The sequence below is a fragment of the Vibrio sp. Vb1018 genome, assembly GCF_033338775.1.
GTDB lineage: Bacteria > Pseudomonadota > Gammaproteobacteria > Enterobacterales > Vibrionaceae > Vibrio > Vibrio alginolyticus.
Map to the genome: position 1 here is coordinate 7,454 of NZ_JAWOTI010000027.1, position 51,060 is coordinate 58,513.

Consider the following 51,060-nt stretch of genomic DNA (forward strand, 5'->3'; position numbering starts at 1 on the left):
ACTCTCACACCTTGCGGCGCCAGAACCTAAATCTGGTGCGTCTACCAATTCCGCCACTTCCGCAACTTATTCTGTAGTTATCAAGGTAATTGGTAAAAACCTAAATAACGTTGTTCATGGTGGCTACGACGGGATTCGAACCTGTGACCCCATCATTATGAGTGATGTGCTCTAACCAGCTGAGCTACGTAGCCATCTTTTGGAGCGAGACAATATAAACCTTCACGCTCTCAGTGACAACCCCTTTTATAAAGGAATCTCACTTGAATAATGGCAGGTCTACCTGGATTCGAACCAGGGAATGGCGGCATCAAAAGCCGCTGCCTTACCGCTTGGCGATAGACCTGCAGGCAATAGTCACAATGACTATTTAAAATATGGTGCGGAAGGAGAGACTTGAACTCTCACACCTTGCGGCGCCAGAACCTAAATCTGGTGCGTCTACCAATTCCGCCACTTCCGCAACTTATTCTGTAGTTATCAAGGTAATTGGTAAAAACCTAAATAACGTTGTTCATGGTGGCTACGACGGGATTCGAACCTGTGACCCCATCATTATGAGTGATGTGCTCTAACCAGCTGAGCTACGTAGCCAAAACCATATTTTTTGTTCTCAACGCTTTGTTGCCTTGTCGTTGGGAACGGCGCGCATTATGCGAAGTTGAGTGAGATCCGTCAACAGTTTTTTTTAATAAATTTCGGAAAAAACCTCGTTCGCTTCCTTTTTAAACAAAGAGGCGTGTTTATGATCTAAAACTGGAAATAAATTAGCTTGCAGTTGCGTAATTTATTTTTGTTCATTTACTTAAGGTATTAAAAAAGCCAGCTTAACAGCTGGCTTTTAGTGTAAATGAAGTGTTTAGAATTCATTCATTTAATTAAACATTGAAGCGGAAGTGTACAACATCGCCATCTTTTACGATGTAGTCTTTACCTTCTAGACGCCATTTACCTGCGTCTTTTGCGCCATTTTCACCATTGAATTGGATGAAATCGTCGTAACCGACTACTTCTGCACGAATAAAGCCTTTCTCGAAGTCAGTGTGGATCTTACCTGCCGCCTGAGGCGCAGTTGCACCAACAGGGATTGTCCAAGCACGTACTTCTTTAACACCTGCTGTGAAGTAGGTGTGTAGAGTCAGTAGTTCGTAACCAGAGCGAATTACACGGTTCAGGCCCGGCTCTTCGATCCCCATATCTGCTAGGAATTCTTCGCGATCTTCATCTTCTAGTTCAGATAGTTCAGATTCGATAGCTGCACATACAGGTACAACGACATTGTTTTCTTTTTCTGCGAACTCACGAACCGCATCTAGATATGGGTTATTTTCGAAGCCATCTTCGTTTACGTTTGCAATGTACATAGTTGGCTTCAGTGTTAGGAAGTTTAGGTAGCCGATTGCTGCTAACTCTTCTTTAGATAGCTCAACTGTGCGTGCCATGCCGCCTTCAGTTAGTACTGGTAACAGTTTTTCTAGTACGGTTAGTTCAAATTTTGCGTCTTTATCGCCGCCTTTTGCCTTCTTCGCGTTACGTTGAATCGCTCGCTCACAAGAATCTAGGTCAGCCATTGCAAGTTCAAGGTTGATCACTTCGATATCTTCGATAGGTGAAACTTTACCTGAAACATGAACAATGTTTTCGTTTTCAAAACAACGTACAACGTGGCCAATCGCGTCTGTTTCACGGATGTTAGCTAGGAATTTGTTACCTAAACCTTCACCACGTGATGCACCAGCAACAAGACCAGCGATGTCCACGAACTCCATCGTCGTTGGAAGAACTCTCTGTGGGTTAACGATCTTAGCTAGTGCGTCTAGACGTAGATCTGGCACAGGAACCACACCAGTGTTTGGTTCAATGGTACAGAACGGGAAGTTTGCTGCTTCGATACCCGCTTTAGTTAGTGCGTTGAACAGAGTTGATTTACCTACGTTAGGTAGACCAACGATGCCACATTTAAAACCCATGATAGTAACCTTATTCAGCTTTGAACGTGTGGAGGCGATTTTGTGCTTTAGATAGGCCATCCTTAATCAGGATATCTAGACAACGAACAGCCTCATCAGCTGCTGCATCTAAAAGCTCTTGCTCTTTAGCTGGCGCTTTACCTAATACAAAACCCGCCACTTTATCTTTGTGTCCCGGATGACCAATGCCAATACGAAGACGATAAAAATCTTTGTTATTGCCCAGTTTGCTAATGGTGTCACGCAGACCGTTGTGTCCACCGTGACCCCCACCTTTTTTAAACTTAGCGACACCTGGCGGTAAGTCTAGCTCGTCATGAGCGACCATGATCTCTTCAGGTTTAATTTGATAAAATTTCGCAAGCGCTGCGATCGATTTACCTGATAGATTCATGAAGGTGGTTGGGATAAGCAAACGGAGATCCTGGCCATTGACCATAATGCGTCCTGTTAGACCAAAAAACTTTGGTTCGTTCTTCAGTGTAACGTTGTGAACGCGTGCTAATTCTTCTACAACCCAAGCGCCCGCATTGTGACGAGTTCTGGCGTATTCTGGTCCTGGATTAGCAAGACCAACAAGAAGTTTGATTTGTTGACTCAAGGTTAGGATCTCTCTGGAATCTCAAAAAGCGCAGTATGATAGCACAGAAAACTCGCGGTGGGCGACCAAGGGATTTTCTAGTTATCAGTACAAATAAAAAAACACCCCAAAGAGGGGTGCTTTTGAAATCAGTGTAACTGAAATGTTCGTATTAGTTGAACATTGCAGAGATTGACTCTTCATTGCTGATACGACGAATCGCTTCAGCCAGCATGCGAGATAGGCTTAGTGTTGTCACTTTACCTGTTGCAGCCATCTCTTTAGACAGAGAGATAGAGTCAGTTACGATAACTTGGTCAAGAACTGAGTTCTTGATGTTATCCGCAGCGTTGCCTGAGAATACTGCGTGAGTAGCGTAAGCGAATACACGCTTAGCACCGCGCTCTTTTAGTGCTTCAGCTGCTTTACATAGTGTGCCACCTGTGTCGATCATGTCATCAACGATCACACAGTCACGACCTTCAACATCACCGATTAGGTTCATTACTTCAGAAACGTTTGCACGTGGACGACGCTTATCTACGATTGCGATGTCGATGTCGCCTAGTGCTTTTGCTGTTGCACGAGCACGAACAACGCCACCTAGGTCAGGAGATACCACTACAGGGTTATCTAGACCGCGAGCCTGCATATCTTCAAGTAGCACTGGCGTGCCGAAGATGTTGTCTACAGGTACATCGAAGAAGCCTTGAATTTGCTCTGCGTGTAGGTCGATAGTTAGAACGCGGTCAACACCAACGTTAGATAGGAAATCAGCAACAACTTTTGCAGTAATTGGCACACGCGCAGAACGTACACGACGGTCTTGGCGAGCGTAGCCGAAGTAAGGGATAACTGCAGTGATACGGCCTGCTGAAGCACGGCGCATTGCATCAATCATAACAACCAATTCCATTAGGTTGTCGTTAGTCGGTGCACAAGTGGATTGAATGATGAAAACATCGCTACCACGAACATTCTCATTGATTTGAACTGCAACTTCGCCATCAGAAAAGCGAGAAACAGATGCATCACCAAGAGAGATGTAAAGACGATCAGCAATACGTTGGGCTAGTTCAGGTGTTGCGTTACCAGCAAATAGCTTCATATCAGGCACGGTGGAAACCTCGGGTTTGCGTCCAGTTTAAATAGGTCGGTGTGAGGCTGATTGGTATTCAGCCAAAGTCTCTTTTAATGGCGAAATATTGCGCCCTTGAGCGACAAATGCCGAGACTTTATCAGAGAGTTGTGCAAGGATAGTTTCTGCTTCAGATTTGCTCGAAAATTCAGCAAAAACGCAAGATCCTGTCCCCGTCAATCTTGACGGCGCGTATTGTAGCAGCCAAGAAAGTTGCTTATCAACCTCTGGGTAGAGCATTCGTACAATTTTTTCGCAATCGTTTACGCTTGGCGTATTTAAAAGTGTTTCTAGATCTCGTTTTGGGGTGTTTCGCGTCAGATCTGGATGACAAAAAACGTCGACGGTTGCGATAGATACATTCGGTCTGACGACTAAGTACCACTTTTCTTCGGGATAAGCAGGAGAGAGTTTTTCACCAACACCTTCAGCAAAAGCTGCAAATCCGCGCACAAATACGGGCACGTCTGCGCCCAGTTTTAAACCAATTTCAGCCAGTTCGTCGTCAGTTAGATTCAGTTGCCATAAGTAATTCAGTGCCACTAATGCTGTAGCTGCGTTCGATGAGCCCCCACCAATGCCTCCACCCATAGGCAGCACTTTCTGTAGCTCAATATGCGCGCCAAAAGGGCAGTTTGAGTAAGCTTGAAGCGCGGTTGCTGCTTTCCAAATTAAATTGTCTTGAAGAGGCACACCTTCTATCTCTGGAGAAATCGTAATATCACCAGAATAGTTCGCTTGAATAGTGAGCTCATCGCCGTGATCGACGAATTGGAATAACGTTTGTAACTCGTGGTAGCCATTCTCTGTACGGCCGTTGATATATAGAAAGAGATTCAATTTCGCTGGTGATGGCCAGCGTGTTGAAAGTTCAATCATTGGGTGATGTTCCATTTTGTGATCACTAGATTTATTTTGACATCAGCTGTGGTGAGTTTCAGCTTATTTGGCAGAGGGAGAGACTGTTCATGCCATTGAACGTCGCCATATCGTTGATAAGCAATACTCCAATCATTTAAACCAATTTGTTTGTTTAACGCTTGCAGTGTATTGGTTGGAGACAGTTGGAATTTGTCGGCATCGGTCGGTAGACCTAATAGCCAGTCAGGCATGTGATCGACGGGCATCATCAACCCTGTAAGACGGTAAATCAGCTGGTTAGCACTGCGAGAAGAAAGGACCTGATCGTCGTAAGTTTCTACTGTGGCGCCTTGTGGGGTGATGGTGAGCTTTAATGCCGTTTGTCCGAGAATCGTTGTTAAACGCAACTGGCTTAGTGCTGAAGAATGTTTCCAGTAGAAGTTTAAATTTTGTCTTTGGTCTGGGCCAATATAACCAAGTTTCCCCGTTGCTTGAAAATCTTGGATGGTTTCGAGTCGCTGCTCGTGAGCTTGCCATTCAACGCTGGTAACACTTTCAGGAACGGACGAACAACCAGCGAGCAGTAAGCTCGACAAGAAAAAAAGAATAAAGGAGCGTAACGTCATGTTTGATGGCTTATTAATCAGTTTCATCGGGAATCGCTCACAACTATAGCATTGAAAAGTCGCACTTAGGAAAACAAATCCGGCTTACCCTTTCAATAAATGCGTGCTTACAGTAAAATTCTGGACCTATTTTATAACCTATCCCAGAGATACCACGTTAGATGTCCTTGCTTGCTATTGGAATTAATCACAATACAGCGTCTGTCGACTTGCGAGAGAAGGTGGCGTTTGGTCCGGATAAACTCGGCCCTGCACTCGAGCAACTTAGAGAGCACGAAGCGGTTAACGGCAGTGTGATTGTTTCAACCTGTAACCGAACTGAGTTGTACTGCGATGTTAAGCAAGGAGCGCGAAACAAGTTGATCGATTGGCTTGCTCAATTTCATCAAGTGAGCCGCGAAGATTTAATGCCGAGTTTGTATGTTCATGAAGAACAAGCTGCAATAAAGCATTTGATGCGCGTATCGTGCGGTCTTGACTCTCTGGTGTTGGGTGAGCCTCAAATTTTAGGGCAGGTAAAGCAAGCATTTTCTGACTCGCGAGATCATCAAGCCGTCGATGCCTCGATTGATAAACTGTTTCAAAAGACGTTCTCAGTCGCCAAACGGGTGAGAACAGAGACAGATATTGGTGGTAATGCCGTGTCCGTGGCTTATGCGGCATGTACACTGGCAAAACATATTTTTGAGTCGTTATCAGATTCAACCGTGCTTTTAGTTGGTGCGGGTGAGACGATTGAATTGGTCGCGAAGCATTTAGCGTCCAACGGTTGCACAAAAATGATTGTCGCGAACCGCACTAAAGAGCGCGCGCAAGGCTTAGCGGACCAATTTGGCGCAGAAGTGATCAGTTTGAACGAAATTCCTGAACATTTGGCGAAAGCGGATATTGTGATTAGCTCAACGGCGAGCCCATTGCCTATTATTGGCAAAGGTATGGTCGAAACGGCTCTAAAGCAGCGCCGACATCAACCTATCTTGTTAGTCGATATTGCGGTGCCGCGAGATGTAGAGTCGGAAGTCGGTGAACTGAACGACGCATATCTGTATTCTGTTGATGACTTGCAATCTATCATCGACAGCAACATTGAGCAGCGTAAAGTCGAAGCGATTCAAGCTGAAGCGATTGTTAGTGAAGAAAGCGCTGCGTTTATGACATGGTTGCGTTCACTGCAAGCCGTCGATAGTATTCGCGACTATCGCAAATCAGCCAACGAAATTCGTGAAGAGTTACTGAGCAAAAGTTTGCAATCTTTAGCGGCAGGCGCAGATCCGGAGAAAGTGCTGCGCGAGCTGAGTAATAAACTCACCAACAAACTGATTCACGCTCCAACTCGCGCATTGCAAAGTGCAGCAGAGCAAGGCGAACCAGCAAAATTAACGATTATCCGCCAAACACTTGGCTTGGATGATCTATAACTCACGCTTTTTATTAAGAAAACGACACTATGAAAGCCTCTATTCTGACTAAGCTAGAAACGCTAGTAGAACGTTACGAAGAAGTTCAACATCTTCTTGGTGATCCTGATGTAATTGGAAATCAGGACAAATTCCGTGCTCTATCAAGAGAGTACTCTCAGCTAGAAGAAGTAACCAAGTGCTTCCAAGCTTATCAACAAGCACAAGAAGATCTTGTCGCCGCTGAAGAGATGGCAAACGAAGACGACGAAGAAATGCGTGAAATGGCGCAAGAAGAAATCAAAGAAGCGAAAGCGACGATTGAGCGTCTTACTGATGAGTTACAGATTCTTCTTCTGCCAAAAGATCCGAACGATGATCGTAACTGTTTCCTAGAAATTCGTGCAGGTGCGGGTGGCGACGAAGCGGGTATCTTCGCGGGTGATCTATTCCGTATGTACAGCAAGTACGCAGAAAAGCGTGGCTGGCGCATCGAAGTCATGTCTTCAAACGAGGCAGAGCACGGTGGTTACAAAGAGATGATCGCGAAAGTAAGCGGCGACGGTGCGTACGGCGTGTTGAAATTTGAGTCAGGCGGTCACCGTGTACAGCGTGTTCCAGCAACAGAGTCTCAAGGTCGTGTGCATACTTCTGCTTGTACAGTAGCAGTAATGGCGGAAATCCCTGAAGCGGATCTGCCAGAAATCAAAGCAGCAGACCTGAAAATCGATACGTTCCGTGCATCTGGCGCGGGTGGTCAGCACGTTAACACCACGGATTCTGCAATCCGTATTACCCACTTACCAACGGGTACGGTAGTAGAGTGTCAGGATGAGCGTTCACAGCACAAGAACAAAGCGAAAGCAATGGCGGTTCTTGCTGCTCGTATCGTTCAAGCGGAAGAAGAGCGTCGTGCCGCAGAAGTGTCTGATACACGTCGTAACCTTCTAGGTTCTGGTGACCGTAGTGACCGTATTCGTACATACAACTACCCACAAGGTCGTGTGTCTGATCACCGTATCAACCTGACCATCTATCGTTTGAACGAAGTGATGGAAGGTGACCTGCAGAGCTTGATTGATCCTGTGATTCAAGAGCACCAAGCAGACCAACTTGCGGCGCTCGCAGAGAACGGCTAATCGATGAGCCAAGTTCAATCGATTGAGCAAGCACTGAAAAGTGCGACGGCGAAACTGGCAGAAGGCGGCAAAGAGTCGCCTTCTCTCGATGCAGCTGTACTCCTTTGCCATGTCCTTGGCAAACCACGAACTTACCTGCTGACCTGGCCAGAAAAAGCGTTAGAAGCAGAGCAAAAATCTCAGTTTGATGCTCTACTTGAACGACGTTTAACTGGTGAACCCGTCGCTTATATTATTGGTGAGCGAGAGTTTTGGTCTTTACCGTTTAAAGTTTCTCCTTCTACCCTGATACCTAGACCGGATACAGAACGTTTGGTCGAAGTTGCACTCGATAAGACCTACGAGCAAACTGGGCCTATTTTAGATCTTGGAACGGGGACGGGAGCTATCGCCATCGCGCTTGCATCTGAAATGCCAAAGCGTCAAGTGATGGGCGTAGACCTTAAGCAAGAAGCGAAAGCACTTGCAGAGTACAATGCTGAGCAGCTAAACATCAAAAATGTGACCTTTGCTCAAGGCAGTTGGTTTGAGCCTATTACAGAAGGTACGAAGTTTGCTTTAATTGTCTCCAACCCGCCATATATTGATGAAAAAGATCCACATTTATCCCAAGGTGATGTGCGCTTTGAGCCAAAATCTGCATTAGTTGCTAAAGAGAATGGCTTAGCTGATATTCGTCATATCTCGGATCTTGCTCGTCAGTATCTTGAAGTGGGCGGTTGGCTGGCATTTGAACATGGTTATGATCAAGGTGAGGCGGTGCGTGAGATAATGCGTGGCTTTGGTTACCAACAGGTCGCTACGGAAAAAGATTATGGCGGTAACGATCGAGTAACACTTGGTTGTCTGGCCAGTTAATCATGGAAGTCAGCAAACACTAACTAAAAAGAGAAGAAAAATGTACGTAGCTCTAAAACACATACACTTAGTGACGATCGCTCTCAGCGCGACGCTACTATCGATCCGATTCGTGTTAATGATGATGAACTCACCGAAGCGAAATAATCGCTTTTTGAAAGTGTTTCCCCACATCGTTGATACTGCATTGCTAGTGTCAGGTATCGCGCTTATTTTCATTACGGGTTTCATCCCGTTTACCGATGCCGCACCGTGGTTAACAAACAAAATCACCTGCGTACTGGCGTACATTGCGCTTGGATTCTTCTCATTGAAACTTGCGAAAAACAACCTACTGAAGATATTTGGCTTTTTCGGCGCATTAGGTTGGTTGGTCATGGCTGCAAACATTGCTGTGTCTAAGAGCCCTACGTTATTTGGATAGACGTCATGTTAGAGTTTTTTGACGAAGATTTTGACAATATACCGTTGGTGGAAGGTGCGCTTGAGCTAAACAAAGCGATTAACCCAGAAACCAAAGTACATTGGGCGAAACAAGAGTTAGAGCGTCTTTACAAAGATGCAGAAGCCACGCTTGTTCATGAAACCGATGAAGAGCAACGATTTGATGCATTCCTACGACTGTTTTTCCACGAGTGGGGATTCAAAGGCGACGAGCAGGAATACTTTATTTCGGACAACAGCTTCATCGATAAAGTGTTGGAGCGCAGAAAAGGTATTCCTGTGAGCTTAGGTTCGATTTTGTTATACCTAGGCAAAAAGCTGGGTTTCCCGCTGAAGGGAGTTACTTTCCCTACTCAGTTCTTGTTAAAAGTCGACTGGATGCATAAGAAGCCAGACTACATCAATCCATTTAATGGTGAGTATGTAGGTGAAAGGATTCTTCAAGCTTGGCTTATTGGCCAGGAAGGACCGCTAGCTCAGCTAAAGCCTGAACATTTTGAGGAAGCTGACAACCCAACAATTATTGGTCGCTGGTTGGCATTGATTAAAAGTGCGATGTTGCGTGAAGAGCATTATACGTTGGCATTACGTTGTACGAATCTTGCTCTAACGTTTGTGCCAGATGATCCATACGAAATTCGTGACCGTGGTTTTATTTTCCAACAGCTAGAGTGCCCTCAAGTAGCGGTATCAGATTTTCAGTACTTTATTGACCAATGCCCTGACGATCCGGCTTCCGAGCTACTAAAATCACAAGTTAATGTGATGAGTGAAACGCACGTCACACTTCACTAATTTTATCGATGTGCCGAACTGTGGCGTATCGTGGACAGAAAAAGAGAATCAAAATGGAACAGAAAATCGTTAATATCGGCGACATTCAGGTTGCTAACGACAAGCCATTCACCCTATTTGCAGGTATGAACGTTCTTGAGTCTCGTGATCTTGCGATGCAGATCTGTGAGCACTACGTAAAAGTAACGGAAAAACTTGGTATTCCTTACGTATTTAAGGCGTCGTTTGACAAAGCAAACCGCAGTTCTGTTCATTCATACCGTGGTCCAGGTCTGGAAGAAGGTATGAAAATCTTTCAGGAGCTGAAAGACACTTTTGGTGTAAAGATCATCACGGACGTTCACACTGAAGCACAAGCTCAACCCGTCGCTGACGTGGTAGACGTTATTCAGCTTCCTGCATTCCTAGCTCGTCAAACTGACCTTGTTGAAGCTATGGCCAAAACAGGTGCGGTTATCAACGTGAAGAAACCTCAATTTATGAGCCCAGGTCAAGTGGGTAACATCGTTGAGAAGTTCGCAGAATGCGGTAACGACAAGATCATCCTATGTGAGCGCGGTTCTTGCCACGGCTACGACAACTTAGTGGTTGATATGCTTGGTTTTGGTGTGATGAAAAATGCTTCGAAAGGTAGCCCAATCATCTTTGACGTAACGCACTCACTACAAATGCGTGACCCATCAGGCGCAGCATCTGGCGGCCGTCGTGAGCAGACAGTTGAACTTGCAAAAGCGGGTCTAGCGACAGGCATCGCAGGTCTATTTATCGAAGCGCACCCAAACCCAGACCAAGCGCGTTGTGATGGCCCATCTGCACTGCCTCTAGACAAGTTAGAGCCATTCTTAGCACAAATGAAATCGCTTGATGATCTGATCAAGAGCTTTGCAGATATCGATATCAAGTAAACGCCAGATGACTGGTGGTAACAAATACTATAGCCAACCGAGTGTTGGCTATTTTTTTATCTGAAAAGCCGTGAATTCTCAAACTTGTTACTGATGAATTTGTTATTGCTAAACAATGCATCATAATTATTAAATCAATGTGTTAGGGTGCACGTGGTTTTCAAATAGATCCAATGCTTAAAATGTGCATCAGTAATCCCAATAAGAAAAAGGTAAATAAATGAATCAGCGTCTGATGATCAAAACTGTTTTGAGTGCCGCTATCTTGGCCTCGTTAGCTGGGTGTGCTACGCAACCTGCACCAGAATGGAATGCCGATACAACCTATAAATTGACCGTATTGCACACTAACGATCATCATGGTCGCTTTTGGCAAAATCGATACGGTGAATATGGCATGGCGGCGCGTAAAACGTTAATCGATGATTTGCGCGAAGAAATACAGGCTGAGGGGGGCAGCGTGTTACTGCTTTCTGGTGGTGACATCAACACAGGAGTACCTGAGTCTGATTTACAAGATGCCGAGCCGGATTTCAAAGGCATGAGCAAAATTGGTTACGATGCGATGGCTCTAGGTAATCATGAGTTTGATAATCCATTGGACGTGCTATTCAAGCAGCAAGAGTGGGCAAACTTTCCGATGTTGTCTGCCAATATTTACGATAAAAATACTGGCAAGCGTTTATTCCAACCATACGCGATGTTTAACAAGCAGGGCATTAAAATTGCGGTCATTGGTCTTACAACCGAAGACACAGCGAAACTTGGCAACCCTGAATTCATTGAACAAATTGACTTCCGTGACCCGAAAGAAGAAGCCAAGAAGTTGATTGCAGAACTGAAAGAAACAGAGTATCCAGATCTGATTTTTGCTGTCACGCATATGGGACACTATGAAAATGGTAATAGAGGCATCAATGCTCCCGGCGATGTGGCGTTAGCTCGTTATTTGAATGACGGCGATCTCGACATGATCGTTGGAGGACACTCACAAGAGCCTGTTTGTATGGAAGGGCCAAACGTTATCAAAAAGAACTTTAAACCAGGTGATGAATGTCAGCCCGATAAACAAAATGGTACCTTTATTGTTCAGGCACATGAGTGGGGGAAATATGTGGGACGCGCCGATTACGAGTTTCGTAATGGCGAACTCTCGATGGTGAGCTACGATCTAATCCCTGTAAACTTGAAAAAGAAAGTTAAAGTTGATGGTCAGTCGCAACGAGTCTTGATCCAAGATGAGATTAAACAAGACGAAATGATGCTTGAGTTTCTTCGTCCTTATCAAGAAAAAGGTCAGGGCAAACTAAACGTGAAGATTGCAGAATCTAACGGTAAGCTTGAGGGTGACCGCAATGTGGTTCGTTACCAGCAAACAAACTTAGGTCGATTAATTGCAACGGCTCACATGGAACGTGCGAAAGCAGATTTCGCCGTAATGAATTCTGGCGGCGTTCGCGATTCGATTGCTGCGGGTGATATTACTTATAAAGACGTGCTCACTGTTCAGCCATTTGGCAATATGGTTTCTTACGTTGATATGACGGGTAAAGAGGTATTAGATTATCTAAATGTCGTTGCAACTAAGCCTGTTGACTCTGGTGCTTATGCACAGTTTGCCGGCATTGCGATGAGTATCAATAATGGTGAGGTAACCAATGTGTTTATTGGTAATAAGCAACTTCGCTTAGATGGTAATTACCGCTTTACCGTACCAAGCTACAATGCTGCTGGTGGTGATGGTTACCCTAAAATCGACGATCATCCAGGGTATGTAAATACAGGTTTTACCGATGCTGAAGTTTTGAAGGATTATTTAGAAACACACAGCCCTATTGATGTTAATGAGTATGCCCCTTCAGGTGAAATCACGTATTTAGTTGATACGGCGATTGATCAGTAACCCAACAGAGAAAAAGCGATTGACTCAAACTCGCTGATATCATTAACTAAAAGCGCAGATCCAATTCAGTCTGCGCTTTTTGTTTTTATGAGGAGAATCTTGATGACTCCGGCCATTAATCTTGCGAAAAAGAAAAAAATTCCACACACGATTCATCAGTATGAGCATGACCCTAGAGCCGATAGTTATGGCTTGGAGGCTGCTGAAGTACTGGGGCAGGATCCGAAAACAGTATTTAAAACCTTGCTGTTCTGCTTGAACGGGGAGCCAAAGAACCTTGCGGTTGCGATTATCCCTGTTGATCAAAAGCTGAACCTAAAACTGGCGGCGAAAGCAGCGAAGGGCAAAAAGGCCGATATGGCTGATCCGGAAATCGCCCAAAAGACCACAGGTTATGTCGTTGGTGGAATTAGCCCACTAGGGCAGAAGAAAGCCTTACCTACTTTTTTGCACGAAAGCGCAGCAGAGCAAGACAAAATCTGTGTGAGTGCTGGTAAACGTGGTTTAGAAATTGAGTTAGCCCCGAGAGATTTGCTGAGCTTAACTCGCGGTCAGTTTGCACCTCTTTGTTTGTAAACTCATGACAAATAAAAAGGACGCTCATGAGCGTCCTTTTTTGATCTTGCCTGTCAGTGAAGCGTTACTTCTTCAGACTCAATGTACCACCATCGCGTTTAGCTGGTTTACTTGGTTTCGCGGCATTTGGGTTCATGTAATGCTGCTTGGGCTTACTCGGTGATTGAGGCTTGTTTGCTGAATGCGTATTGCTCGATGCATCTGGTTTACGGTGTGATTTACCATGCTCGCCTTGCGGTCTGCTGCGTTCACCTTGTGGTTTCGCTTTGTAATGTTCTTTAGCTGGACGTCCGCCTTCATCATCACGCTGACGACGCTTTTGTTGACCTTTTTTCGAGTTTGGTGCATGACGGAATTCATCAGCATTGTTACCACGGAAAGTTCGTGTCTTCTGGTTACGACGAGCAGTAGAATCTTGGTTTTCTTCGCGGCTATCAAACAGCTTCGCGTCGGTCGCTTTACGAATGTTGCGACCTCTAGAGTCTGTTTTTGATGCTTCTTCTGTACCTACCGAGCCTTCACACATTGCTAGGATCTCTGCCACTTCTTCGTCACTTAGATAACGCCATTTCCCATTGGGAATACCATCAAGAGAGATATTCATGATGCGTACGCGACGCAGCTTGAATACTTCATAGCCCAGCGCTTCACACATGCGACGGATCTGACGGTTAAGTCCTTGAGTGAGCACAATACGGAAAGAGAATTTAGTTTCTTTCGTTACCTTACAAGGTAGGGTGACTGTGTCGAGAATCTTAACGCCACTCGACATCTGTTTGAGAAACTCGCCTGTAATTGGCTTGTCCACGCGTACGACGTACTCTTTTTCGTGGCTGTTGCCTGCGCGAAGGATTTTGTTCACGATGTCGCCATCGTTGGTCAAAAAGATCAGACCATCAGAGGGTTTGTCTAAGCGGCCGATCGGAAAGATACGTTTTTGGTGGCCGATGAAATCAACGATGTTTCCAGGGACGTCTCTCTCAGTTGTACAGGTGATGCCTGTTGGTTTATTGAGAGCGATATAAATCGGCTTCTCTTTTGCTGCCACTGGCTTACCATCCACACAAACATCATCACCAGGTAGCACTTTTGTCCCCATTTCAGGTTTGTTGCCATTAATGGTGACACGGCCTTGCTCAATCAGTCTGTCTGCTTCACGGCGTGAGCAAAACCCCGTTTCACTGATGAATTTATTTAATCGTTTAGCGTTGTCTTGTGACATTTTTGTCTCCTAACGTTTCACAACGGCGAATGAAGCTCCCTTCCTTTAAGGGGAAGGAAGAATAAGGGCGGCCATTCTAGCATTAGGGTGAAATTTAGCCTAACCGTTTTTGGTGACGTTCGCGGGTTTCTAATTTCTTTTCCGCACTTTTTCTAAGTAGGACGTAAACGGCTCCAGTTCCACCGTGAAAGCGTTGCGCACTATGGACGCATTGGACTTCCTTTATTTGTCGTAGCCAACTGCTAACAAAGCTTTTCATCATTGCAGGTGGATTTGAGCGTTCTCCTCGACCATGGACGATAACGACCGTTCTAATGTCCATTGATAGGCATTGCTTTAAAAACGTCACGACTTCATCACGTGCTTCTTTCAATGTTTTACGGTGCAAATCCAAGCGAGCTTGGATTGGATACTTACCAAGGCGAAGTTTGCGGTAAACCCCGTCCTGTACACCATCACGTTTGAACTCAACAAAGTCCTCTGGCTTGAGCATTTCAGCGTGATCAAGTGATAGGTATTCTGGGTCATCTTCCGTTAACCAGATTGCTGCTTCGCGTTTTGCGAGCTGTGCTTCTGTTACTTGGTGTACTTTTTTGTGTTCGGTGGTGTCTTGAGTGATTGGCTTTACATCGCCCATCATCTGTTGAAATAGATCAAAATCGTCGTCGTGAGACATAGCAGTAATCTCATTAAGAACAGGGAAGAATAATAGGATTATATCAATGAGTGGTGCATTGAGATCAAATAAAAAACCGGAGTAGGCAAGTAACCGACTCCGGTGCAAAGCGTTTCTAGAGCTAAGCGAGATCTAGTGAGGAGATTTGTCGTTCATGATCTTGTATATGAAGAAACCGCCGTAAAATAACATCAGACCAATTGCCCCAAAAATTACTATCATTGACGATAGACCCACTGCATTACCAAATAGGAGATCAAGCCAAAAGTCCATACGTTTCCTCCAAGATGTTCCCGACAGGAATAAACTAAATGGCGGTGTCTTATTGCACACTGATCTGGATCAATTATGTTGCTAAGGTTAATAAACTGTATTTTGTTGTGAGTTATCAGTCACATTTTACGTGCTAGTGTTCAGTTATTCATCAAACGAATTAAGACCTAAGGTTTTTTTGTAAAAAGCACTTGCGCCACAGTTCAGAATCCGTAATATACGCATTCGTTGACGGGGACAATTCCTCAGTTAAACATCTCGGTGAATAGCGCAGCTTGGTAGCGCATCTGGTTTGGGACCAGAGGGTCGGGGGTTCGAATCCCTCTTCACCGACCACTTTCAGAAAGCCTGCTCAATGAGCAGGCTTTCGTCGTTTTAGCGGCAGCAAATTTGACTTTGATAGTAGCGAACCAAATGGGGTTCGCCTGAAGTTAGAATATGGCTCTTCATCGACACATATTGAGAAAAAGGCTCTACAGAAATGTAGAGCCTTTTTCGTATTTGGTGATATTTATTTGGAACCAGAGGATCGGGGTCTGGAATGCCAGTCCTCTGGAAGCCCAGTCGCGTCGAATCCCTACTTCACCGACCACTTTTAGAAAGCCTGCTCAATGAGCAGGCTTTCGTCGTTTTTAGTGCTAGTAATTTTAGACTTCAATAGTATCGAACCAAATGGGGTTCGCTTGAAGTTAGAACATGGCTCTTCACCGATACGTATTGAGAGGAAGGCTCTACAGAAATGTAGGGCCTTTTCATTTTTTAGAGCGAGTAAATTTATTACTTGATGTCACACGAGATAGTATTGATAGGAGTTTCAGAAGTAGTGAAACAGACATAAGCGGTCTTTGGGTGATTTGGCCCAATCTTGACGTAACCCGCTTTTAAATCGTCTTCATCAAACGTTACTGAGTGAGATTTGCTTGTATTTCCATCATAGTAAACCGCTTCAAAGCCTTGGTTCATCATATGTGCAACGCGATTTCGAGTGTGGGCTGTTGAAAACGTGATGTTCGCGCAACGCATCATTGGTTTTTCGGTAATAAGAAATTGACCACTCTCTTTATCTAAAACACCGCCTTTTACTTCCGGAGTTATATCAATAGCTTGAAAAGCTTCTACGTTGCATGGCGGTTTAGCATAAGACAGCGAAGAAGTGAGCATAATTCCAATCGTGTATAGGAATAAATATTTAAATTTCATATGAGTTGTTTTGTATCCACTTAGCTTAACGGCGTTTTATAAGAAAGTTTGAATGAATTTTAAATGGTTGTATTTAAATAATTGTATTTAAATGGCATTTTTCAAACAATCACTAGATATCACAATTTGCTTGGCGCGTCTTACCCAGTGGTTTGATGTTAAATCCCCGATTTTTAAGCAGTTCAATCAGGTTATCTTTACCTACTAAATGCAAGCCACCAACAACAACGGTGTAACGACCCGATTGCTGAGGTAGAACACTGCCAGTGTCGAGTTTTTTAGCCCAATCTCGATTACGCTCGTATAAAAAGGCTTGGTTAAACTCTTCTGTTGTATGATCGGTCAAAGAGGCTTCGACCAACATGCTACCATCACCACTCTTCCAACTCTCTATCAAGCATTGAACCAACTCTTCTCCGCCATCATATTCTTCAATTGATGAGAGAAGTATCTCTTTACCGCCTTCTGATTGACCTGCGATTAAATCGATTTGGAATTGCACGGACTCCAGTGGAATGACCGGGATTTGCTTTTTATCAGCGAGTCCTATTAAGTGCATGTCGACCCCTTTATCAGAGACATACCCCAGTTTGTTGACTAAAGCGAGTTGGATGGTGAATGCCGCCATCCAAGGTGGGGAATTTAGGAGTTGAGTTTCTGGCAAACCTAAATCTTGGGCAATTTCAATTAAGTGGCGACGTTGAGCTCTGTCTAAAACATCTTTAGAAAGAATGGTTGTTTGTGGGTAAACCAAGCCTTCAGAATTCCTGACGTCTGCTTCAATAATCAACCCTGCGCTTTGGCTTAAATGCTGGATGACCGTTCTAGGGAGTGGGTACATCGTTTTATCCCCCACATGTACCGAGCCAATAATCATAAGTTCGGTTTCCCCTTTTTTCGCTAACCAATGCTGTGGCTCTGCATAAGAGGAAAAAGGAGTCAAAGTAACAAGTAGAGATGATATGAGCGTCAAGAGACGAAACATAGAATGGTCCTCAGATAAGATACCTTTAAACTTTATACGCAAAATAGCGTGAGGTTAAGTGCAATTTCTCCAGTGGGGTATTCGACAAAATCGTCATTTCTAAAAATATTGACGAGTTTTGACGACGAATAAATGAGAGTCACTTCACGAAAGGTAAATAGGTAATTCGCTTACTAATGGTTCACAAAATAATTAGGCGTGATCCAAATCTTACAAAATCAGTCGTAACTCATGAATATAAGTGACCTAGATCGCAGCAAACTCGTCAAAACAAGTTGTTCGATTTTGACGTGTATTGTAACTCCATGAAAATTAGGTTTTTATTGTTTTTGCTGAGTGTCATTTTTTGAGCTGGATCACTTCCTATTTCTATTTATTTTACGCTTAGAAATAACAGGTTGTATGTTGAATGTAACGGTTAGGCACCTCGCATTTGAGGGGCCGAGATTTTTATCATTGTCGTTTTGAACCACTGACTTTTTTGGGGAAGTAAGATGTTTAAACCTAGTCTGATTGCTGTTTCTGTTATCACTACATTAGCAGGTTGCTCTGCGCTGCAAAGCTCTGAACAACAAGTTGTAAACTCATTGGCTGATAACCTTGATATTCAATATGAAGTGTTGACTAACCACGGCGCAAATGAAGGTCTTGCGTGTCAAGACATGGGGGCAGAGTGGGCGTCTTGTAACAAGGTAAACATGACGCTGGTTAACCAAGGTGAAGCGGTTGACTCAAAAGATTGGGCTATTTACTTCCATAGCATTCGTCTGATTCTGGATGTTGAAAACGAACAGTTTAAAATCTCTCGCGTAACGGGTGATCTACACAAACTAGAACCAACAGATAAGTTTGATGGTTTTGCTGCGGGTGAAGAGGTTGTGCTTCCTCTTGTTGCTGAATACTGGCAGTTATTTGAAACTGACTTCATGCCAGGCGCTTTCGTTGCTGCACCAAATGCAGAGCCTAAGATGATCGCTTCTCTTAACACAGAAGACGTTGCATCTTTCGTGACTGGCCTTGAGGGTAACAACCTAAAACGTACGCCAGATGACAACAACGTATTTGCGAGCGCTGTGTCTCGTTTCGAGAAGAACGAAGATCTAGCAAAACAAGACGTATCAACCACGTTACTACCAACGCCAATGTCTGTTGAAGCAGGTAAAGGTACGGTAGATATCGCGGCGGGTATTGCGCTGCCTAAAGACGCATTCGATGCGGCTCAATACGCAGCAATTCAAGGTCGTGCAGAAGTGGTAGGTGTGGATGTTCGTGGTGATCTTCCTGTAAGCATCACTGTTGTTCCTGCAGACTTCACCGGTGAATTGGCAAAATCTGGTGCTTACGAAATGAGCATCAAAGGCGACAGTATTGCGATTAAAGCGTTTGACCAAGCAGGTGCTTTCTACGCAGTACAATCTATCTTTGGCCTGGTAGATAGCCAAAATGCTGATTCTCTACCACAACTGTCTATTAAAGATGCGCCGCGTTTTGATTACCGTGGTGTGATGGTGGACGTGGCTCGTAACTTCCACTCTAAAGACGCGATTCTTGCAACGCTTGACCAAATGGCCGCGTACAAGATGAACAAACTACACCTTCACCTAACGGATGATGAAGGCTGGCGTTTAGAAATCCCGGGTCTGCCTGAGCTGACTGAAGTGGGTGCTAACCGTTGTTTCGATTTGGAAGAGAAAAGCTGTTTACTGCCTCAGCTTGGCTCAGGTGCAACGACAGACAACTTTGGTTCTGGCTTCTTCAGCAAAGCAGACTACGTGGACATCTTGAAGTACGCGAAAGCGCGTAACATCGAAGTGATTCCTGAAATCGATATGCCAGCACACGCTCGTGCAGCAGTGGTATCAATGGAAGCACGTTACGACCGTCTAATGGAAGAAGGTAAAGAAGCAGAAGCGAACGAGTACCGCCTGATGGATCCTCAAGATACATCGAACGTAACAACGGTTCAGTTCTACAACAAGCAAAGCTTCATCAACCCATGTATGGAATCTTCAACTCGCTTTGTTGATAAAGTGATTTCAGAAGTAGCAGCAATGCACCAAGAAGCGGGCACGCCGCTAACAACATGGCACTTTGGTGGTGACGAAGCGAAGAACATCAAGCTAGGCGCTGGTCTGCAAGACATCAACGCAGAAGACAAAGTAAGCTGGAAGGGTAACATTGATTTGTCTAAGCAAGACAAGCCATTCGCACAGTCACCACAATGTCAGACGCTAATTGCAGACGGTACGGTAAGCGATTTTGCTCATCTACCAAGCCACTTTGCAGAAGAAGTGTCGAAGATGGTGGCAGAGAGAGGCATTCCAAACTTCCAAGCTTGGCAAGATGGCCTTAAGTACAGTGAAGGTGAGAAAGCGTTCGCAACAGAAAACACGCGTGTTAACTTCTGGGACGTTCTTTACTGGGGTGGCACATCATCAGTGTACGAATGGTCTAAGAAAGGTTACGACGTTATCGTTTCTAACCCAGACTACGTATACATGGACATGCCGTACGAAGTTGACCCGAAAGAGCGTGGTTACTACTGGGCGACGCGTGCAACAGATACTCGTAAGATGTTTGGTTTTGCACCAGAGAACATGCCTCAGAACGCAGAAACCTCTGTAGACCGCGATGGTAACGGCTTCACTGGTAAAGGTGAAATCAAAGCGAAACCTTTCTATGGTCTATCAGCACAGCTGTGGTCTGAGACAGTACGTAACGACGAGCAATACGAGTACATGGTATTCCCTCGCGTACTGGCAGCCGCTGAACGTGCATGGCACCGTGCTGATTGGGAAAACGACTACAAAGTGGGTGTTGAATACTCGCAAAACTCTAACCTAGTAAACAAAGCTGCGCTAAACCAAGACTACAACCGCTTTGCGAACCTACTTGGCCAACGCGAACTGGCTAAGCTAGAAAAATCAGGTATCGACTACCGCCTGCCTGTACCAGGTGCGAAAGTAGAAGAGGGTAAACTGGCAATGAACGTTCAGTTCCCGGGTGTGAAGCTTCAATACTCTCTAGACGGCAAGAACTGGCTAACTTACGCAGATAATGCTCGTCCAAATGTGAAAGGTGAAGTGTTTATCCGTTCTGTGTCAGCAACCGGTGAGAAAGCAAGTCGAGTGACCAGCGTGAAATAACTCGATTCTTGTAAGTTAATTTTTTGGCAAAGCCTCAACATCATGTTGGGGCTTTCTTTATTTTTTTAGGAAATTAAGCGTGATCGATGTCTAATTATTTTTCATTGATAAATAAGTTTTGGGTTGTAATGGTCAAGGTTATTGTGAACCGGATCGACTTAATCTGATAAATATCAATAAATTATCTGTTTACGATCACACTTCTATTTTTTGATAATTTTATAAAAATACGGTAAGTGCCTGTATTTTCCATGTTTTTATCAGGGTTGTTGAGCTTCGTTTTGAACAAGATCACTTTTTAAAATGTTTTATTTTCCATCGCGAATTAATTGAAACAATATTGCGAACGCCAAGGAGGCACATTCCAAAGTTTGCGATAAAAGGGAAGAGATGCCCTCTAAAACTATCGCATAACGTGAATAAATAAAGGCAGTAATTATGAAAAACATTTTTGCACTGAGTGCTCTTTCTCTCGCTTTCGCTTCTAGCGCTTTTGCTGGTTCTTCTTACGTAACAGGTAATGTTCAATTCCACGATGATGGTCGAATTCATGGTTCGGACGTTACGTCTACACTGGAAGCTGGTCATACTTTTGATAACCAATTCGGCGGCTTTACGGTTTACACCGAATTTGATGGTATTCAGTTGGGTAAACTGGAAACAGAAAACGGTGGCGCAGGTAACACAACACCAGCAATCACTGTGGGTGGTGAGCAGTCATTTAATATTACCGATCATTTATGGGTTGCCGCGGGTTACCAACACCTGTTCTCTGCTGGCGAGAATGTACAGTACCGTCCATTGGTTAAGATCGGTTACAACTTCGATAACGGCATCTCCTTAAGTAACCGTACTCGTGCGCACATTGATGCGACAGACGCAGATGCGGATACAGATTACCGCATGGACAACCGCATCGGTTACGTGATGAATGAGGATGTGACGCTAAGCTACAACAACGTCTACATGATTGAAGCGGAAACCATGGACCACGAGCTTCGTGCAACGTGGACTCGTAAAGGTGTTCAACCTTACTTTGAGTTCCGTAGTCAAGCACACGGTGCAGAAAACGCGAGTGGTGACAGCCTAGTGAATAACGCTTTTGTATTTGGTGCCTCTTACGGCTTCTAATTTTATATTTGTCTTAATTGTCCATTAAGAAAAAGCCCAGCGGTTTGTCTCGCTGGGCTTTGTTTTTATTTGCCGTTGCCTTCGTGGTGGCTATATTCGAACACTTGTCCTTTTTCGTTAAAGGCGTAAACGGTGTAGCTGTCTTTTTTGTCGCCATATTCCATACCAGGGGAGCCTATTGGCATGCCCGGTACTGATAAGCCTTTTGCGTTACGTGGTGGATTTTTCAAAAACGCTTTAATGTCTTCGGCTGGAATGTGACCTTCAAACAGATAGCCGTTGATCTCTGCCGTGTGGCAAGAGTAAAGCTGTTCATTCTTGATGCCTAGATCGCGTTTGATGGCGTTCATGTCATCGTGCAATTTTTCTTCGACCGTAAAGCCGTTCTCTTCCATGTGTTTTGTCCATTCTCCACAACAGCCACAGTATGGCGATTTATGGTTAATGACATCGGCTGCCAATACGTTGGCGGACACGGTCGCAAGCATTGCAAAGGTCAATAGTTTCAACTTCATAATACCCTCAAAAAGAAGTGGTTATTTTACTGAAAACAGTCGTAGTCGATTTGCATTACTAACGACAGTAATTGAAGACAGTGCCATTGCCGCTCCTGCGACAACAGGACTGAGCAAAAATCCAAACGCTGGATAAAGCACACCAGCGGCAACTGGAATACCCAACGAGTTGTAAACAAAGGCACCAAATAGGTTTTGCTTCATGTTCTTAAGTGTAGCGCGAGAGAGTTCAATCGCATGTACTACCGCCATTGGTGACGTGTTCAGGATGGTCATTTGCGAACTTTCAATGGCGACATCACTGCCGCTACCCATAGCAATACCGAGGTTGGATAACGCGAGAGCAGGGGCGTCGTTAATGCCATCCCCCACCATTGCCACGACATGTCCTTGAGATTGAAGTTGCTCAATGTGCTGAGCTTTCTCATCTGGCATTACTTGGGCAATCACTTCATCAATACCAAGTTCTTGGCCGATAGCATTGGCAACGTGTTGGTTATCGCCTGTCAGCATTACCGTTTTGATGCCTTGCGATTTTAATGCAGAGAGCGCTTGTTTCGCATCTGATTTGATCGGGTCGGCAATGGCGATCAGACCGATCAGTTCGCCGTTCAATGCCACAGCTACCGGAGTCCACGCATTTTTTGCGCATTCATCGATGGCAGATTTTAGTGCGCTAGTCTCGACGTTCTCTGCTTGCATAAATTGAAGCGAACCAATGAGTAGCGGTTTATCTTGATACGTCGCCCAAATGCCGCGCCCGCGAACGTTCTCAAACTTGTCTAATGAGACATCCTTTGCGTCGTGTCGTTTGGCGTAATCACATACCGCTTTTGCCAGTGGGTGCTCAGACTGACGCTCTGCCGCATACGCTAAAGCCAATAGATCTTCTTGGCTGGTGGCGTGAGTAAACACTTGCTGAACGCTAGGTTTACCTTGGGTAAGCGTGCCAGTTTTGTCGAACACAACCGTGTCGACTTTGCTTGCCAATTGCAGGGCGTCGGCGTCTTTGATCAGAATGCCGAGCTCTGCGGCTTTACCCACTCCCACCGTGACAGAAAGCGGGGTTGCTAAGCCTAGAGCGCAAGGGCAGGCGATGATCAGGACGGTTGTGGTCACCACCAGCATATAACTCGCTTTTGGCTCTGGGCCAACGGCAAACCAAACGAGCGCGGCCAGTATTGCTATGCCAACAACGACAGGGACAAACACCGATGAAATCTGGTCTGCCAGTTTCGCGATGGCTGGCTTACTGCTTTGCGCTGTGCGCACCATGCGGATGATACGAGCCAGCATGGTATTTGCGCCAATGCCCGTTGCCTCAATGACTAATCCACCATCGGTGTTTAATGTCCCGGCAGACACTTGAGCCTCTTGCGCTTTTAATACTGGTACTGGTTCACCAGTGAGCATCGACTCATCAATGTATGATTCACCTTGAATCACAACACCATCAACAGGCACTTTCTCGCCTGGTTTGATACGCAGTTTCATGCCTAGCGTGATTTGCTCAACCGTTATTTGTTGATCGCCTTGTTCCGTGATTACCGTAGCTTGCTGAGGTTGCAGGTTAATCAGAGCTTGCAATGAGCGTGTTGTGTTTGCTTTGGCTTTTGCTTCTATATAGTGACCAAGAGAAATTAAGCCGATGATCATTGCACTCGCTTCAAAGTACACGTGGCGTGAAGCAAGAGGGAACCAGTCTGGGAAAATCACCACAAGCATCGAATAGAACCACGCTGCGCCAGTACCGAGCGCGACTAACGTGTCCATGGTGGCGCGCTTGTGAGTAGCTGCTAACCAAGCGTTACTGAAGAAGTGTTTCCCTGCTGTGGCAAGAAGGAGTAAACATACGATACCGATCGCGCCCCAAGCTAATTGGTCGTTGGTGTTGCGAATCATCATATTGCCGCCAGCAACGCCCCAAATCATTAAGGGGGCACCGACGACAAGGCCAGCAATAGCATCCAGTTTAAAGCGTTTTTGTTGCTGACGTTGTTGCTGCGCTTGCTTTTCTTGCTGGGTTGCGGCGTCTTGTAGGATCTCTGCTTGGTAACCGGCTTGTTTTACCGATTCAACAATTGCGTTAAGGAGGTCATCAGAGTCTTGGCTTGCGAATACTAGTGCGCTTTGTTCTGCGAGGTTGACCTGTGCTTTCTCAACGCCTTCTACGTTAGTAAGTGCTTTCTCTACTGAAGAGACGCAACTCGCACACGTCATGCCTTGAATCAGCATTTGCAATTGAATACTCGCTGGTGGCACCTGCGTATCTTTAATATTGCTTTGCTGTTCTACCTGTTCGGTCTCTGGTGAGCTTTCGTTCTCTACTTCAACAGAATCAAGGTTGGCGGTATAGCCGAGTGTTGCTATTAAGTCGATCACTTGTTGCTCGGAGAGGAGGGTACGAATCTCTAAGTGCGTTGTTGAAGCCTCAAAAGAAATAACGTCTTGATTAGATTCTAATAAAGATGAAAGTTTTTTGACGCAACCGCCACAGCTTAAGCCTGAAAGGTTTAGTTCGTAGTGATTTCCTGCTTGGTAACCAAGAGATTCAATCGACGAGACGAGCTCTTTAAGAGAAGACTCGGTTTTGACCTCTACTTGCGTCGGGGACAAGTTGAGGATCTCCACATCGTGATTCGCATGTAAAGCATTCTCAACTTTTCTCGCACAGCCCATGCAGTTGAGCCCTGATAAAGGTATAACTAACTGATACATAATCTGCACCTCAATAGTAGTGATGCTATGAGCTTAAACCTTCCTGCAAGGGTAAGGTCAATACCCATTTGCTACTCACAACAATTTCGTCAAAATCTCTCGAATCCCACAAGTGCACGGTCATTTTACTTGCGAGTGATCTCAAGGTTTTTTCTCTTTGAATATAAAGTTCCGTTAAAACACCTAAAAGATGAATGAAGTCGCTCACGTTTTTTAGATACTCTCAATGTCAGTTCAGTGTTAAAACGTACTTTTAACGTTTTTTATTTTTTATATTTGATGTTAAATGATTGTTTTTTATTGATTTATTTTATTTTTGATCTTCTCATTTTGAAGTCGCTCAGATTGCTGTAGGGAAAGTTTTTTAGTGCGAAAAAAGTTTGTCATATTTGCCCCGTCCAAACACTGTTTCAAGTTCCTGCCATGTCCTAGTTAGTGAATTTGAAAATGGAAAAAACTAAAAATATAGGGGTTTATAATGTCTTACCTAAAGAAAAGCCTACTTGCCACGGCAATTACCGGCATGATGTTCAGTGGTGTTGCATTTGCTGATGGTGCAAACAGTGACGCAGCAAAAGAGTTTCTAACCAAAGATTCATTTTCTTATGAAGTTTACGGGATCATCGCGATGCAGGCCGCGTACCGCGATTACGATTCTGGCAGCAAAGCAACGGACGATGACTTGGGTGGCATGCAGCTAAACAACGAATCTCGTATCGGTTTCCGTGGTAAGAAACAATTTGCTAACTTCGACCCTACTTTTATTTGGCAAATCGAAGGCGGTTATGTAGACCCTAGCTTTGGTGGCGAGGGCGCAGGTCTTGGTGAACGTGACACATTCGTCGGTTTTGAAAGTGCATCTTGGGGGCAAATTCGCCTGGGTCGCGTTTTGACACCTATGTACGAATTGGTTGACTGGCCAGCATCTAACCCTGGCCTGGGCGATGTATACGACTGGGGTGGTGCTATTGGTGGCGCCAAGTACCAAGACCGTCAATCAAACACTATCCGCTGGGACTCTCCAATGTTTGCTGACAAATTCTCCCTAGATATCGCAGCTGGTGCAGGTGATAAAGCAGGTCTAGGTGAAGGGGATGACTACTGGGGTGGTATCGCAGCACACTACAAAATTGGTCCTATCCAGTTAGATGCGGCATATGAAGGTAACCGTAATATCAAGATGGAAAGCCAAACGTGGGAAAACAACACGTACTTGGTAGGGGCACAAGGCTGGTTTGATAACGGTATTTCTTTCTTCGCGCAATACAAATATATGGAAGCGGACGCAAGCAATGGTGTGAGTGAAAAGCAAGATGCAATGTCTGCCGCTATCATGTACACCACGGGTGATTGGCAATACAAACTGGCTTACGCCGCTAACTTTGATCTAGAGCGTGATGGTAAGAAAATTAACGATACAGCGGACGATGTGTTATCAGCACAAGTTATGTATTTCGTAGACCCATCGGCAGTGCTGTACGTACGTGCTCGTACTCTAGACTTTGGCGACGGTGCGTCTCAATTAGATAAACCAACAGAAGCACGTTGGAAGTCTGCTGACTACGACGAGTTCTCTGTAGGTGTTGAATACTACTTCTAATTAAAGAAGCAGCAAAAAGGGCGGAAACGCCCTTTTTATCTTGATACTTATTCAAATAAGCCTTTGAAATGACTGGCCTGTAAATTTTAGAGGCTTATCTAAATTGGTATAAAGTGAGAAACCATGATGAAAAAAACAACGACACTTCTCGGACTTTGCGCAATGCTTTCGGCGCCAGCTTTTGCTGCTCAACTCACTCTGCAATCTGAATTAGTTCCTCGCGTTCTCAACGGCGAGTTCGTCTACCCTGAGTGGATATCCAAGAACAACAGCATCGAGTTAAAAGATGGGGAAAACCAATTAGCGGTAACGGTTGGACAAATCGTATTTGAAGATGGAAAGCGCCGTAAATTCGATTCGCAGCCGCTGGTATTAGAGTTTGATGCAGAAAAAGACACCGAGCTTTCTCTGACTTATCAAACATTCCGTACTATTGAAGAGGCGAGAGCCTTCGAACTCGATCCTAAAGTGGTATTGAAAGACAAAAACGGAAAAGAAGTGGCATTCTCTATGGTTCAACTTCGTAAAGGTGGTTTGCAAGGTTTTCGTGATTACGAACGAGAAGTTGCCGACTATAATAACGCAATGAATAAAGAATCGACTAAGGCAAGCATTGCGTCTTCTCCAGCGGAAACCAAAACAATCAAAGCATCGTTTAATGAATTGAGCCGTGAAGAGCAGCAAGAATTTATGCAATGGGCAATGCGTAACCTGAAGTAATTTCGTCTCGTGCTTTAACAGTAAATAGCAGGGCTGTGCCTTTTTGGTTCTGCCCTGTTTTTATTTCTGTTGTCAAACCGATTGTAGAATTGACTTACGGTGGTAAAATGTCGCCACTTTTATCCTTGACATTACAACGAGAGATCTCTCGTTGCTCATTACCCCTAAGGAACTCAAATGACGGTTAAAACTCGTTTTGCTCCTAGCCCAACTGGCTATCTACACGTTGGTGGTGCGCGTACTGCACTTTACTCTTGGCTATACGCTAAAAACCAAGGTGGTGAATTCGTTCTACGTATCGAAGATACAGACCTTGAGCGTAACTCTCAGGAAGCGGTTGATGCAATTCTTGAAGGCATGGAATGGCTAGGCTTGGAGTGGGATGAAGGTCCTTACTACCAAACTCAACGTTTTGACCGTTACAACGAAATGGTTGATAAGCTTCTTGCTGAAGACAAAGCTTACAAATGTTACGCGTCTAAAGAGCTGCTAGATGAAATCCGTGCAGAGCAAGAAGCAAATAAAGAAATGCCTCGCTACGATGCTAACCATCCAAAAATCAAAGCAGCAAACGAAGCGGCAAAAGATGGCGATCCATGTGTTATCCGTTTCCGTAACCCGAAAGAAGGCAGCGTAGTATTTGATGATCAAATCCGTGGTCGCATTGAAATCCGCAACGATCAAATGGATGACCTAATCATTCGTCGTACTGACGGTTCACCTACTTACAACTTCTGTGTAGTAGTGGATGACTGGGACATGGGTATCACTCACGTTGTTCGTGGCGAAGACCACATCAACAACACGCCTCGTCAAATCAACATCTACGAAGCACTAGGTGCGCCAGTACCAACATTTGCACACTGTGCAATGATCCTGGGTGATGACGGCGCGAAACTGTCTAAACGTCACGGCGCTGTATCAGTCATGCAATACCGCGATATGGGCTACCTGCCTGCGGCACTAAACAACTACCTAGTGCGCCTTGGTTGGTCTCATGGGGACCAAGAAATCTTCTCTCAAGAAGAGATGATCAATCTATTTAGCCTAAACGCAGTATCTAAGTCAGCGTCTGCTTTTAACACTGACAAACTGCAATGGTTGAACAACCACTACATCAAGAACTCAGATCCTGCGTACGTTGCTGAGCATCTACAATGGCATCTAGACCAACAAAAACTAGACGTAACGAATGGTCCTGCTATTACTGACGTGATCAAGCTGGTGGGTGAGCGTTGCAACACACTAGTTGAGCTAGCTGAGCAAATCCGTTACTTCTATGAAGATTTCTCTGAGTTTGAAGCGGGCGCAGCGAAGAAACACCTGCGTGGCGTGGCTAAAGAGCCTCTAGAACTTGCATTAGCGAAAGTGGAAGCACTAACTGAATGGACGACAGCGAACATCAAAGATGGCGTTATCGCAGCAGTATGTGAAGAGTTGGAAATCGGCATGGGCAAAATCGGTATGCCATTACGTGTTGCTGTAACAGGCGGCGGTCAGTCTCCTTCTGTCGATGCAGTAATGGAGCTGGTTGGAAAAGAGCGTTGTATTGCTCGCATTAAGATGGCGCTTGAGTTCATTGCTGAGCGTGAAGCAAACGCATAATTGCTTTGAACTGAACGTTCTTTTGAATAAATAGTCACAAAGCCGCGGTGAGCAACCGCGGCTTTTTTGTATCTTCAATTTAGATAACGAGAAACTTTCTCTCATATTGGTGAATGAAGAGATGGTTTCACCTGTAATTTACCTCAATATGGATAAGATTTTTTAATCCAAATATCGTTGGCGTGAATAAAAAACGAGCGATTACATATCAAATATCTGATTGATTTTTATCCATGCTCCTTAAAGTTCCATTTTATTTGTCTCATTTTTAAGAAAAACCTTTGCTTTAGCTATGTTGTTCAAAAAATTAAAGCAAACGTTTGCGTCGTGGTTGCGTGGGGATTTTTTTGCTTAAGATCACATGTTGTCGAGATTTTTGATGACAATAAATTGACAGAATTGGGATTTTTCTCGCGATTTCTTAGCGTTATAGTTCATCCCGTCAGCGATACCGAGATGGCGATATGTATCTCTGAACAGGAAATGTACGTAAGTTGCTTCCATAAAAAAAATGCATGTGCATAAAAAGAAGCTGACTAAGTATCTCACTCAAGGAATGAATAAAAAGAATTGAAATACAACGTCAGTCAGACGGCGCATTTCGGCATCTAACAAAAGAACTTCTTTAGAGGAATCAATAATGAAAAAATTAGCAGCGGTAATTTCAGCGTCTCTACTTATGGCTTCAGCAGCACAAGCAGAAGTATACGTTGGTGGTAAGATGGGTAAGTCATGGATGGAAGACGCGTGTGTAGCGGGCCAGGCTTGTGACAAAGACGATTCTACTCTTGGCGCTTTTGTTGGTTACGAAATGAATAAATACTTCGCAGTAGAAGCGGGTTTCGACAACATCGGTGATTTTAACCAAACTTCTTTCGGTGGCCACGTAGAAGCAATCACTCTTGCTCCTAAATTTAGCCTACCAATCACTGAAGACATCGCACTTTACGGTAAAGTGGGTGGCGCTTACGTAATGTTTGATGGCAAAGATGATTACTCTTACCTAGGCGCAGCTGGTCTTGAATTCAACCTAAGCCAAAACGTAACAGCTCGTGCGGAATACCAAACACTGACTGACATCAGCAACGATGTAACTCGTGCGACAGGTAACACTGCAACACTAGGTGTTTCTTTCAAATTCGGCGGCAACGATGAGCCAGTAATCGTAGAAGAGCCAGTTGTTGTTGAAGAAGTGGTTGTAGAAGAAGTGGTAGAAGAGCCAGTTGTAGTTACGAAAACATTCGAAACTCAAACAATTGGCACAGGTAGCTTCGATCTAAACAGCACAACTCTAAAACCAGAGAGCGCTGCAAAACTTGATAACCTAGTTGCTTTCCTAAACGAGCACCCACAAGCGAACGTTGAAGTTGTAGGTTACACAGATACGTCTGGTCCAGCAGCTTACAACCTAAAAGTTTCTGAAAAACGTGCTGAGTCTGTTGCTAACGCACTCGTTGAAAAAGGTATTGATTCATCACGTATCCAAGCTCGTGGCGAAGGTGAAAACAACCCAATCGCTTCAAACGACACTCGTGAAGGTCGTCAACAAAACCGTCGCGTAGAAGTCGTTGTTCCAGAATTTGAATACCAAGTTCAGCAATAAGCTCCTATTCGACCGTAGTATAGAAGACTGAAGCTGAAAGCCCCAAAGAGTTCGCTCTTTGGGGCTTTTTATTTCTCTTCAAAAAACTGACTGAAATGTTCAAAGTGGCCAGGTATTACTTAAGATCAATGCTGTTTAAACGCCCCATAAATGTCAGGATCTCCAAGTTATCTTTATGTGCTTCTAACAACGCTTTTTTGGTTTGCATGTAGGCGGCAAGTTTGCCGTACTTACTAATAGAGCGAACCACCGTTTTATATTTATACTCACCGTCATCATTGAACTCTCGCCACTTGGCGATGTAACACGTATCTCGGTTGTCAGGGTTTTCAAGAGTAGGGTTAGGCTTGTGAACGATTTTAGGCTCAACGCTATGTGGAAGCCTAGTCATTAGGTAAGGGTCTTTCAAAAGACGTCGCCAGAATTTGCCCCACATTTGCCGGCCTAACTCGTTTCTCAGCTTAATGGCTTTTTGTAAGCCTTTCTTTTCTCCAATACGAACAAATCCTACCGAGCGGTGTAGTACCGTATCCTCGGGGGTATGGATATGTATCTTAAAGGCTGTCTTGCCTTTAGAAATAAAGCGGTGTCCAGTGTTAGTTATTAAATTGCTCTTAGACATAGTGCTAACTAATAATTTTATTAATAGCTAAAAGGGTAAGCAAAACTCATAGATAATTAAAGTAATAAAATACAAAACTGTAAATAGGGCTTGTTGAAATGATTTCAAGGGGAAGAAGTCAGATCAGTAGAAGGGTTTATCCCGTAACCGAAACACCCGATCCGATCATATTGATTACTGGGAAGATTATCTAACACGGTGTACTAGGGGGAGCAGTGCGAGGCTTGAAATTGAAGATACAAAAAAGCCTTAGCTCAAGTGGGAGCTAAGGCTATGATATGGCGCCCCCAGTAGGATTCGAACCTACGACCTGTCCCTTAGGAGGGGACTGCGCTATCCAGCTGTGCCATGGGGGCGTAATACCAATAGTTGCAGTTCATTGCACTGTTTTACTGAGTTCAAATCTAGCAATCTACCAGATCTGTATCAGCATCACGTTGAACGATTCGCTACGGTCATTGGTATAATCAAATAAGATGCGCTGCCTATGATATTCAAAAGTGAGCATATCTCAAGACTTAATGTTTGCTTTTATAGGATCTTGTTCATTACGTCGCCAATTTGAACGCTAGATGCTAAATTTGGCTGATCAATCGTCAGTTCCGCTTCGTGTTCGTATATGCGTGATACCGTTAATGTAATTTCGCTTTGCGAGACTTTGTTTCTTGGCAATCCATTTTGGTCGATAAACGACGCGGTGTGCCAAAGCTGCAATTTGTCTCCCTCTTTTACGCCGTGCATACGGCCGAGATCCATCGTTACGGTATTACCGAAGACTGCCACAACCTCTGGCAGTGTAATTTTGCAAGATAGCTCCGACTCCAGATCCAACATAATATTGCGACTAACGCGAAGCATCATCTCGCCATAGGTCGATGCCCAAAAACGTGCACTACGAGTGTCCACTTGACTCGTCTTAGCAAATGGCCAACGCGCGACCTCACGGTAGGCTTTGTTGAAGATTTCATGGCCAGTTTTACCATCAAATACTTTCATTTCTAACGCAAACTGACGATTGATGATGTCATCTTGCAATAGTTGAGATTCGACCGTTGCAGTGAGATCGGTAATGACCCCTCCAATGATGTATTGTGCGCCATTGTCTTGCGCGATCATTTGAGTGCGAGCAGGATAGTTGCTGCTTATTGAGTAGTCCGTTGTACCAACAGACACAAAGCTGCGTGAGGTTTGATCAAGTTGACGGTTCACTACGTGGCTAAAATCGTCACCAACTTGATAAATTTGTCCCATCACTGCTTGTTGTGGTGATGCGACCTCAATATTGCCGACCAGCATTGTCTTTTTGTATTGATCGGTGTGGCAACCCGTTGCCGATGGATAAATATCAACGCGGATTTTTACCTCGACTTTACCGCGACGTTTGCGTTCAGACTCCACCAAAATGTAACGGACTTCATGATTGGTAAACTGGTATTCGTTGCGACTTTCTTCTAATAGCGGCATCAAGTTGCTAATACTGCCAATATCTGCGCCCGAAAAATTGACGGCTTTGAACAGCGCGTCTTCCAACGCATGGAGCCTTGCCGTCTCTTCTGAAGAAACGATGGTGGCAACGCCTGTGACTTCATACCAAGATGCCATTACCTTAAAAGGCAGAAGCATCACTAAAGTGATTGAAAACAGACTGTTTAATATTTTTTTCATTGGTTACAACCGTTCGGGTATAAATATTGCTTTAACAAATTCAGTGAAGTTTGGTGGGTTTTTCTTCGTTAGGCAAACAAAGAAAAGCAAAGACTGTTCCAATATTCACTTTCTTGGAAAGGAATTAATAAAGAACGGTATCACCTAAGATTATCTGGAGAATCAAACCATGAAAAAGTGGCTTGTCGCTGCATCGATGATGACGCTTCTGACATCGTGCGCGTACTCACCGATTTACAATGGTAAAGAACCTTACTCGGGAAGCCAGTTCATGCTGATGGATAGTCCGCGTCATACGATGGACTTTTTCATTGAGAGCATGACAGAAGACCTGATGGTTTCTAATGTGGCAGTATCAGCGCGGACACCGATTGCGATTACCTCGTTTGTTGATCTACAAAATATGGATGCAACAAACTGGTTAGGTAACTCGGTCTCTGAAGGTTTTATCCATCAGTTTCAGCGCCGAGGGTTTAAAGTGGTTGATTTCAAAACTACGGGCTCTATTCAAGTGACGCAACAGGGCGATTTTGCTTTAAGTCGTGATTGGCAAGATTTAGCTCAAGAGCAGCAAATTCAGTATGTATTGACCGGAACGATGCTGCGCCAAGAGGGGGGAGTGCTTGTCAATGCACGCGTGGTTGGCATGCAAAGCCGTGTAGTTGTAGCGACAGCGCAAGGTTTCCTTCCGGCTGACCGTATTGGGCGTGACTTAGATACGTTAAATAGCATCCGCACACAAGATGGTGTGTTGATTCGTTCTGACCCTACCATTCGTCAGCCGTACACTGTGATTCTCCGTCCATAGGATAGAAGCATGAAGAAGTTATTATTTATTGTTGCCACACTGATATTGGTTGGGTGTCAGCCATTACAACAGATGCGTCAAGATGAAATCTTAGTGGCGGTGGGCTACGCCAGCGTCAGTGAGCAAACAGGCCGCACAGTAGAAGAAAAGCGTGTACGAGCAATGCGCGCATCAAAAATTGATGCTTATCGTGAGCTAGCAGAGCAAGTTTATGGCATGCGTGTTAGTGGACGTGCAGAGCTGCAAGACCAGCGTTTGGGTATTGAAAGCACCACTGGTGCCGTCGATGGTGTAATTCGTGGTGCAGAAGTTGTGCGTAGTTATCTTGTTGAAGACAGTTATGTGACTGAGCTGCGTCTGGATATCCGTAAGATGGATAAGCTACGTGATTATGGAGAAGTTCAGCAGGTGCCTGAGAAGCGTCAGCAAACTTTGTTTTAAACCATTTCACTAGACAGATAATCTTTTTGAGCGGCTGACTGGTAACAATGAGTCGCTTTTTTATATCTACGTGAGCGCGGGAATTGAGGGTAGGAGTGACGTTTAAGCTTTTATATTGGTGCCAAGCGTCGAGATGGTGTGGGTTTTTCCGCCCGCATTGTAGGTCATGCCCACTTTGCCATGAGTTCGCTGGAGCATGTTGTTGAGTTTATTGAAGCTCAGCTGTGCGCGACTAAGCGATTCGCCATTTACTTGGTTAACTTGTTGACAGTCGAGGACGATCGATTGGATCTGAGCAACAACCTGACTTAGGTGCTCATCTTCAGTAAGTTGATTGACGTGCGGGTGAGAGGCGATTCGCTGATCAGTTGTTCTGAGCTGATCAATGAGCGTCATCTTCTGTTTGGCAATGCTCTCAATCTCGGTAGAGACACGCGCCGTTATTGCTTGTGTTTCTTGGCGTAAAACAGCGGAAAGTGCCTTAGCATTTTCTAGCTGGAAATTAACGAGATCGACTAATGCTGCCATAAAATACTTACCTTCGGCCTAAGTCAGTTAGCTTTTGCCTTGCAATTCGTTTTCAAACTTAATCATGTTGTCAGCCAATTTTTCAGGATCGACTTTGTATGAACCGTTTGTGATAGCTTCTTTGATTGCTGCAACTTTGGCGCTGTCATATGCCGGAGAAGCTGCCATATCCTTCTGGAGTTTACTGACGGCTTTACTTTGCTGGCTGAGTGATACTGCGTCTTGTTGCGCTGGCGCCTTTTTTGATTCTGTTGTGCTGGTAGCATTGGAATCGTTACGTGCAGGTGCGCGACTTGTTGTCGTCATCATTTGCCCTGAACGTATATTATCTATACCTGCCATGTTTAACCTTTGCCTTGTATCGTAATACTGGTATCCAGACTATCGACCAGCGCAAAAATAACTTTAGTCATTTTTTGCATTTTTATTGATCAGTTTAAACACGCTACCAGTGGGTATTAAAAATTAACAGTGATTTCCGCAATGTCAGTCACTATGCCTTCTATTATACGTTGTGACTTATCATTTTTCACTCTTACTTGATCGCCAGCTGAACCATCCTGCAATGCTGTGCCTTGCGTTGTGATCGTCATGCCAGAATTCACCGCTTTGATAATGACCTTTTCATTTCGGCATACCACACAAACATCATTTCTCTCTACGACATCGCCTAAGCGAACATTACGCTTTAGCTTTGCCCCAACCACTTGATCGTAGCTAGAAAATCCATCTTTACGAAAGCGCTGTAGCTCGATCATGGAAGTGGTAACATCCGATGCGCTGACGATTTCTCCTCTCCCTAGTGTTCGTGTCGCGACGATCATTGGTACTGATACCGAGATCCTCACAGGAACATAGACTTTCCAGTCATCCGGTTGGCATTCCACTAACACATTGATGTTACTTCTCGTGCTGCTGGTGGAAGAGGCAGATGTATCTAACGGAACAGGGCAATCCGTTGCTTTTATTCTCGAGTCGATCTCTGCCGCATTAACAGATAGCTCGCCACCATCAGGCTGATCAACCGTAGCAAGAATATGTTGTTCTGCTGCTGTTTTTATTTGCTCGATCTGATTATCTGAAGCTGAATGAACAAAAAAGCTAAACATACTGAGCAAAATGCCGATAGACTTAGCGTACTTTGTAATTAGCGCTCTACATATTGTCATAGTCAATGGTGTCGAAGTGAAAGTGAAATACGCCATACTGTCTCCCTGGTATCGTGCTTGCCAGTGGTAGAGTATCATTTAAAAACAAAAAGTTTGAGATGGAGATGAGCATATGACGGGGATTCTTGACTCGGTGAATCAGCGTACGCAACTCGTCGGTCAGAACCGATTGGAATTATTGACCTTTCGACTGATGGGCCGACAGCGCTACGGCATTAACGTATTCAAAGTGAAAGAAGTACTACAGTGCCCTAAGCTGACTTCAATGCCAAATCTACACCCTCTGGTTAAAGGTATCGCTCATATCCGCGGCCATACCGTGTCCGTTATTGATTTGAGCCTGGCAATTGGTGGCCGCCCAACCACTGATTTAGATAAATGTTTTGTTGTTATTGCAGAATTTAACCGTACGATCCAAGCATTTTTGGTATCATCGGTTGAGCGTATTATCAATATGCATTGGGAAGCGATTTTGCCACCGCCAGACGGTGCAGGTAAAGCGCACTACTTGACTGCCGTGACAAACATTGACAATGAGCTGGTTGAAATCCTTGACGTTGAAAAAATCCTGGCAGAAATTGCGCCAGTTGATGAAACGATGGATTCCGCTATTGGCGAAGAAATCGCACAAGCAGAACAAGAAAAGCCTATTGTACGCCGCATACTGATTGCTGATGACTCGACGGTCGCGCGTAAACAGGTAGAGCGTGCGATTACATCCATCGGTTTTGAGGTCGTATCTGTCAAAGACGGCAAAGAAGCGTACAATAAGTTGATTGAAATGGCTCAAGAAGGCAATATCTACGATCAAATTTCGTTGGTTATTTCCGATATTGAAATGCCAGAAATGGACGGCTATACCTTAACGGCTGAAATTCGCAGACATGCCGATTTGAAAGACCTTTATGTTATCCTCCATTCTTCATTAAGTGGTGTATTCAACCAAGCTATGGTTGAGCGTGTAGGTGCCAACACCTTCATTGCGAAATTTAACCCAGATGAGTTGGGTAACGCGGTTAAATCTGCATTAACACAATAAAAGAGACATTAATGACTGCTATTACAATCAGTGATCAAGAGTATCGTGACTTTAGCCGTTTTCTAGAATCGCAATGTGGCATCGTGTTAGGTGATAGCAAGCAATACCTCGTGCGTAGCCGACTGAGTCCTTTAGTGACGAAGTTTAAGCTCGCATCGTTATCAGATTTGCTACGTGATGTTGTTACAGGGCGTAATCGAGAATTACGAGTCGCCGCTGTGGATGCGATGACGACTAACGAAACCTTGTGGTTTCGAGATACTTATCCGTTCACGGTTTTAGCTGACAAATTATTGCCAGAAGTAGCGGCAAGCAAGCGCCCAATTAAGATCTGGTCTGCTGCCAGTTCATCGGGCCAAGAACCGTATTCTATTGCAATGACGATCCTGGAAACGCAACAGCGCAAGCCGGGCTTGTTACCAAACGTGTCCATTACAGCCACAGATATTTCGGCAAGTATGCTCGAGATGTGTCGTGCAGGGGTGTACGACAACTTGGCTTTGGGTCGCGGGCTTTCACCAGAACGTCGTCGCACCTTCTTTGAAAATGCGGACGGTGGTCGCATGAAAGTCAAAGATAACGTCAAGCGTTTGGTGAACTTTCGTCCACAAAACTTGATGGACAGTTACGCACTGATGGGTAAGTTCGACATCATTTTCTGTCGTAACGTATTGATTTACTTTTCTCCAGAAATGAAATCTAAAGTGCTTAACCAAATGGCGAGCAGTTTAAACCCTGGTGGCTACTTGCTGTTAGGGGCATCAGAGTCGCTAACTGGTCTGACTGATAAATTTGAAATGGTGCGCTGTAATCCGGGCATCATTTACAAGCTTAAATAGCGGTATCTCTTCATTGATAGAAAAGCCTGACTTCGTGTCAGGCTTTTTTGTTTGTTACCTTTCTGCGCCGAGCGTTTCATGTATCACTCAATTAGTTGAAGCGCGTTTTTGCCTTGTGCCCTCAACACGGTGTATCTTTATTAAGTGAACAAAGTGATACGACATGACATTCCAGTTACTTTGGCTCACTTATTGCTATTTCAATTCACGGTAACCACTAGGTTGGTGTAATGCTTTAGGTTTTGGCATGCTAATTGCTTTTTGGTTATCAATCACGGTCAGTTCTTAATTGTAGAGGCAAACATGGCTATATCTTTTGACAATGCACTAGGGATCCACCAGCACACGGTGGGCGTACGTGAGCGCAATGCAGAGGTGATTTCCACCAATATCGCACAAGCAAACACGCCTGGTTACAAAGCAAGAGGTTTAGACTTTGCGAAGGAATTGCAAGCGGCAACATCTGGGGCAAGCATTGGTCTTAGTCGCACAGATGGTCGGCATATTCCTGCCACTACAACGTTGGTTGGGGACAAGTTATATCGTCTTCCTACGCAACCAGATACGGGAGATGGCAACACGGTAGACTTGGATTTAGAGCGTAACTTGTTTATGCAAAACCAAATCAGACACCAAGCATCACTCGACTTTCTAGGCAGCAAATTCAAGAACTTAACCAAAGCAATCAAAGGGGAATAATTTAGATGAGCTTATTTAACGTTTTCAATGTGACAGGTTCCGCAATGAGCGCTGAATCCGTTCGTCTGAATACTACCTCAAGCAACTTGGCGAACGCCGACAGTGTCAGCAGCTCTGCGAAAGACACTTACAAAGCGCGTCATGCAGTGTTTGGTGCAGAGTTAAGTAACGCCATGCGTGGCGGTGATACGGTGCCAGTGAAAGTGATGGGTATTGTAGAAAGTGATAAACCGCTGAATGCGGAGTACAACCCAGACCATCCCCTTGCAAACGAAGAAGGCTACATCTACAAGCCTAACGTCAATGTAATGGAAGAAATGGCAAACATGATTTCAGCTTCTCGTGCATATCAGACTAATGTACAAGTCGCTGATTCTAGTAAACAAATGCTGCTGCGTACGCTGCAGATGGGTCAATAAGGATAAGGGGGTAGCGTATGGCCGGAATTAACAACGTTGGTCAAAGCGGCTTGTCCTATATCGACCAGCTTAAAAGTCTACAAGAGAGTAACAAGAAAGCGGAAGAGAGCACGGGTAAGCAGGACCTAAAACAGGAAGACTTCTTATCATTGCTCACGAAGCAACTGTCTCAGCAAGACCCTTTTAAGCCGGTAAGTAATGACCAGATGATTGCGCAAATGGCTTCATTTGCGACCGTTGATGGCATTGGCAAGATGAACACTCAGTTTGAGAGTTTGAATTCGTCAATGACATCAAATCAAGCGTTACAAGCTTCCTCTTTGGTAGGGCGTGACGTATTGGTCCCAGGAGCAGCAGGTGTGAAGCAGGACGACGCACCAATGGCGGCAATGGTTAAGCTTTCACAATCTATCGATAATCTGTTTGTTCGTGTAGAGGATGAAGCTGGCCAACTGGTTCGTACCTTTGAGGTAGGGGCGAAACCAGCCGGCGACACGCGTGTGCTTTGGGACGGTAAAGATGAAAGCGGAAATCCACTGCCAGCTGGCAAATACAAAGTGAAAGCGTCTGGCTTAGTTGAAGGGGAGTCGCAAGAGTTCCCAGTATCGACATACGCCAACGTAAACAGCGTATTGCTTGGCAAAGGTGACGGAAACGTATTACTCAATCTGGCTGGTTTTGAATCGCCAGTTCGACTTGCAGAAGTATTGGAAGTCGGCAAAGCGTAGTCATAGCTCGCTAGATTAGGAGATTTTGGAATGTCATATGTATCTTTAAGCGGTTTGTCCGCCGCCCAACTGGATTTGAACACCACCAGTAACAACATTGCGAACGCCAACACTTACGGCTTTAAAGAGTCCCGTGCTGAGTTTGCTGATGTCTACTCTAACTCTTTATTTACTAACGCAAAAACCACACCGGGTGGTGGTGCGCAAGCAAGCCAAGTGGCACAGCAGTTCCATGAAGGCTCTAGCATTTACACCAACAACCCAATGGATTTGCGTGTTTCGGGGACAGGTTTTTTCGCTGTAGCGAAAGAGCGTCTAACTCCACAACAGAATGAACTGACACGTAATGGTGCATTTCACTTAAATAAAGAAAACTACATGGTGACCGCGAACGATGAGTTCTTATTAGGTTACCAAGTGGACCCAAGCTCTGGTGAGGTTTCTTCATACGAGCCACAACCCATCAATATTCCTGCTGAATTTGGTAAGCCAAAACAAACAGCAAACATTGAAGTGGGTGTGAACTTGCCAGCGAACGGCGATTTGAAAGATCCAACGCAGTTTGATTTTTCAGACCCAGATACATACAACCGTTCAACCTCTTCGACAATTTATGACTCGATGGGTCAGTCTTACAAGCTAACGACGTATTACTTGAAAGATCAGACTCAGCCAAATACATGGAACACTTACTACACCGTGACAGATAAAGAAGGTGAAAAGCCTTTAAATGTTGCGGCTGGTGATGCGCAAACGCCAACAGGTCATGTGGGGCATACCATGAAGTTCAACAACGATGGTACGTTGGCGAGCTTGAACAATGGTCAGCCAATCACTTCTGTGGCTCTGGGCGATCCGGCGACGAACACGACACCAGTCGATATGAATGGTGCCGATCCTGCGCAGACGCTTAACTTCGGCTTAGGCTCAGCAACACAGTTTGCGGCTCCGTTCGAACTGACTAAGTTTGACGAAGACGGTGCAACGACGGGCTTCCTAACCAAAGTTGACTTCGATGAAAACGGCAGCGTATTGGGAACTTACTCAAACGGTGAAAACGTTACATTGGGTCGTGTTGCTCTCGTACGTGTTCCAAACGAGCAAGGTCTGGATAAGAAAGGCGGCACTCAATGGGATTCAACGCAGTTCTCTGGTGACAAGATCTGGGGTGAATCAAATAAAGGCTCTTTCGGCACCATCAATAACGGTATGCTGGAACAGTCAAACATTGATATGACGCAGGAGTTGGTGGACCTGATCTCTGCTCAGCGTAACTTCCAAGCAAACTCACGTTCGCTAGAAGTACACAACCAACTACAACAGAATATCTTACAGATCCGCTAGAGCACTAGCTGGGTCATTCGATACTCTGCTTGAGTAAGCAATGGCGTGTGATTGCTTCTTAGTAATTGCCGCTTTGTTCATTTTCATCATGACATTCATCTGATGCTTAGCCTGAATACACCTCACTCAGGCTAAGCATGCTTTGATCTACGATTTGCCGCTGTTGCCGCCGTATGGATCAAAACCTTGCCTCTCGTTACAGTTTTCTGCCTCTATTGACCTCTTTTCATTGTTGATTTTTAATTCAAAGTATTGATTAATAAGTCTATTTTTGTTTTGGCATAACTATTGCTTTTTACTCCGTGTACAGAGAGATTTTTTGGAGTAATTTATGGATCGCGCACTGTTTCTCGCAATGAGTGGCGCCAAGCAAAATATGCAGGCACTACAATTGCGCGCTAATAACTTGGCTAACGTAAGCACGACCGGATTTCGGGCTGATTTAGCACAGGCTCGCTCAATGCAGGCTTATGGTGAAGGCCATCCTTCACGTGTATTCAGCATGACAGAGCGTCCAGGGCATAACTTTGCTCAAGGTAGCGTGATTACAACAGGGCGTGATCTGGATGTGACGATTGAAGGCAGCGGTTGGATATCGGTACTCGATCATACAGGGAAAGAAGGGTTGACCCGTAACGGCAACCTAAAAGTCGATCAAAATGGCATGCTTACCAACGCAAGTGGTCATTTGGTGCTGGGTGAAAACGACGCGCCGATTACTTTGCCTATCCCTCTCTCCAAAATTGAAATCGGTCGGGATGGCACCATCTCTGTACTTCCTCAAGGTGCCCCGGCAGAAGAATTCCAAGCGGTTGATCGCATTAAGCTTGTTAAGCCTAATGATCAAAGCTTGTTTAAAGACACCAATGGCTTATTTCGCCATAAAACTCCAAACCAACCTTACGAAGCAGACGCGACTGTTAGCCTCCAGACGGGAGCGATAGAAGGCAGTAACGTGAATGCCGTAGGTGAAATGACCGCATTGATTGACTTACAACGTCAGTTTGAAATGCAAGTCAAGATGATGAGCACAGCTGAAGAAATGGATAAATCTTCAGATTCACTGCTTCGTATGAGTTAACAGAGTTAGAGGTTCACTATGCATCCAGCACTATGGGTAAGTAAAACAGGTCTAGACGCCCAACAAACCAACATTGCCACGATTTCGAACAACTTGGCGAACGCCTCTACTGTCGGCTACAAAAAGAGCCGTGCAGTATTCGAAGATCTGTTCTATCAGAACATCAACCAGCCTGGCGGCCAGTCATCTCAGAACACGGAACTGCCAAGTGGCTTGATGCTAGGTGCGGGTTCTAAAGTGGTTGCGACGCAAAAAGTGCACACGCACGGCAATGCACAGACAACGACCAACGCACTGGACATGATGGTGGAAGGCGACGGCTTTTTTCAAGTGACATTGCCGGACGGCAACATCGGTTATACCCGTAACGGTCAGTTCACGCTAAATGGTGAAGGCACGTTAGTCACGTCGGGTTCTGGCTACCCTGTAGAGCCTGAAATTGTGATTCCAGAAGATGCGATTTCTATTACTGTCGGTACGGATGGTGAAGTGTCGGTTCGCGTCCGAGGGCAGCAAGACAACCAAGTCGTTGGTCAGTTAACCATTACAGATTTTGTTAACCCGGGTGGCCTAGAGCCAATTGGTCAGAACCTTTACTTACCAACGGGTGCCAGTGGCGATCCACAAGAGGGTGTTCCAGGTTTGGACGGTCTGGGTGAAATTCGTCAATCCATGCTGGAAGCGTCCAACGTGAATGTAACGGAAGAGTTGGTCAACATGATCGAAGCCCAGCGCGTTTACGAAATGAACTCAAAAGTGATCTCGTCAGTCGATAAAATGATGAGCTTCGTTAACCAGCAATTGTAACGATTAAGAGCAAGATTTGAGGAGCTCACGATGAAACGTATTTGCCTACTCGCTTTGATTGCTACGATGTCGGGCTGTGCCATGTTGGAACCGATTGAAACGGATGAAGTGACACAAGCAACCACTGTGGTCGACGCAGTAGAAGGCGATAAATCGAAAGAAGAGAGCAGCGGTATTGTAGATACTTTACGTGGTAGAAGTGATCCGGTTGCTGGCGACCCTGCTTGGGCTCCAATTCATCCGAAAAACAAGCCTGAGCATTACGCTGCTGCAACAGGTTCGTTGTTTAGCGCCGAGCACATTACCGACCTATACGACGATTCTAAACCACGTGGTATTGGCGACATTATTACCGTAACACTGGATGAGACAACCAGTGCGACGAAAAGCGCAAATGCCGATTTATCGAAAACCAATGAAGCGCAAATGGACCCGCTTCAAGTGGGCGGAGAAGAGCTGCAAATTGGCGGAAAATATAATTTCTCTTATGACTTAAACAACTCCAACTCATTTGCAGGTGACTCTTCTGCAAAGCAGAGCAACAGCATCAGTGGTTACATCACTGTTGAGGTGATCGAAGTACTGGCAAACGGCAACCTCGTGATCCGCGGTGAGAAGTGGATGACGCTAAATACGGGTGATGAGTACATACGTTTAAGTGGCACTATTCGTCCGGATGATATTAATTTCGACAACACCATTGCATCAAATCGCGTTTCTAACGCAAGAATTCAGTACTCTGGCACTGGTTTGCAACAAGATATGCAAGAGCCAGGCTTCTTGGCACGATTCTTTAATGTAGCGCTATAACACGCCGTGCTGACGGCAATTTGACTGCAAGAGATAAGTAAGCATGAAAAAACTCCTTTTAGTACTGATGAGCGTTGCTCTGTTTTCTACCGTAGCCCAAGCCGCACGTATCAAAGACGTCGCGCAAGTGGCAGGTGTACGAAGCAACCAACTCGTGGGTTATGGTTTGGTTTCAGGCTTACCTGGTACGGGTGAAGCGAACCCGTTTACAGAGCAAAGTTTCGCCGCCATGCTGCAAAACTTCGGCATTCAGATGCCGCCGGGCACAAAGCCAAAAATTAAAAACGTTGCCGCAGTCATGGTTACGGCCGAATTGCCGCCTTTCTCTAAACCGGGTCAGCAAGTGGACGTGACTGTCTCTTCCATCGGAAGTGCTAAAAGTTTGCGTGGTGGCACCTTGCTGCAAACGTTCCTCAAAGGTCTCGACGGTCAAGTTTACGCGGTTGCTCAAGGTAACTTAGTAGTGAGCGGCTTCAGTGCTGAAGGTGCTGACGGTTCAAAAATCGTAGGTAACAATCCAACCGTTGGTCTTATCTCTAGTGGTGCGACAGTAGAGCGCGAAATTCCAAACCCATTTGGTCGTGGCGATTACATCACGTTCAACTTGCTTGAGTCAGACTTCACAACGGCTCAACGTATGGCGGATGCGGTAAACAACTTCCTTGGCCCACAAATGGCGAGCGCTGTTGACGCGACATCAGTGCGCGTGCGTGCTCCTCGTGACGTCAGCCAGCGTGTTGCGTTCTTATCGGCAATCGAAAACCTAGAGTTCGACCCAGCAGATGGTGCAGCCAAAATCATCGTTAACTCACGAACGGGCACCATCGTAGTTGGTAAGCATGTGCGTCTTAAACCTGCAGCAGTAACGCATGGCGGCATGACGGTTGCGATCAAAGAAAACCTGAATGTTAGCCAACCTAACGGCTTTTCTGGTGGGCAAACCGTTGTCGTACCAGACTCGGATATCGAAGTCAGCGAAGAGCAGGGCAAGATGTTTAAGTTTGAGCCAGGCTTAACGTTGGATGATTTGGTCCGTGCAGTGAATCAAGTCGGCGCAGCGCCGTCGGATTTGATGGCTATCTTGCAAGCATTGAAACAAGCTGGTGCCATTGAAGGCCAGTTGATCATCATTTAATGGTTAGGAGGTAGGTATAATGAACAATCCTAACGACATTGGTTTTATTCATGACATCAGTTCGCTGGATACCTTGCGTCAAAAAGCAGTGAAGGAAGGTAAAGATGGCGAGCAAGAAGCACTGCGTGCAGCAGCTCGTCAGTTCGAATCTATTTTCACCTCCATGATGTTGAAATCCATGCGAGAAGCCAATGAGGGCTTTGAGTCCAACATGATGAACAGCCAAAACGAGAAGTTCTATCGACAAATGTTGGATGAACAGATGGCGAGTGAATTGAGTTCGTCTGGTTCAATGGGACTGGCCGATATGATTGTTAAGCAATTAACGGCTGGGCAAGGGAACGACAAAAAAGAAACGGCTATGCGTGATGCGGCAAACAATGCTGCGGAATATCGTCGTGTTGACCCGAAAAAAGCGCGCGAGATTGAACAGCGCTTGATTGAGTCTGGTCAGCTATCTCGACCAAGCAATGAACCCACTCGATTCGATTCACCAGAATCCTTTGTTAACTCGATGAAGCCATACGCGGAGAAAGCTGCGAAAGCCTTAGGTGTCGAGCCATCTCTGCTACTTGCGCAAGCCGCTTTGGAAACGGGGTGGGGACAAAAGGTCGTGAAGAACGCGCGTGGCAGCAGCAACAACTTATTTAATATCAAAGCAGATCGAAGCTGGCAGGGTGACAAAGTGACGACTCAAACTTTAGAGTTCCACGATAACACGCCAGTGAAAGAGACGGCAGCGTTTCGCTCCTACTCAAGTTACGAAGACAGCTTTAATGACTTTGTACGATTTTTGAATGACAACCCACGTTACGAGACAGCATTGCAGAAACGCGGGAATTCAGAGTTGTTTATTCGCGGTATCCACAGTGCGGGTTACGCGACCGATCCGAATTACGCAGATAAAGTCCTGCAGGTGAAGGATAAAATCGAAAGTATGTAATGTCTCTGCGACAATTTATGACGTTCTCGAAGGCTTGCCATAGTGCAAGCCTTCACTTTATCTGAACATCTACGCCTTTCTATCACTTGGCACATCTTTTGCTTTTAATGTGTCTAGGTGATCGGTTTTGCCGATTTATATTTCGTTTTCGGGGGCATGTATGGCGTCAGATCTTCTGAATGTAGGTACTCAAAGTGTGCTTACTGCTCAGAGACAATTAAACACCACTGGTCATAACATTTCTAATGTTAATACAGAGGGTTATAGCCGTCAGTCTGTTATCCAAGGCACGAATGATCCGCGCATGTTTGGTGGTTCTACCTACGGCATGGGTGTGCATGTGGAAAATGTTCGCCGCTCGTGGGATCAGTTTGCCGTGAATGAACTGAACCTGTCGTCGACCAACAATGCCAACAAAACGGATACCCAAGACAATCTTGATATGCTCTCTAGCATGTTGAGTTCAGTGGCATCGAAGAAAATTCCTGAGAACCTGAATGAGTGGTTCGATGCGGTAAAAACCATGGCAGATACCCCGAACGATTTAGGGGCACGAAAAGTGGTATTGGAAAAGGCGAAAATCTTCTCTGATACATTAAATGATTTCCACGAAACCGTGCGACTGCAATCTGATGTCACCAATAAAAAATTGGATATGGGCATTGAGCGCGTTAACCAACTTGCGTTGGAAATTCGCGATATTCATCGACTGATGATGCGTACTCCCGGTCCACATAATGACCTGATGGATCAGCATGAAAAGCTGGTTACTGAGCTGTCAGAGTACACCAAAGTTACCGTAACCCCACGCAAAAATGCGGAAGGGTTTAATGTTCATATCGGCAATGGACACACTCTTGTTTCTGGCACGGAAGCAAGCCAGCTCAAAATGATCGATGGCTATCCGGATGTTCATCAAAGACGATTAGCAATGGTGGAAGGGAATGGCATTAAAGCGATCAAGTCTGATGATATGGATGGCAAAATCGGCGCTTTACTTGAAATGCGCGACAAACACATCCCACAACTGCAAGATGAAATGGGCCGTTTAGCGACGGGCTTTTCCTACAAAATTAATCAGCTGCAATCTCAAGGTCTGGATCTCAACGGCAAGATAGGTAAAGACGTATTTACCGACGTGAACTCTGAGCTGGTGGCAAAATCTCGAGTTTTTGCTGCGCCTGACTCACAAGCTGATGTTGCGGTTTACATCGAGGACATTTCCGCGATCAAAGGTGGTGAATATTCGCTGCGTTTTGATGGCGACCAATACAGCGTGACAACACCGAAAGGTGAGCAAATGTCGTTGAACATCGACCGTTCGGATTCGTCGTTTGTTCTGGATGGTATGAAAGTGCAAATTGGTGAAGGCCTTGGCGTCGGTGAGCGCGTATTGCTCCGCCCAACGAGAAGTGGTGCAGCCATCATAAAGATGGAAACCAATGACGCAAAAGCTATTGCCGCACAAAGTTATGAAGCCTCAACCACTTTTGCCCAAGGTAACGCCAAGTTTAAAATTCGTGAGGCGGGGGATGTTAAAGAGTTTGAGGTTACCGTACAACCAGCCGACGAGAAGCATGATAAGCCGTGGTTAAAGATCACGGATAACAAGGGTAATTTACTATCGGACAAATACTCATACCCGTTAGATAAAGATAACCCGATGATTGAAATCTCAGTGCCGAAAAGCCATCCGCTGTATAAAAACGGCGATGCAACCGTGTTTGAGTTGAGCGAAGGCGCACTGATGAATGATAAATTCACCGCAAACTTGGTGCCTTCTGAAGGTGGTAACGGCAACTTGAGAAAAATGCAGAAGATCCAAACAGACAAGATGATGGATGGAAAATCCAGTACCTTGATCGATGTTTATCATAACCTCAATACTGAAGTTGGACTGAAATCTTCTACAGCAAACCGTTTAGCCTCCGTCGCTCGTTTAGAGCATGAAGCGGCGCAAGAGCGCGTTGCTTCTATTTCTGGCGTTAACCTCGATGAAGAAGCGGCCAACATGATGAAGTTTCAACAAGCGTACATGGCTTCATCACGTGTGATGCAAGCGGCGAATGATACCTTCAATACCATTTTACAACTGAGGTAAGGAGAAGAGATAAGTGCTAACCCGAATTTCTAGTTTCCATAACTATCAGTCCGTACAAAATGATCTGCGTCGTCAAGAGAATAAGGTTCACCACAACCAAGAGCAACTTGCTTCAGGGAAAAAGTTACTGAAACCTAGTGACGACCCCCTCGCTGCGCATTACATCCAAAACATTAGTCAGCAACAAGAACAGCTACAACAATATCTTAGCTCGATAGTGTTGGTGCGTAATCGTCTAGAAAACCACGAAGTTAATATCGCCAATGCGGAGAATTTTGCCGACGAGTCGAAGCGCTTAACGATGGAGATGATTAACGGTGCCTTTTCTGCTGAAGACCGACAAGCAAAGAAGCGTGAGCTAGAAGAGATTGCGAACAACTTCCTTAACTTGGTGAACTCGCAAGATGAATCTGGTAACTACGTGTTTGCTGGCACTAAGCCAAAAAGCCAACCATTTTATCGCGATAAAGATGGTAGCGTGCAATACGCTGGGGACGATTATCAGCGCAAAATGAAAGTTTCTAGCATGCTTGAGATGCCAATGAACGATCCTGGCAGCAAGCTGTTTATGGAGATACCAAACCCATTTGGCGACTATCAGCCGAATTACGATCTACAAAATGGCTCTGAGCTGTTGCTAAACAAAGCTACTAACGTTGACGCTAAGGATGATGCGGCGTATCGCGTGACATTTGTCGATATGAATAACGGCAAATTTGGTTACCAATTAGAGCGTAACGGCAAAGTAGTGGATGCCGATGAGTTTTCTCCAGAGAAAGGGATTGAATACAAAGGCCTGAAAGTGCATGTAAAAGGCCAAATTACGCCTGGTGACAGCATTGAGATCGAAAAGCGGGCAGAGTTCAGCATTTTCGATACCTTCAAGGATGCAATGGCATGGTCAGACAAATCGGTTTCGGATACGTCGGCGACCGCCAAATTGCACCAAATGACAGAAGAATTCCACGCTGCTTTTATCCATTTGAATAAAGCGCGTACAGATGCCGGTGCTCGATTGAGTACGCTGGATATCCAAGAGCAAAATCATGAAGACTTTAATTTGTCTCTGGCAAAAGCGAAGAGCAACTTTGAGGACTTGGATTACTCCAAAGCCGTGATCGAGTTCAGTGAAAACTCGCGAGCGTTACAGGCATCGCAACAAGCATTCGGTAAGACCAAAGATCTAACGTTGTTTAACTACATCTAGTATGACACTCATACACATTGTCTGATTTTGATGCCTTATGTGCAAAGCCTTAAGCGCGATAAGTCGACGTAACCTGAGAGTCTGAGATGTCATGCGGCACGATTTTACCCAAAGCGGCAATGATGCGGGAGGCAAGTCGGGCGGCAACAGGGCAGCGTTCAATACCCTTGGGCTAAGATGAGGCTGACAAACCGGAAATAGCTTAATGATAAAGCTAACTTATTGTTTATTTGATTCTTTTAAAAGTAGTTAAATAATTCACGCAAGTTGGCACACAAATTGTATTGAAAATATCAGAACAGATTTAGAGATTCTAAACCCTGCGTTTAAGGCAGATTTAGCAAGTAACTTTTACGGTCAGTGCTTATCCAAATGAGAGTAAAGCTGGCCGCTTCGCAAAAGCTTGCGAACTCAACAGGAGAGCAAAATGGCTGTAACAGTTAGTACTAACGTCTCCGCGATGACCGCGCAGCGTTACCTAAACAAAGCGACTGATGAATTAAACACGTCGATGGAGCGCTTATCTTCAGGACATAAGATTAACAGTGCAAAAGATGATGCGGCAGGTCTACAGATCTCTAACCGCTTAACTGCACAGTCTCGTGGCCTAGATGTGGCAATGCGTAACGCGAACGATGGTATCTCGATTGCACAAACCGCTGAAGGTGCGATGAATGAGGCAACCTCTGTCATGCAACGAATGCGTGACCTTGCGATTCAATCATCGAACGGTACTAACTCTCCAGCTGAGCGTCAGGCGATCAACGAAGAGTCAATGGCATTGATTGACGAGCTAAACCGTATTGCAGAAACCACTTCATTTGGTGGTCGTCGTCTATTGAACGGCTCATTCGGTGAAGCGGCATTCCAGATTGGTGCGAGCTCAGGTGAAGCCATGATCATGGGACTCACCAGCATTCGTGCGGACGATACTCGCATGGGCGGTGTGACCTTCTTATCTGAGAACGGTAAAGATAAAAACTGGAGCGTTGACCCAGCTAAATCTGACTTGAAGATCACGCTACCAGGTATGGGTGAAGACGAAGACGGCAATGTTGATGATCTAGAAATCAACATTAATGCCAAAGTGGGCGACGACATCGAAGAGCTTGCCACTTACATTAATGGTCAGTCTGATATGATTAATGCGTCTGTAAGTGAAGATGGCAAGTTGCAAGTTTTTGTCGCGCATCCAAACGTTCAGGGTGAGATTTCTATTTCTGGTGGATTAGCATCTGAGCTTGGCCTGAGTGATGAACCTATCAGAACGTCAGTACAAGATATTGATATGACCACGGTACAAGGTTCTCAAAACGCGATTTCTGTGCTGGATTCGGCACTGAAATACGTAGACTCGCAACGTGCAGACTTAGGTGCGAAGCAAAACCGTCTGAGTCACAGCATCAACAACTTGGCAAACATCCAAGAAAACGTTGACGCATCGAACAGCCGAATTAAAGATACAGATTTTGCGAAAGAAACCACGCAAATGACCAAAGCACAAATTTTGCAACAAGCAGGTACATCGATTCTTGCTCAAGCGAAACAGTTGCCAAACTCTGCAATGTCACTATTGCAGTAGTTTACTTAGCCTGTACTCAATACATTCAGACGTGGATGGGAATGCAGGCTTTTGGCAAGCAGCTTTACAATAGAATGAGCGGCTCTCTCATCTCTCACCTGCCAATCATTTTCAATGTAAAGTTGCACTCGGTATGCCGGAAATGTGTTCATTTCTCTTGATCTCCACATAGGCTCTGGCGACCAACCTAGCCCCAGTTCTCTCAAAGGAAAAGGGGCTTTTTCTTTTCTAATCTTCACGTCTATCGTCTGCGAACTTACCTTTAATTGTTTCCTTTTACTGGTTTTCTATACAGTTTAGCCCTCTCGGCTCGATTTGTGGAAACTTGAGCACTTTTTCTTACTTTTCTTCAATTTTATTAGCTAAATCTCGCAATGTTATTTTTTTAAACTTTTTTCTAAAGCTTCTGAATTTGGTGTCGTTAATAGAGGTAACTTTGAGAGAACTACTTGGTTTTCCGAGACGTCGGAAACCGCTACACCGGAAAATCAATTGGAGAAATCACCA

The 51,060-nt window shown here is 45.0% G+C and carries 47 protein-coding genes and 7 tRNA genes (1 of these 54 running past the window's edge); 31 read left to right on the top strand and 23 right to left on the bottom strand.

The window, feature by feature from the left end; genetic code table 11:
• The 10 genes from R7Z10_RS20985 to lolB form a co-directional block, all read right to left on the bottom strand.
• Window positions 1–63 (bottom strand) — tRNA-Leu (locus tag R7Z10_RS20985); it reaches 173 nt to the left of the window's first position.
• A gap of 54 nt (window positions 64–117) precedes the next feature.
• Window positions 118–194, bottom strand: a tRNA-Met gene (locus tag R7Z10_RS20990).
• Window positions 195–271: 77 nt separating this feature from the next.
• Window positions 272–346 (bottom strand) — tRNA-Gln (locus R7Z10_RS20995).
• A 32-nt stretch (window positions 347–378) separates the two neighbouring features.
• Window positions 379–463, bottom strand: a tRNA-Leu gene (locus tag R7Z10_RS21000).
• A 54-nt stretch (window positions 464–517) separates the two neighbouring features.
• Window positions 518–594: transfer RNA gene (locus tag R7Z10_RS21005), tRNA-Met, on the bottom strand.
• Between the two features lie 284 nt (window positions 595–878).
• Window positions 879–1,970, bottom strand: a complete 1,092-nt coding sequence (ychF, locus tag R7Z10_RS21010) for a redox-regulated ATPase YchF (protein ID WP_005393178.1) — start codon at window positions 1,968–1,970, stop codon at window positions 879–881.
• A 10-nt stretch (window positions 1,971–1,980) separates the two neighbouring features.
• Window positions 1,981–2,571, bottom strand: a complete 591-nt coding sequence (pth, locus tag R7Z10_RS21015; protein ID WP_005384112.1) for an aminoacyl-tRNA hydrolase — start codon at window positions 2,569–2,571, stop codon at window positions 1,981–1,983.
• Between the two features lie 151 nt (window positions 2,572–2,722).
• Complete coding sequence (locus R7Z10_RS21020; protein WP_005393176.1) at window positions 2,723–3,667, bottom strand: ribose-phosphate pyrophosphokinase; 945 nt, start codon at window positions 3,665–3,667, stop codon at window positions 2,723–2,725.
• Window positions 3,668–3,694: 27 nt separating this feature from the next.
• Window positions 3,695–4,567, bottom strand: a complete 873-nt coding sequence (gene ispE / locus R7Z10_RS21025) for a 4-(cytidine 5'-diphospho)-2-C-methyl-D-erythritol kinase (protein WP_225466577.1) — start codon at window positions 4,565–4,567, stop codon at window positions 3,695–3,697.
• On the bottom strand, window positions 4,564–5,202 hold the full coding sequence (gene lolB, locus R7Z10_RS21030) for a lipoprotein insertase outer membrane protein LolB (RefSeq protein ID WP_017634843.1): 639 nt from the start codon (window positions 5,200–5,202) through the stop codon (window positions 4,564–4,566). The genes ispE and lolB overlap by 4 nt, the downstream gene beginning before the upstream one ends.
• Before the next feature lie 134 nt (window positions 5,203–5,336).
• On the opposite strand from lolB, the gene hemA reads away from it, so the two are divergent.
• The 8 genes from hemA (at window position 5,337) to ybaK (ending at window position 13,192) form a co-directional block, all read left to right on the top strand.
• Complete coding sequence (hemA, locus tag R7Z10_RS21035) at window positions 5,337–6,593, top strand: glutamyl-tRNA reductase (RefSeq protein WP_005384104.1); 1,257 nt, start codon at window positions 5,337–5,339, stop codon at window positions 6,591–6,593.
• A 29-nt stretch (window positions 6,594–6,622) separates the two neighbouring features.
• On the top strand, window positions 6,623–7,711 hold the full coding sequence (gene prfA / locus R7Z10_RS21040; protein ID WP_005382222.1) for a peptide chain release factor 1: 1,089 nt from the start codon (window positions 6,623–6,625) through the stop codon (window positions 7,709–7,711).
• Between the two features lie 3 nt (window positions 7,712–7,714).
• On the top strand, window positions 7,715–8,569 hold the full coding sequence (gene prmC / locus R7Z10_RS21045; RefSeq protein WP_017634841.1) for a peptide chain release factor N(5)-glutamine methyltransferase: 855 nt from the start codon (window positions 7,715–7,717) through the stop codon (window positions 8,567–8,569).
• 40 nt (window positions 8,570–8,609) lie between these two features.
• The gene (locus tag R7Z10_RS21050; protein ID WP_005382225.1) at window positions 8,610–8,993 is read left to right on the top strand and encodes a SirB2 family protein; all 384 of its coding nucleotides are present in this window, start codon (window positions 8,610–8,612) and stop codon (window positions 8,991–8,993) included.
• 5 nt (window positions 8,994–8,998) lie between these two features.
• Window positions 8,999–9,808 carry a SirB1 family protein gene (locus R7Z10_RS21055; RefSeq protein WP_005384098.1) on the top strand — a complete coding sequence of 270 codons (810 nt, stop codon included), beginning with the start codon at window positions 8,999–9,001 and terminating at the stop codon, window positions 9,806–9,808.
• 53 nt (window positions 9,809–9,861) lie between these two features.
• Window positions 9,862–10,713: a 3-deoxy-8-phosphooctulonate synthase gene (gene kdsA / locus R7Z10_RS21060; RefSeq protein WP_005384095.1), complete on the top strand. Its 852-nt coding sequence runs from the start codon at window positions 9,862–9,864 to the stop codon at window positions 10,711–10,713.
• A gap of 220 nt (window positions 10,714–10,933) precedes the next feature.
• Window positions 10,934–12,616 (top strand): bifunctional UDP-sugar hydrolase/5'-nucleotidase UshA, encoded by a 1,683-nt coding sequence (ushA, locus tag R7Z10_RS21065; RefSeq protein ID WP_213915315.1) that lies wholly within the window; start codon window positions 10,934–10,936, stop codon window positions 12,614–12,616.
• Window positions 12,617–12,718: 102 nt separating this feature from the next.
• Window positions 12,719–13,192, top strand: a complete 474-nt coding sequence (ybaK, locus tag R7Z10_RS21070) for a Cys-tRNA(Pro) deacylase (RefSeq protein WP_005384092.1) — start codon at window positions 12,719–12,721, stop codon at window positions 13,190–13,192.
• A 64-nt stretch (window positions 13,193–13,256) separates the two neighbouring features.
• On the opposite strand, the gene rluF is transcribed toward ybaK, so the two are convergent.
• The 3 genes from rluF to R7Z10_RS21085 all read right to left on the bottom strand — a co-directional run bounded on the left by rluF (window position 13,257) and on the right by R7Z10_RS21085 (window position 15,363).
• Window positions 13,257–14,414 carry a 23S rRNA pseudouridine(2604) synthase RluF gene (rluF, locus tag R7Z10_RS21075; protein WP_213915316.1) on the bottom strand — a complete coding sequence of 386 codons (1,158 nt, stop codon included), beginning with the start codon at window positions 14,412–14,414 and terminating at the stop codon, window positions 13,257–13,259.
• Window positions 14,415–14,508: 94 nt separating this feature from the next.
• Window positions 14,509–15,090 (bottom strand): DNA endonuclease SmrA, encoded by a 582-nt coding sequence (smrA, locus tag R7Z10_RS21080; protein ID WP_005382233.1) that lies wholly within the window; start codon window positions 15,088–15,090, stop codon window positions 14,509–14,511.
• Between the two features lie 132 nt (window positions 15,091–15,222).
• A complete protein-coding gene (locus tag R7Z10_RS21085; RefSeq protein WP_005382236.1) occupies window positions 15,223–15,363 on the bottom strand; it encodes a DUF3149 domain-containing protein in 141 nt (46 codons plus the stop codon).
• 259 nt (window positions 15,364–15,622) lie between these two features.
• Between R7Z10_RS21085 and R7Z10_RS21090 the strand changes: the two genes are divergently transcribed.
• Window positions 15,623–15,699: transfer RNA gene (locus R7Z10_RS21090), tRNA-Pro, on the top strand.
• 441 nt (window positions 15,700–16,140) lie between these two features.
• Here the strand turns inward: R7Z10_RS21090 and R7Z10_RS21095 are convergent.
• Together R7Z10_RS21095 and R7Z10_RS21100 are read right to left on the bottom strand one after the other, a co-directional pair.
• A complete protein-coding gene (locus tag R7Z10_RS21095) occupies window positions 16,141–16,563 on the bottom strand; it encodes a hypothetical protein (RefSeq protein WP_005382000.1) in 423 nt (140 codons plus the stop codon).
• A gap of 112 nt (window positions 16,564–16,675) precedes the next feature.
• Entirely contained in the window at window positions 16,676–17,548 is an 873-nt protein-coding gene (locus R7Z10_RS21100) for a TraB/GumN family protein (RefSeq protein ID WP_005382001.1), read from the bottom strand.
• 494 nt (window positions 17,549–18,042) lie between these two features.
• Here R7Z10_RS21100 and R7Z10_RS21105 point away from each other — a divergent pair, with 494 nt between their 5' ends.
• Both R7Z10_RS21105 and R7Z10_RS21110 read left to right on the top strand, forming a co-directional pair.
• On the top strand, window positions 18,043–20,694 hold the full coding sequence (locus R7Z10_RS21105) for a beta-N-acetylhexosaminidase (protein WP_318105865.1): 2,652 nt from the start codon (window positions 18,043–18,045) through the stop codon (window positions 20,692–20,694).
• Window positions 20,695–21,132: 438 nt separating this feature from the next.
• Window positions 21,133–21,825 (top strand): oligogalacturonate-specific porin KdgM family protein, encoded by a 693-nt coding sequence (locus tag R7Z10_RS21110; RefSeq protein ID WP_005382004.1) that lies wholly within the window; start codon window positions 21,133–21,135, stop codon window positions 21,823–21,825.
• Between the two features lie 65 nt (window positions 21,826–21,890).
• Here R7Z10_RS21110 and R7Z10_RS21115 read toward each other — a convergent pair whose 3' ends face one another.
• Window positions 21,891–22,340 (bottom strand): DUF411 domain-containing protein, encoded by a 450-nt coding sequence (locus R7Z10_RS21115; RefSeq protein WP_115385799.1) that lies wholly within the window; start codon window positions 22,338–22,340, stop codon window positions 21,891–21,893.
• 21 nt (window positions 22,341–22,361) lie between these two features.
• Window positions 22,362–25,058, bottom strand: coding sequence for a copper-translocating P-type ATPase (locus R7Z10_RS21120; protein ID WP_318105868.1), 2,697 nt, complete (start codon window positions 25,056–25,058; stop codon window positions 22,362–22,364).
• 478 nt (window positions 25,059–25,536) lie between these two features.
• Here R7Z10_RS21120 and chiP point away from each other — a divergent pair, with 478 nt between their 5' ends.
• The 4 genes from chiP to R7Z10_RS21140 all read left to right on the top strand — a co-directional run bounded on the left by chiP (window position 25,537) and on the right by R7Z10_RS21140 (window position 30,586).
• Complete coding sequence (chiP, locus tag R7Z10_RS21125; RefSeq protein ID WP_017819978.1) at window positions 25,537–26,658, top strand: chitoporin; 1,122 nt, start codon at window positions 25,537–25,539, stop codon at window positions 26,656–26,658.
• A gap of 123 nt (window positions 26,659–26,781) precedes the next feature.
• Window positions 26,782–27,378, top strand: a complete 597-nt coding sequence (locus R7Z10_RS21130; RefSeq protein ID WP_005382008.1) for a DUF2057 domain-containing protein — start codon at window positions 26,782–26,784, stop codon at window positions 27,376–27,378.
• A gap of 177 nt (window positions 27,379–27,555) precedes the next feature.
• Window positions 27,556–28,983 (top strand): glutamate--tRNA ligase, encoded by a 1,428-nt coding sequence (gltX, locus tag R7Z10_RS21135; protein WP_005384075.1) that lies wholly within the window; start codon window positions 27,556–27,558, stop codon window positions 28,981–28,983.
• A gap of 640 nt (window positions 28,984–29,623) precedes the next feature.
• Entirely contained in the window at window positions 29,624–30,586 is a 963-nt protein-coding gene (locus R7Z10_RS21140; protein WP_005382010.1) for an OmpA family protein, read from the top strand.
• A gap of 115 nt (window positions 30,587–30,701) precedes the next feature.
• Here R7Z10_RS21140 and R7Z10_RS21145 read toward each other — a convergent pair whose 3' ends face one another.
• The 3 genes from R7Z10_RS21145 to R7Z10_RS21155 form a co-directional block, all read right to left on the bottom strand.
• Entirely contained in the window at window positions 30,702–31,208 is a 507-nt protein-coding gene (locus R7Z10_RS21145) for a hypothetical protein (protein WP_005382011.1), read from the bottom strand.
• A gap of 279 nt (window positions 31,209–31,487) precedes the next feature.
• A tRNA-Arg gene (locus R7Z10_RS21150) sits at window positions 31,488–31,564 on the bottom strand.
• Window positions 31,565–31,739: 175 nt separating this feature from the next.
• Complete coding sequence (locus R7Z10_RS21155; protein WP_025768949.1) at window positions 31,740–32,873, bottom strand: flagellar assembly protein FlgT; 1,134 nt, start codon at window positions 32,871–32,873, stop codon at window positions 31,740–31,742.
• Window positions 32,874–33,042: 169 nt separating this feature from the next.
• Here R7Z10_RS21155 and R7Z10_RS21160 point away from each other — a divergent pair, with 169 nt between their 5' ends.
• Entirely contained in the window at window positions 33,043–33,681 is a 639-nt protein-coding gene (locus R7Z10_RS21160) for a FlgO family outer membrane protein (RefSeq protein WP_005382013.1), read from the top strand.
• A gap of 9 nt (window positions 33,682–33,690) precedes the next feature.
• Window positions 33,691–34,122, top strand: coding sequence for a flagellar assembly lipoprotein FlgP (gene flgP, locus R7Z10_RS21165; protein WP_005382014.1), 432 nt, complete (start codon window positions 33,691–33,693; stop codon window positions 34,120–34,122).
• Window positions 34,123–34,224: 102 nt separating this feature from the next.
• Here the strand turns inward: flgP and R7Z10_RS21170 are convergent, their stop codons facing one another.
• The 3 genes from R7Z10_RS21170 to flgA form a co-directional block, all read right to left on the bottom strand.
• The gene (locus R7Z10_RS21170) at window positions 34,225–34,650 is read right to left on the bottom strand and encodes a flagella synthesis protein FlgN (protein ID WP_005393142.1); all 426 of its coding nucleotides are present in this window, start codon (window positions 34,648–34,650) and stop codon (window positions 34,225–34,227) included.
• A gap of 27 nt (window positions 34,651–34,677) precedes the next feature.
• Complete coding sequence (flgM, locus tag R7Z10_RS21175; RefSeq protein WP_005382018.1) at window positions 34,678–34,992, bottom strand: flagellar biosynthesis anti-sigma factor FlgM; 315 nt, start codon at window positions 34,990–34,992, stop codon at window positions 34,678–34,680.
• Between the two features lie 116 nt (window positions 34,993–35,108).
• Window positions 35,109–35,855, bottom strand: a complete 747-nt coding sequence (gene flgA, locus R7Z10_RS21180) for a flagellar basal body P-ring formation chaperone FlgA (protein WP_005382020.1) — start codon at window positions 35,853–35,855, stop codon at window positions 35,109–35,111.
• A gap of 76 nt (window positions 35,856–35,931) precedes the next feature.
• Between flgA and R7Z10_RS21185 the strand changes: the two genes are divergently transcribed.
• From R7Z10_RS21185 to R7Z10_RS21250, 14 genes are all read left to right on the top strand, one after another.
• Window positions 35,932–36,858, top strand: coding sequence for a chemotaxis protein CheV (locus R7Z10_RS21185; RefSeq protein WP_005382022.1), 927 nt, complete (start codon window positions 35,932–35,934; stop codon window positions 36,856–36,858).
• An 11-nt stretch (window positions 36,859–36,869) separates the two neighbouring features.
• Window positions 36,870–37,697 carry a protein-glutamate O-methyltransferase CheR gene (locus R7Z10_RS21190; RefSeq protein ID WP_005382024.1) on the top strand — a complete coding sequence of 276 codons (828 nt, stop codon included), beginning with the start codon at window positions 36,870–36,872 and terminating at the stop codon, window positions 37,695–37,697.
• A 303-nt stretch (window positions 37,698–38,000) separates the two neighbouring features.
• Window positions 38,001–38,396 (top strand): flagellar basal body rod protein FlgB, encoded by a 396-nt coding sequence (flgB, locus tag R7Z10_RS21195; RefSeq protein ID WP_005382026.1) that lies wholly within the window; start codon window positions 38,001–38,003, stop codon window positions 38,394–38,396.
• A gap of 5 nt (window positions 38,397–38,401) precedes the next feature.
• On the top strand, window positions 38,402–38,815 hold the full coding sequence (gene flgC, locus R7Z10_RS21200; protein WP_005382028.1) for a flagellar basal body rod protein FlgC: 414 nt from the start codon (window positions 38,402–38,404) through the stop codon (window positions 38,813–38,815).
• A gap of 17 nt (window positions 38,816–38,832) precedes the next feature.
• Window positions 38,833–39,543 (top strand): flagellar hook assembly protein FlgD, encoded by a 711-nt coding sequence (gene flgD / locus R7Z10_RS21205; RefSeq protein WP_005382029.1) that lies wholly within the window; start codon window positions 38,833–38,835, stop codon window positions 39,541–39,543.
• 30 nt (window positions 39,544–39,573) lie between these two features.
• Window positions 39,574–40,887, top strand: a complete 1,314-nt coding sequence (gene flgE, locus R7Z10_RS21210) for a flagellar hook protein FlgE (protein WP_005382030.1) — start codon at window positions 39,574–39,576, stop codon at window positions 40,885–40,887.
• A gap of 331 nt (window positions 40,888–41,218) precedes the next feature.
• The gene (flgF, locus tag R7Z10_RS21215; RefSeq protein ID WP_005382031.1) at window positions 41,219–41,968 is read left to right on the top strand and encodes a flagellar basal-body rod protein FlgF; all 750 of its coding nucleotides are present in this window, start codon (window positions 41,219–41,221) and stop codon (window positions 41,966–41,968) included.
• An 18-nt stretch (window positions 41,969–41,986) separates the two neighbouring features.
• Complete coding sequence (gene flgG / locus R7Z10_RS21220; protein ID WP_005382032.1) at window positions 41,987–42,775, top strand: flagellar basal-body rod protein FlgG; 789 nt, start codon at window positions 41,987–41,989, stop codon at window positions 42,773–42,775.
• A gap of 30 nt (window positions 42,776–42,805) precedes the next feature.
• Window positions 42,806–43,585, top strand: a complete 780-nt coding sequence (gene flgH, locus R7Z10_RS21225; RefSeq protein WP_005382033.1) for a flagellar basal body L-ring protein FlgH — start codon at window positions 42,806–42,808, stop codon at window positions 43,583–43,585.
• Between the two features lie 43 nt (window positions 43,586–43,628).
• The gene (locus R7Z10_RS21230; protein ID WP_005393118.1) at window positions 43,629–44,720 is read left to right on the top strand and encodes a flagellar basal body P-ring protein FlgI; all 1,092 of its coding nucleotides are present in this window, start codon (window positions 43,629–43,631) and stop codon (window positions 44,718–44,720) included.
• Between the two features lie 16 nt (window positions 44,721–44,736).
• The gene (flgJ, locus tag R7Z10_RS21235; protein ID WP_115385802.1) at window positions 44,737–45,663 is read left to right on the top strand and encodes a flagellar assembly peptidoglycan hydrolase FlgJ; all 927 of its coding nucleotides are present in this window, start codon (window positions 44,737–44,739) and stop codon (window positions 45,661–45,663) included.
• 160 nt (window positions 45,664–45,823) lie between these two features.
• A complete protein-coding gene (flgK, locus tag R7Z10_RS21240) occupies window positions 45,824–47,764 on the top strand; it encodes a flagellar hook-associated protein FlgK (protein WP_318105871.1) in 1,941 nt (646 codons plus the stop codon).
• 13 nt (window positions 47,765–47,777) lie between these two features.
• Window positions 47,778–48,971 carry a flagellar hook-associated protein FlgL gene (gene flgL, locus R7Z10_RS21245; protein WP_005382037.1) on the top strand — a complete coding sequence of 398 codons (1,194 nt, stop codon included), beginning with the start codon at window positions 47,778–47,780 and terminating at the stop codon, window positions 48,969–48,971.
• A 427-nt stretch (window positions 48,972–49,398) separates the two neighbouring features.
• On the top strand, window positions 49,399–50,553 hold the full coding sequence (locus tag R7Z10_RS21250) for a flagellin (RefSeq protein ID WP_064369047.1): 1,155 nt from the start codon (window positions 49,399–49,401) through the stop codon (window positions 50,551–50,553).
• The last annotated feature ends 507 nt before the right edge of the window (window positions 50,554–51,060 follow it).

Coding starts and splice junctions, on each gene's coding strand:
- ychF (WP_005393178.1), bottom strand. CDS start 1,970: ATGGGTTTTAAATGTGGCATCGTTGGTCTACCTAACGTAGGTAAATCA.
- ispE (WP_225466577.1), bottom strand. CDS start 4,567: ATGATTGAACTTTCAACACGCTGGCCATCACCAGCGAAATTGAATCTC.
- lolB (WP_017634843.1), bottom strand. CDS start 5,202: ATGAAACTGATTAATAAGCCATCAAACATGACGTTACGCTCCTTTATT.
- hemA (WP_005384104.1), top strand. CDS start 5,337: ATGTCCTTGCTTGCTATTGGAATTAATCACAATACAGCGTCTGTCGAC.
- prfA (WP_005382222.1), top strand. CDS start 6,623: ATGAAAGCCTCTATTCTGACTAAGCTAGAAACGCTAGTAGAACGTTAC.
- prmC (WP_017634841.1), top strand. CDS start 7,715: ATGAGCCAAGTTCAATCGATTGAGCAAGCACTGAAAAGTGCGACGGCG.
- R7Z10_RS21050 (WP_005382225.1), top strand. CDS start 8,610: ATGTACGTAGCTCTAAAACACATACACTTAGTGACGATCGCTCTCAGC.
- R7Z10_RS21055 (WP_005384098.1), top strand. CDS start 8,999: ATGTTAGAGTTTTTTGACGAAGATTTTGACAATATACCGTTGGTGGAA.
- kdsA (WP_005384095.1), top strand. CDS start 9,862: ATGGAACAGAAAATCGTTAATATCGGCGACATTCAGGTTGCTAACGAC.
- ushA (WP_213915315.1), top strand. CDS start 10,934: ATGAATCAGCGTCTGATGATCAAAACTGTTTTGAGTGCCGCTATCTTG.
- ybaK (WP_005384092.1), top strand. CDS start 12,719: ATGACTCCGGCCATTAATCTTGCGAAAAAGAAAAAAATTCCACACACG.
- rluF (WP_213915316.1), bottom strand. CDS start 14,414: ATGTCACAAGACAACGCTAAACGATTAAATAAATTCATCAGTGAAACG.
- smrA (WP_005382233.1), bottom strand. CDS start 15,090: ATGTCTCACGACGACGATTTTGATCTATTTCAACAGATGATGGGCGAT.
- R7Z10_RS21085 (WP_005382236.1), bottom strand. CDS start 15,363: ATGGACTTTTGGCTTGATCTCCTATTTGGTAATGCAGTGGGTCTATCG.
- R7Z10_RS21095 (WP_005382000.1), bottom strand. CDS start 16,563: ATGAAATTTAAATATTTATTCCTATACACGATTGGAATTATGCTCACT.
- R7Z10_RS21100 (WP_005382001.1), bottom strand. CDS start 17,548: ATGTTTCGTCTCTTGACGCTCATATCATCTCTACTTGTTACTTTGACT.
- R7Z10_RS21105 (WP_318105865.1), top strand. CDS start 18,043: ATGTTTAAACCTAGTCTGATTGCTGTTTCTGTTATCACTACATTAGCA.
- R7Z10_RS21110 (WP_005382004.1), top strand. CDS start 21,133: ATGAAAAACATTTTTGCACTGAGTGCTCTTTCTCTCGCTTTCGCTTCT.
- R7Z10_RS21115 (WP_115385799.1), bottom strand. CDS start 22,340: ATGAAGTTGAAACTATTGACCTTTGCAATGCTTGCGACCGTGTCCGCC.
- R7Z10_RS21120 (WP_318105868.1), bottom strand. CDS start 25,058: ATGTATCAGTTAGTTATACCTTTATCAGGGCTCAACTGCATGGGCTGT.
- chiP (WP_017819978.1), top strand. CDS start 25,537: ATGTCTTACCTAAAGAAAAGCCTACTTGCCACGGCAATTACCGGCATG.
- R7Z10_RS21130 (WP_005382008.1), top strand. CDS start 26,782: ATGATGAAAAAAACAACGACACTTCTCGGACTTTGCGCAATGCTTTCG.
- gltX (WP_005384075.1), top strand. CDS start 27,556: ATGACGGTTAAAACTCGTTTTGCTCCTAGCCCAACTGGCTATCTACAC.
- R7Z10_RS21140 (WP_005382010.1), top strand. CDS start 29,624: ATGAAAAAATTAGCAGCGGTAATTTCAGCGTCTCTACTTATGGCTTCA.
- R7Z10_RS21145 (WP_005382011.1), bottom strand. CDS start 31,208: ATGTCTAAGAGCAATTTAATAACTAACACTGGACACCGCTTTATTTCT.
- R7Z10_RS21155 (WP_025768949.1), bottom strand. CDS start 32,873: ATGAAAAAAATATTAAACAGTCTGTTTTCAATCACTTTAGTGATGCTT.
- R7Z10_RS21160 (WP_005382013.1), top strand. CDS start 33,043: ATGAAAAAGTGGCTTGTCGCTGCATCGATGATGACGCTTCTGACATCG.
- flgP (WP_005382014.1), top strand. CDS start 33,691: ATGAAGAAGTTATTATTTATTGTTGCCACACTGATATTGGTTGGGTGT.
- R7Z10_RS21170 (WP_005393142.1), bottom strand. CDS start 34,650: ATGGCAGCATTAGTCGATCTCGTTAATTTCCAGCTAGAAAATGCTAAG.
- flgM (WP_005382018.1), bottom strand. CDS start 34,992: ATGGCAGGTATAGATAATATACGTTCAGGGCAAATGATGACGACAACA.
- flgA (WP_005382020.1), bottom strand. CDS start 35,855: ATGGCGTATTTCACTTTCACTTCGACACCATTGACTATGACAATATGT.
- R7Z10_RS21185 (WP_005382022.1), top strand. CDS start 35,932: ATGACGGGGATTCTTGACTCGGTGAATCAGCGTACGCAACTCGTCGGT.
- R7Z10_RS21190 (WP_005382024.1), top strand. CDS start 36,870: ATGACTGCTATTACAATCAGTGATCAAGAGTATCGTGACTTTAGCCGT.
- flgB (WP_005382026.1), top strand. CDS start 38,001: ATGGCTATATCTTTTGACAATGCACTAGGGATCCACCAGCACACGGTG.
- flgC (WP_005382028.1), top strand. CDS start 38,402: ATGAGCTTATTTAACGTTTTCAATGTGACAGGTTCCGCAATGAGCGCT.
- flgD (WP_005382029.1), top strand. CDS start 38,833: ATGGCCGGAATTAACAACGTTGGTCAAAGCGGCTTGTCCTATATCGAC.
- flgE (WP_005382030.1), top strand. CDS start 39,574: ATGTCATATGTATCTTTAAGCGGTTTGTCCGCCGCCCAACTGGATTTG.
- flgF (WP_005382031.1), top strand. CDS start 41,219: ATGGATCGCGCACTGTTTCTCGCAATGAGTGGCGCCAAGCAAAATATG.
- flgG (WP_005382032.1), top strand. CDS start 41,987: ATGCATCCAGCACTATGGGTAAGTAAAACAGGTCTAGACGCCCAACAA.
- flgH (WP_005382033.1), top strand. CDS start 42,806: ATGAAACGTATTTGCCTACTCGCTTTGATTGCTACGATGTCGGGCTGT.
- R7Z10_RS21230 (WP_005393118.1), top strand. CDS start 43,629: ATGAAAAAACTCCTTTTAGTACTGATGAGCGTTGCTCTGTTTTCTACC.
- flgK (WP_318105871.1), top strand. CDS start 45,824: ATGGCGTCAGATCTTCTGAATGTAGGTACTCAAAGTGTGCTTACTGCT.
- R7Z10_RS21250 (WP_064369047.1), top strand. CDS start 49,399: ATGGCTGTAACAGTTAGTACTAACGTCTCCGCGATGACCGCGCAGCGT.